General features: G+C 74.2%; 48 protein-coding genes (1 of these 48 running past the window's edge). 28 read left to right on the top strand and 20 right to left on the bottom strand.

The features are described from left to right. Positions 1-76, bottom strand: partial view of an ABC transporter substrate-binding protein gene (locus IE329_RS26375; RefSeq protein WP_190213476.1) — the 5' portion only. It extends 1,241 nt beyond the left edge of the window; the window shows 76 of its 1,317 coding nt (coding positions 1-76); it begins with the start codon at positions 74-76; the stop codon falls past the left edge of the window. 146 nt (positions 77-222) lie between these two features. On the opposite strand from IE329_RS26375, the gene IE329_RS26370 reads away from it, so the two are divergent. From IE329_RS26370 to IE329_RS26360, 3 genes are all read left to right on the top strand, one after another. Continuing rightward, positions 223-1,479, top strand: coding sequence for an ROK family transcriptional regulator (locus IE329_RS26370; RefSeq protein ID WP_190213475.1), 1,257 nt, complete (start codon positions 223-225; stop codon positions 1,477-1,479). Positions 1,480-2,012: 533 nt separating this feature from the next. Continuing rightward, the gene (locus IE329_RS26365; RefSeq protein ID WP_190213498.1) at positions 2,013-4,511 is read left to right on the top strand and encodes a discoidin domain-containing protein; all 2,499 of its coding nucleotides are present in this window, start codon (positions 2,013-2,015) and stop codon (positions 4,509-4,511) included. Positions 4,512-4,675: 164 nt separating this feature from the next. Continuing rightward, positions 4,676-5,734 (top strand): LacI family DNA-binding transcriptional regulator, encoded by a 1,059-nt coding sequence (locus IE329_RS26360; protein WP_190213474.1) that lies wholly within the window; start codon positions 4,676-4,678, stop codon positions 5,732-5,734. Between the two features lie 133 nt (positions 5,735-5,867). Here the strand turns inward: IE329_RS26360 and IE329_RS26355 are convergent, their stop codons facing one another. Next, the gene (locus IE329_RS26355) at positions 5,868-6,566 is read right to left on the bottom strand and encodes a DUF4232 domain-containing protein (RefSeq protein ID WP_190213473.1); all 699 of its coding nucleotides are present in this window, start codon (positions 6,564-6,566) and stop codon (positions 5,868-5,870) included. 988 nt (positions 6,567-7,554) lie between these two features. On the opposite strand from IE329_RS26355, the gene IE329_RS26350 reads away from it, so the two are divergent. From IE329_RS26350 to IE329_RS26325, 6 genes are all read left to right on the top strand, one after another. Beyond that, positions 7,555-9,018 carry a SulP family inorganic anion transporter gene (locus IE329_RS26350; RefSeq protein ID WP_229927775.1) on the top strand — a complete coding sequence of 488 codons (1,464 nt, stop codon included), beginning with the start codon at positions 7,555-7,557 and terminating at the stop codon, positions 9,016-9,018. 181 nt (positions 9,019-9,199) lie between these two features. Continuing rightward, positions 9,200-10,393 (top strand): M20 metallopeptidase family protein, encoded by a 1,194-nt coding sequence (locus tag IE329_RS26345; RefSeq protein WP_190213471.1) that lies wholly within the window; start codon positions 9,200-9,202, stop codon positions 10,391-10,393. Positions 10,394-10,589: 196 nt separating this feature from the next. Then, positions 10,590-12,212: a M35 family metalloendopeptidase gene (locus IE329_RS26340; protein WP_190213470.1), complete on the top strand. Its 1,623-nt coding sequence runs from the start codon at positions 10,590-10,592 to the stop codon at positions 12,210-12,212. A 142-nt stretch (positions 12,213-12,354) separates the two neighbouring features. After that, positions 12,355-12,654 (top strand): MTH1187 family thiamine-binding protein, encoded by a 300-nt coding sequence (locus tag IE329_RS26335; protein WP_190213469.1) that lies wholly within the window; start codon positions 12,355-12,357, stop codon positions 12,652-12,654. A gap of 95 nt (positions 12,655-12,749) precedes the next feature. Beyond that, positions 12,750-13,811, top strand: a complete 1,062-nt coding sequence (locus IE329_RS26330; RefSeq protein WP_373311299.1) for a hypothetical protein — start codon at positions 12,750-12,752, stop codon at positions 13,809-13,811. A 411-nt stretch (positions 13,812-14,222) separates the two neighbouring features. Beyond that, complete coding sequence (locus IE329_RS26325; protein ID WP_190213468.1) at positions 14,223-15,608, top strand: condensation domain-containing protein; 1,386 nt, start codon at positions 14,223-14,225, stop codon at positions 15,606-15,608. A 151-nt stretch (positions 15,609-15,759) separates the two neighbouring features. Here IE329_RS26325 and IE329_RS26320 read toward each other — a convergent pair whose 3' ends face one another. Next, entirely contained in the window at positions 15,760-17,037 is a 1,278-nt protein-coding gene (locus IE329_RS26320; protein WP_190213467.1) for a glycerophosphodiester phosphodiesterase, read from the bottom strand. Between the two features lie 224 nt (positions 17,038-17,261). Here IE329_RS26320 and IE329_RS26315 point away from each other — a divergent pair, with 224 nt between their 5' ends. Then, positions 17,262-17,561, top strand: a complete 300-nt coding sequence (locus tag IE329_RS26315) for a hypothetical protein (protein ID WP_190213466.1) — start codon at positions 17,262-17,264, stop codon at positions 17,559-17,561. A 121-nt stretch (positions 17,562-17,682) separates the two neighbouring features. Here IE329_RS26315 and IE329_RS26310 read toward each other — a convergent pair whose 3' ends face one another. Then, positions 17,683-18,228, bottom strand: a complete 546-nt coding sequence (locus IE329_RS26310) for an RBBP9/YdeN family alpha/beta hydrolase (protein WP_190213465.1) — start codon at positions 18,226-18,228, stop codon at positions 17,683-17,685. A 218-nt stretch (positions 18,229-18,446) separates the two neighbouring features. On the opposite strand from IE329_RS26310, the gene IE329_RS26305 reads away from it, so the two are divergent. Continuing rightward, entirely contained in the window at positions 18,447-19,013 is a 567-nt protein-coding gene (locus IE329_RS26305) for a DJ-1/PfpI family protein (RefSeq protein WP_190213464.1), read from the top strand. Between the two features lie 183 nt (positions 19,014-19,196). Further along, positions 19,197-19,730, top strand: a complete 534-nt coding sequence (locus tag IE329_RS26300) for a gamma carbonic anhydrase family protein (RefSeq protein ID WP_190213463.1) — start codon at positions 19,197-19,199, stop codon at positions 19,728-19,730. Positions 19,731-19,800: 70 nt separating this feature from the next. Here the strand turns inward: IE329_RS26300 and IE329_RS26295 are convergent, their stop codons facing one another. Continuing rightward, complete coding sequence (locus tag IE329_RS26295; RefSeq protein ID WP_190213462.1) at positions 19,801-21,036, bottom strand: MFS transporter; 1,236 nt, start codon at positions 21,034-21,036, stop codon at positions 19,801-19,803. Positions 21,037-21,454: 418 nt separating this feature from the next. Here IE329_RS26295 and IE329_RS26290 point away from each other — a divergent pair, with 418 nt between their 5' ends. From IE329_RS26290 to IE329_RS26275, 4 genes are all read left to right on the top strand, one after another. After that, the gene (locus IE329_RS26290; protein WP_190213461.1) at positions 21,455-21,688 is read left to right on the top strand and encodes a DUF2277 domain-containing protein; all 234 of its coding nucleotides are present in this window, start codon (positions 21,455-21,457) and stop codon (positions 21,686-21,688) included. A 50-nt stretch (positions 21,689-21,738) separates the two neighbouring features. Further along, positions 21,739-21,981 carry a DUF6296 family protein gene (locus IE329_RS26285; RefSeq protein ID WP_229927770.1) on the top strand — a complete coding sequence of 81 codons (243 nt, stop codon included), beginning with the start codon at positions 21,739-21,741 and terminating at the stop codon, positions 21,979-21,981. A 217-nt stretch (positions 21,982-22,198) separates the two neighbouring features. Beyond that, positions 22,199-22,483, top strand: a complete 285-nt coding sequence (locus IE329_RS26280) for a DUF427 domain-containing protein (RefSeq protein WP_190213460.1) — start codon at positions 22,199-22,201, stop codon at positions 22,481-22,483. A gap of 209 nt (positions 22,484-22,692) precedes the next feature. After that, positions 22,693-23,685 (top strand): hypothetical protein, encoded by a 993-nt coding sequence (locus tag IE329_RS26275; protein WP_190213459.1) that lies wholly within the window; start codon positions 22,693-22,695, stop codon positions 23,683-23,685. Between the two features lie 246 nt (positions 23,686-23,931). Here the strand turns inward: IE329_RS26275 and IE329_RS26270 are convergent, their stop codons facing one another. The 6 genes from IE329_RS26270 to IE329_RS26245 form a co-directional block, all read right to left on the bottom strand. Beyond that, positions 23,932-24,219 carry a hypothetical protein gene (locus IE329_RS26270; RefSeq protein ID WP_190213458.1) on the bottom strand — a complete coding sequence of 96 codons (288 nt, stop codon included), beginning with the start codon at positions 24,217-24,219 and terminating at the stop codon, positions 23,932-23,934. A gap of 214 nt (positions 24,220-24,433) precedes the next feature. Further along, the gene (locus tag IE329_RS26265; RefSeq protein WP_190213457.1) at positions 24,434-24,586 is read right to left on the bottom strand and encodes a hypothetical protein; all 153 of its coding nucleotides are present in this window, start codon (positions 24,584-24,586) and stop codon (positions 24,434-24,436) included. A 123-nt stretch (positions 24,587-24,709) separates the two neighbouring features. Continuing rightward, positions 24,710-25,912 carry a cytochrome P450 gene (locus IE329_RS26260; protein ID WP_373311298.1) on the bottom strand — a complete coding sequence of 401 codons (1,203 nt, stop codon included), beginning with the start codon at positions 25,910-25,912 and terminating at the stop codon, positions 24,710-24,712. Positions 25,913-25,982: 70 nt separating this feature from the next. After that, a complete protein-coding gene (locus tag IE329_RS26255; RefSeq protein ID WP_190213455.1) occupies positions 25,983-26,192 on the bottom strand; it encodes a ferredoxin in 210 nt (69 codons plus the stop codon). Positions 26,193-26,798: 606 nt separating this feature from the next. Next, positions 26,799-27,671 carry a DeoR/GlpR family DNA-binding transcription regulator gene (locus tag IE329_RS26250; protein WP_373311294.1) on the bottom strand — a complete coding sequence of 291 codons (873 nt, stop codon included), beginning with the start codon at positions 27,669-27,671 and terminating at the stop codon, positions 26,799-26,801. Between the two features lie 1,232 nt (positions 27,672-28,903). After that, complete coding sequence (locus IE329_RS26245) at positions 28,904-29,905, bottom strand: ROK family protein (RefSeq protein ID WP_190213454.1); 1,002 nt, start codon at positions 29,903-29,905, stop codon at positions 28,904-28,906. Positions 29,906-30,240: 335 nt separating this feature from the next. Between IE329_RS26245 and IE329_RS26240 the strand changes: the two genes are divergently transcribed. The 7 genes from IE329_RS26240 (at position 30,241) to IE329_RS26210 (ending at position 38,196) form a co-directional block, all read left to right on the top strand. Further along, positions 30,241-31,557, top strand: coding sequence for an ABC transporter substrate-binding protein (locus IE329_RS26240; protein WP_190213453.1), 1,317 nt, complete (start codon positions 30,241-30,243; stop codon positions 31,555-31,557). Positions 31,558-31,656: 99 nt separating this feature from the next. Continuing rightward, positions 31,657-32,616 carry a carbohydrate ABC transporter permease gene (locus IE329_RS26235; RefSeq protein WP_190213452.1) on the top strand — a complete coding sequence of 320 codons (960 nt, stop codon included), beginning with the start codon at positions 31,657-31,659 and terminating at the stop codon, positions 32,614-32,616. Next, positions 32,613-33,494 carry a carbohydrate ABC transporter permease gene (locus IE329_RS26230; RefSeq protein ID WP_190213451.1) on the top strand — a complete coding sequence of 294 codons (882 nt, stop codon included), beginning with the start codon at positions 32,613-32,615 and terminating at the stop codon, positions 33,492-33,494. The genes IE329_RS26235 and IE329_RS26230 overlap by 4 nt, the downstream gene beginning before the upstream one ends. Positions 33,495-33,561: 67 nt before the next feature. After that, a complete protein-coding gene (locus IE329_RS26225; RefSeq protein WP_190213450.1) occupies positions 33,562-34,593 on the top strand; it encodes a LacI family DNA-binding transcriptional regulator in 1,032 nt (343 codons plus the stop codon). A gap of 103 nt (positions 34,594-34,696) precedes the next feature. Continuing rightward, a complete protein-coding gene (manA, locus tag IE329_RS26220) occupies positions 34,697-35,926 on the top strand; it encodes a mannose-6-phosphate isomerase, class I (RefSeq protein WP_190213449.1) in 1,230 nt (409 codons plus the stop codon). Positions 35,927-36,053: 127 nt separating this feature from the next. Continuing rightward, complete coding sequence (locus IE329_RS26215) at positions 36,054-37,076, top strand: LacI family DNA-binding transcriptional regulator (protein ID WP_190213448.1); 1,023 nt, start codon at positions 36,054-36,056, stop codon at positions 37,074-37,076. 94 nt (positions 37,077-37,170) lie between these two features. Then, a complete protein-coding gene (locus IE329_RS26210; protein WP_190213447.1) occupies positions 37,171-38,196 on the top strand; it encodes a LacI family DNA-binding transcriptional regulator in 1,026 nt (341 codons plus the stop codon). Positions 38,197-38,215: 19 nt separating this feature from the next. Here IE329_RS26210 and IE329_RS26205 read toward each other — a convergent pair whose 3' ends face one another. Continuing rightward, complete coding sequence (locus tag IE329_RS26205) at positions 38,216-39,256, bottom strand: LacI family DNA-binding transcriptional regulator (protein WP_190213446.1); 1,041 nt, start codon at positions 39,254-39,256, stop codon at positions 38,216-38,218. A 543-nt stretch (positions 39,257-39,799) separates the two neighbouring features. On the opposite strand from IE329_RS26205, the gene IE329_RS26200 reads away from it, so the two are divergent. Continuing rightward, positions 39,800-41,479 carry a cellulose binding domain-containing protein gene (locus tag IE329_RS26200; RefSeq protein ID WP_190213445.1) on the top strand — a complete coding sequence of 560 codons (1,680 nt, stop codon included), beginning with the start codon at positions 39,800-39,802 and terminating at the stop codon, positions 41,477-41,479. A 172-nt stretch (positions 41,480-41,651) separates the two neighbouring features. On the opposite strand, the gene IE329_RS26195 is transcribed toward IE329_RS26200, so the two are convergent. Further along, on the bottom strand, positions 41,652-42,962 hold the full coding sequence (locus IE329_RS26195) for an ABC transporter substrate-binding protein (RefSeq protein WP_229927769.1): 1,311 nt from the start codon (positions 42,960-42,962) through the stop codon (positions 41,652-41,654). Positions 42,963-43,239: 277 nt separating this feature from the next. Here IE329_RS26195 and IE329_RS26190 point away from each other — a divergent pair, with 277 nt between their 5' ends. Both IE329_RS26190 and IE329_RS26185 read left to right on the top strand, forming a co-directional pair. Continuing rightward, a complete protein-coding gene (locus IE329_RS26190) occupies positions 43,240-45,642 on the top strand; it encodes a glycoside hydrolase family 2 protein (RefSeq protein ID WP_190213443.1) in 2,403 nt (800 codons plus the stop codon). Positions 45,643-46,516: 874 nt separating this feature from the next. Continuing rightward, positions 46,517-47,839 (top strand): cellulase family glycosylhydrolase, encoded by a 1,323-nt coding sequence (locus IE329_RS26185; protein ID WP_190213442.1) that lies wholly within the window; start codon positions 46,517-46,519, stop codon positions 47,837-47,839. Positions 47,840-47,965: 126 nt separating this feature from the next. On the opposite strand, the gene IE329_RS26180 is transcribed toward IE329_RS26185, so the two are convergent. Further along, positions 47,966-49,132: an LUD domain-containing protein gene (locus IE329_RS26180; RefSeq protein WP_190213441.1), complete on the bottom strand. Its 1,167-nt coding sequence runs from the start codon at positions 49,130-49,132 to the stop codon at positions 47,966-47,968. A 153-nt stretch (positions 49,133-49,285) separates the two neighbouring features. Between IE329_RS26180 and sigJ the strand changes: the two genes are divergently transcribed. After that, the gene (gene sigJ / locus IE329_RS26175; protein ID WP_190213440.1) at positions 49,286-50,239 is read left to right on the top strand and encodes an RNA polymerase sigma factor SigJ; all 954 of its coding nucleotides are present in this window, start codon (positions 49,286-49,288) and stop codon (positions 50,237-50,239) included. A gap of 95 nt (positions 50,240-50,334) precedes the next feature. On the opposite strand, the gene IE329_RS26170 is transcribed toward sigJ, so the two are convergent. The 4 genes from IE329_RS26170 to IE329_RS26155 form a co-directional block, all read right to left on the bottom strand. Beyond that, complete coding sequence (locus IE329_RS26170; protein ID WP_190213439.1) at positions 50,335-50,709, bottom strand: hypothetical protein; 375 nt, start codon at positions 50,707-50,709, stop codon at positions 50,335-50,337. Positions 50,710-51,207: 498 nt separating this feature from the next. Then, positions 51,208-51,507: a hypothetical protein gene (locus tag IE329_RS26165; protein ID WP_190213438.1), complete on the bottom strand. Its 300-nt coding sequence runs from the start codon at positions 51,505-51,507 to the stop codon at positions 51,208-51,210. A gap of 80 nt (positions 51,508-51,587) precedes the next feature. Next, positions 51,588-52,412 (bottom strand): GAF domain-containing protein, encoded by an 825-nt coding sequence (locus IE329_RS26160; RefSeq protein WP_190213437.1) that lies wholly within the window; start codon positions 52,410-52,412, stop codon positions 51,588-51,590. A 246-nt stretch (positions 52,413-52,658) separates the two neighbouring features. After that, the gene (locus IE329_RS26155) at positions 52,659-53,096 is read right to left on the bottom strand and encodes a glutaredoxin domain-containing protein (protein WP_190213436.1); all 438 of its coding nucleotides are present in this window, start codon (positions 53,094-53,096) and stop codon (positions 52,659-52,661) included. Between the two features lie 193 nt (positions 53,097-53,289). Here IE329_RS26155 and IE329_RS26150 point away from each other — a divergent pair, with 193 nt between their 5' ends. Then, on the top strand, positions 53,290-53,817 hold the full coding sequence (locus IE329_RS26150; RefSeq protein ID WP_190213435.1) for a peptidylprolyl isomerase: 528 nt from the start codon (positions 53,290-53,292) through the stop codon (positions 53,815-53,817). Positions 53,818-53,983: 166 nt separating this feature from the next. Here the strand turns inward: IE329_RS26150 and IE329_RS26145 are convergent, their stop codons facing one another. Continuing rightward, a complete protein-coding gene (locus IE329_RS26145) occupies positions 53,984-56,113 on the bottom strand; it encodes a trehalose-6-phosphate synthase (RefSeq protein ID WP_190213434.1) in 2,130 nt (709 codons plus the stop codon). Between the two features lie 73 nt (positions 56,114-56,186). Next, the gene (locus IE329_RS26140; protein WP_229927768.1) at positions 56,187-57,110 is read right to left on the bottom strand and encodes a carbohydrate kinase family protein; all 924 of its coding nucleotides are present in this window, start codon (positions 57,108-57,110) and stop codon (positions 56,187-56,189) included. Positions 57,111-57,455: the final 345 nt, after the last annotated feature.

The raw sequence follows: 57,455 nt of genomic DNA, 5'->3' as shown, positions 1-57,455 counted from the left end.
CGCCTCCGCAGGCGGTTGCGGTGACGGTGAGGGCGGCTACCAGAGCTGTGGCGGCGATGACGCGGCTCGTGCGCATAGCGGAGTTCCCCCTTCAGGGGATGGGTGAGCGACCTTGGTGAAGTGATCAGCCGTGAGGCTTACTTCAGGCCGTGATTTAACTTGTGAGAAAAGCTGGCGTCAAGACTTATCGCAGCGATAGATTCAGACCAGGAGGGAGTCCGAATGGTAGAGCGAAGCAAGCAGACCGTACGTGACCTGCGAAGAGGCAACCGATCGGTGCTGCTGCGGCACCTGTACTTCGAGGGCCGGCTCAGCCGCCACGAGCTGGGCCGGGACACCGGACTGAGCGGGGGCACGATCAGCAACGTGGTCGGCGAACTCATCGCCGACGGCCTGGTGGAGGAGGCCGGATCGGTCGACTCCGACGGCGGACGACCACGGGTCCTGCTCCAGGTGGCGGCCGACCGGGGTTTCCTGATCGGGGTGGACGTCGGAGAGACGCAGGTCAGGGTGGCCCTGTTCGACCTGGCCCTGACCGAGCTGGCCGCCAGCGACCACCCGCTGTCCGACCACGGGCACGACGTCGGCCACGTGGTCCAGCTGATCCTGGACGGCCTGGCCGAAGTCCTGGACAGCACCGGGACCGACCGTGACCGGGTGCTCGGGGTCGGGATCGGGGTGCCGGGCATCGTCGAACAGGGCGACCCGGCGGCCGACCCCACGGACCCGGGCGGCATCGGCGCGGTGGTGCACGGCCAGACCATCGACTGGGACGCCGTCCCGCTCGGCCGCCTGCTGCGGGCCGGCACCGACCTGCCGCTGCACATCGACAACGGTGCGAAGACGCTCGGCCAGGCCGAGATGTGGTTCGGGGCCGGCCGCGGCGCCGGCAACGCCGTGGTCGCGCTGTTCGGCTCGGGCGTCGGGGCCTGCGTGATCGCCAACGGCGTCCCCTACCGCGGCGCCACCAGCAGCGCGGGGGAGTGGGGCCACACCAAGGTGCACGTCGGCGGGCGGCTCTGCCGCTGCGGCTCCCGCGGCTGCCTGGAGGCGTACGTGGGTGCCGAGGCGCTGGTGGAGCGCTGGGGGGAGGCCTCCGACTCCAGCGAGAAGGCCGGCCTGGCCGCCCTGCTGGCCGCCGCCGAGGCCGACGACCCGGTGGCCGACGCGCTGCTCTGCGAGACCGCCGAGTACCTCGGCGCGAGCATCGCCGACCTGATCAACCTGTTCAACCCCGAACGGATCGTGATCGGCGGCTGGGCCGGCCTGCTGCTGGGCCCGCGCCTGCTGCCCGCGATCCGCGCCGCGGCCCGCTCGTACGCCCTGCGCTTCCCCTGCGAACAGACCTCGATCGAGCTGGGGCTGCTCGGTCCGGACGCCGTCACGGTGGGTGCCGCGACGCTGCCGCTGGCGCGCTTCCTGGACTCCGGCGGGGACGTGCCGGAGCCGGGACGGCGGGAGGCCAGGGCGCTGCGCTGAGCGCGCCCGGACGGCCCCGCGGGCCCGGCCGCTCCGGCGGCCGGGCGGCCGGCCCCCGCCGGGACTCCCCGGGATCTTGGGGGGCTCCGTGGGGGTCCTTCCGGGGGTGTGGCGGGGGAGCGCTCTCCCAGCAGGGCTCCTGACCTGCGGCTTCGTGGCCCAGTCGCCCGGCGGACGTCGTCATAACCCTTTTTCCGCAGGCAAGTTGATTCGCACCGGAAGTGCTGTCCGCAGTCTTGACACGCTGGATATGCCACCGCAACACTCCATCCGGGAGCGCTCTCCCGAGTCCCGGTGCGCAGGCACCGGTTGATCCTCCGGCGGTCTCCGCCCTCTCCGCAGGTGTCCTCGGCACCCGTCAGGCGTCCCGCTCAACCGGCCCCGCACCGGCTTCGCGCGACAGCGTCCCCATCCCCCGCACCCCACCCACAGCAGGAGATGCCCCAGTGAGGTTCACCTCAGCAGGCTCAGGCTCCAGAGTCCGGCGCGCCCCGGCCGCCCTCACCGCGGCCGCCGTCGTCGCCGGCCTCTGCATGGCCGTCCCGGTCGGCACCGCCAACGCGGCCGGCACGCTGCTCTCCCAGGGCAAGACGGTCACCGCCTCCTCCACCGAGAACGGCGGCACCCCGGCCACCGCCGCCGTCGACGGCAACACCGGCACCCGCTGGTCCAGCGCCGCGGCCGACGCCCAGTGGCTGCAGGTCGACCTCGGCGTCAGCGCCTCGATCGACAAGGTCGTCCTCAACTGGGAGGCCGCCTACGGCGACGGCTACCAGATCCAGGTCTCCGCCGACGGCGCCGCCTGGACCACGATCTACACCACCACCACGGGCACCGGTGGCGTCGAGACGCTGAACGTCAGCGGCACCGGCCGCTACGTCCGCTTCAACGGCACCCACCGCCACACCGGCTACGGCTACTCCCTCTGGGAGTTCCAGGTCTACGGCACCCCCGGCGGCGGCACCGGCCCGACCTGCTCCACCGCCAACGCGGCCCTGAACAAGCCGGCCACCTCCTCCTCCACGGAGAACGGCGGCACCCCCGCCTCGGCCGCCTTCGACGGCAACACCGGCACCCGCTGGGCCAGCGCCGCGAGCGACCCGCAGTGGCTGCAGGTCGACCTCGGCTCCAGCCAGCAGGTCTGCTCGGTCGACCTCAACTGGGAGGCGGCGTACGGCGACGGCTACCAGATCCAGCTCTCGCCCGACGGCACCACCTGGAACACCGTCTACAGCACCACCACGGGCACCGGTGGCGTCGAGACGCTGAACGTCAGCGGCACCGGCCGCTACGTCCGCTTCAACGGCACCCACCGCCACACCGGCTACGGCTACTCCCTCTGGGAGTTCGCCGTGCACACCGGCGGCGGCTCGACCGTCCCGCCCGTCCAGGGCGGCGGCGACCTCGGCCCCAACGTGAAGGTCTTCGACCCGTCCACGCCGAACATCCAGGCCACGGTCGACCAGATCTTCACCCAGCAGGAGTCCAACCAGTTCGGCTCCGAGCGCTACGCGCTGCTGTTCAAGCCGGGCACGTACAGCAACCTGAACGCGCAGATCGGGTTCTACACCTCGATCGCCGGTCTCGGCCTGAACCCCGACGACACCACCATCAACGGCGACGTCACCGTCGACGCCGGCTGGTTCAACGGCAACGCCACCCAGAACTTCTGGCGCTCGGCCGAGAACCTGCACCTCAAGCCGGTCAGCGGCACCGACCGCTGGGCCGTCTCGCAGGCCGCGCCGTTCCGCCGGATGCACGTCGAGGGCGGCCTCAACCTCGCCCCGGCGAGCTACGGCTGGGCCAGCGGCGGCTACATCGCCGACAGCAAGATCGACGGCCAGGTGGGCAACTACTCGCAGCAGCAGTGGTACACCCGCGACAGCTCGATCGGCGGCTTCAGCAACGGCGTCTGGAACCAGACCTTCTCCGGTGTCCAGGGCGCCCCCGCCCAGGGCTTCCCGGACCCGCCGTACACCACGCTGGACACCACCCCGATCTCGCGTGAGAAGCCGTTCCTCTACTTGGACGGCAACGAGTACAAGGTGTTCACCCCCGCCAAGCGCACCAACGCGCGCGGCGTCTCCTGGGGCGCCGGCGCGCCGCAGGGCGAGTCCCTCCCGCTGAGCCAGTTCTACGTGGTGAAGGCCGGTGCCACCGCCGCGACCATCAACCAGGCGCTGTCGCAGGGCCTCAACCTGCTCTTCACGCCGGGCGTCTACCACGTCGACCAGACGATCAACATCACCCGGCCGAACACCGTGGTCCTCGGCCTCGGCATGGCCACCGTCATCCCGGACAACGGCGTCACCGCCGTGAAGGTCGCGGACGTCGACGGCGTCAAGCTCGCCGGGCTGCTGCTCGACGCGGGCACCGCCAACTCGCCCGCCCTGCTGCAGGTCGGCGACGGCGGCCCCGGCGCGGACCACTCGGCCAACCCGACCACCGTCCAGGACGTCTTCGTCCGGGTCGGCGGCGTCACCGCCGGCAAGGCCACCGCGGGCATGCTGATCAACAGCAACAACACGATCGTCGACCACACCTGGATCTGGCGCGCCGACCACGGCGCCGGTGTCGGCTGGGAGAGCAACCGCTCCGACTACGGCATGCAGGTCCGCGGCAACGACGTGCTGGCCACCGGCCTGTTCGTCGAGCACTTCAACAAGTACGACGTGCAGTGGTTCGGCGACCGCGGCAAGACCATCTTCTTCCAGAACGAGAAGGCCTACGACGCCCCCAACCAGGCGGCGATCCAGAACGGCGCCGTCAAGGGCTACGCGGCCTACAAGGTCGAGGACTCGGTCAACACCCACGAGGGCTGGGGCCTGGGCAGCTACTGCTACTTCAACGTCGACCCCACCATCGTGATGGACCACGGGTTCGAGGTGCCGAACAAGCCGGGCGTCAAGCTGCACGACGTCCTGGTGAACTCGCTCGGCGGCAACGGCCAGTTCAACCACGTGGTGAACAACACCGGCAACCCGACCTCGGGCACCGGAACCGTCCCGTCGAACCTGGTCTCGTACCCGTAACGCGGACGGCAAGGCAGTGACCGGAGCCACCTCGGTGGCCACCCGGTAGGAGAAGGAGACAGAGGAAGGACGGCCCGCCGGTGACCGGCGGGCCGTCCGCACCGCACCGGGCGCACCTGCGAAGGGCAGCAGGGAGCGCTTTCCGCCATGCTATAAAAGCCGCTATGAGTGATGCCCTGCGAACGGCCGTCTCCCGGCCCGCGACCCTGGAGGACGTGGCCCGGGTCGCCGGGGTCTCGCGGTCGACCGTCTCCCGAGTGATCAACGGGATCCGCAACGTCGACCTGGAGATCCAGGAGACCGTCCGCCAGGCCATCGCCGCCACCGGATACGTCCCCAACAGCGCGGCCCGCTCGCTGGTCACCCGCCGGGCCGGGTCGATCGCGCTGGTCCTCTCCGGCGTCGCCGGCGAGGTGGAGGACGAGGACACTGCCAGGAACCGGGTCCTCACCGATCCCTTCTTCGGCCGCGCGCTCAGCGGCGTGGTGGGCGCGCTGCGCCCGCGCGGACTGCACCCGCTGCTGATGGTCGCGGACACCGCGGAGGCCAGGGACCAGGTGGTCGGGCACCTCAAGCAGGGCGGCGCCGACGGCGCGGTCCTGGTCTCCACCGACCCGGAGGACCCGCTGCCCTCGCGGCTGGTCGAAGTCGGGATGCCCGTCGTCCTGTTCGCCCGCCCGGTCCGTCCGATCCCGATCAGCTACGTCGACCTCGCCAACCGGGACGGCGCCCGGCTGGCCGCGGACCACCTCGCCGCCCGCGGCTGCCGGCAGGTCGCGATGATCGGCGGCCCGGCCGGGGTCCCGGCCGCGCAGGACCGGCTGACCGGGTTCCGGGAGGCGATGGCCCGCCACGGCTTCCCCTACGTCCCGTGCATCGAGGGGGACTTCACCCAGCGCGGCGGCGAACTCGCGATGGAGCGGCTGCTCGCCGAGAACCCCGGCCTGGACGGGGTGTTCGCCGGCAACGACCTGATGGCCCAGGGCGCCATGTTCGTGCTGCACGAGCACGGCCGCCGGATCCCCGACGACGTCGCGGTGATCGGCTTCGACGACAGCAGCGCCGCGCTGGCCAGCCGGCCCCGGCTGACCACCGTCCGCCAGCCGGTCGAGGAGATGGCCGCCGAGCTGACCCGGCTGCTGCTGGCCCGGGTCGAGAACCCGGCCGGCCCGGTCACCTCGGTGATCTTCGAACCGAGCCTGGTGGTACGGCAGTCGGCGTGAGCCGTGAGCCGTGAGCCGTGAGCCGTGGGCCCTGAGCTTGAGCACCGGCCGCCGGGCCCGGGTCACTGAGGCCCGGGTCCGGCGGCCGGTGCTCCGGGCCGGACGGTCGCCCGCCCGCCCCGGGCCGGACAGGTCACTTCTTGCCGACGGACGGCAGGAACGCGGTCGCGGTGATCTTGTTGTCGCACGTGGCGAACAGCCCGCCGCCCTCCCGGCCGACCTGGTACTTGCCCGCCTCGGGCACCCCGACCACCAGCGAGGGCGGGGCGAACGGCGTGGCGCCGGACGGGCAGTAGCCGTCCGCCTCGCCCAGCACCGGCTTCAGGCCGAGGGTGGTGAACGTCTTCGCGCCCGGCAGCAACTGGACCGCCACCGCCGGACCGACCTGCTGCACCTGGAGCGGCAGCGACTTGTCCGGCGAGCCCTGGCCGGCCGCCGCCAGTGTGGGGAACCCCTTCACGCCGCAGGCGTGGCCGCCGACGTTGGTGAACTCCACGGTCACCACGTAGGACCCGACCGGGCTCGGCTCCACGTCCCGGGCGGCGGAGGCCTTGAGATCGGCGTCGGCGCAGGCGGGCAGGACGCCCGGCGCGGCGGAGGCGGAGGGCTTGCCGGCCGTCGCCGTCGCACCGGCGCCCGGCGATCCGGTGCCCGCCGACGGGCCGCTCGGTGCCGCGCTCGCGCCGGCGGGCGGTGCGGGCACGCCGGCCGACGGCCCGGCCGCGCCGGTCGCCTCGGTGGGCCCGCACGCCGCGAGCAGCGCGGCCGCGGCGACCGCCGCCAGTACGGCGCCCGTGGTGCGGATGCGCGGTCGGTTCGTCCGTCGCTCCATCAGATCCCCCTGCTGTTCCCGGTGGCCCGGCTTGTGCGGTCACTCGCCACCGATGACGCCACCGCGCCCGGCACCCGGTTCCCGGCGTTCCGGACCGTGACGATCCGTTCCGGGCTGTGACGATCCGTTCGGGCCTGTGACGGTCCGGGGCGAACCGTGATGTTTCGTGGTGGGGGCGGCGGCGAGCCGTCCGGGGGCCCGTGGTTCGTGGCCCGTGGCTTGAGACGTGGGGGCGTGTTCGGGGGGACGCCGGGCAGCCGCGGGCCGGTGCCGACGCTGGGTGGCCGGTGCGGGGAGTGATCGGATCATACGTGCACGACTTGAACTCCTGTTTGCCTTCGAGGAGCGACTTCGGGTCCGGAAGTGGCGAAAACAAGGGGAATTCGTGGCGGGACGATGGATGAGGTTGGCCTCACCGGTAGCTCTGCGTAGCTTCGTGGTGACGCCGGAAGGGTGGCCCGCCACGCCGGGTCGCACCGAGGGCCCGTCCGGTCGTCCCCTCACCGCCTCCATGAGCCGTGCTCCCTCTGCCTGGCGCGTCCGCCCTGCGGGCGCGCGGAAGGAAGACGCCCATGCGCACCCGCGCCGATCACCACGACGCACCTCACCGGACGAGCCCGCTCCGCAGACCCCGCCCCACCCCGACGGCCACCGGCCCGTCGACTGCCCCTGCCCCTGCCGCAACGACTGCCCCGTCCACATCGCCGGCCCCTCGTACGTCCTGGGCCCCGGCCACGTCGCCCGCCCCGGCCACACCGGCCGTCCCGGCGACGTCGCCGGCCCCGGCCACACCGGCCGTCCCGGGCCGGGCCCGTACCGGACACCCCGCCGCCGGCCGAGGCCCGTCCGCCCGCCGCCATCCGTCCGTGGCCGGCCCCTCCCGTGCCCCGACCCGTCACCGCATCCCGGCGGTGGGCCCGTGACCGCCCCGCCGCGCCCCGGCGGCGGTACGGCGCCCCCGGCCGGCCTCGCGGCCAGGCTCCGCTCGGTGCCCTGGCGGCAGGACCTGCCGGCCTCGCTGGTGGTCTTCCTGGTGGCCGTGCCGCTCTGTGTCGGCGTCGCCGTCGCCTCCGGCGTGCCGGCCGAACTGGGCCTGGTCACCGGCATCGTCGGCGGCCTGGTGGTCGGCCTGCTGCCCGGCAGCAGCCTCCAGGTCAGTGGGCCCGCCGCCGGTCTGACGGTGCTGGTCCTGGAGGCCGTCCGGGAACACGGCCTCGACTCGCTCGGCGCGCTGGTCCTGGCCACCGGCGTGCTGCAACTCGGCATGGGACTGCTCCGGATCGGGCGCTGGTTCCGGGCCATGTCGGCCGCCGTCGTGCACGGCATGCTGGCCGGCATCGGCCTGATCCTGCTCTTCGGCCAGCTCTACGCGACGGCCGGGCGGCCGGCCCCGGGCACCGGCCTCGGCAAGATCGCGGGCCTGCCCGGCCTGCTGGCCGACGTCCTCACCGGACGCAGCGCCCCGAGCCCGGTCCTGCTCGGCGCGGGCACCCTGCTGGTGCTGCTGCTCTGGCCGTACCTGCCGGCCCGGGTCCGGTTGCTGCCGGCGCCGCTGGCCGCCGTCGGCCTCGCCTCGGCCGTCACCGCGATCGCCGCGCTGCCGGTGGACCGGATCCGGGTCGAGGGCCTGGTCGAGGTCGTCCGGATCCCCGATGCCTCCTCCTTCGCGGCCGTCGCCGGCCCCGGCGGCGCCGGCACCGTGCTGGCCTTCGCCCTGATCGCCTCGGCGGAGACCCTGTTCAGCGCGGCGGCCGTGGACCGGATGCACCACGGCCCACGGACGGACTACGACCGCGAGCTCACCGCCCAGGGCATCGGCAACACCCTCTGCGGCCTGCTCGGGGCGCTGCCGATGACGGCGGTGATCGTCCGGAGCGCGGCCAACGTCCAGGCGGGCGCGCGCAGCAAGGCCTCCCGGACCCTGCACGGCGTGTGGCTGCTGCTCTTCGCCGCGCTGCTGCCGGCGGTGCTCGGGCTGATCCCGGTCGCGGCCCTGGCCGCCGTCCTGGTGCACGCCGGGGCGAAGCTCGTCCCCGTCCGGCGGATCGGCGCGCTCTGGCGGGACCACCGCGGCGAGGCCGTGGTGCTGGCCGCCACCGCGGGCGCGATCATCGCCACCAACCTGTTCGAAGGGGTGCTGGCCGGCATCGGCCTGGCCGTCCTGAAGTCGGCCTGGCAGACCTCGCACCTGCACATCGGGGTGGAGGACCCCGCGGACCCGGACGGCCCGCTGCGGGTGTGCCTGACCGGGCAGGCCACCTTCCTGCGGCTGCCCCGGCTGCTCGACGCCCTGGAACGACTGCCCGCCGACCGATCCGTCGAGCTCGACTGGTCCGGCCTGCGCCACCTCGACCACGCCTGCACGGTCGCGCTGGTCACCTGGGCCGCGCAGCACCGGGCCCGCAGCACCGAGCCCCTGGAGGTGGATCCGCCGCTGCCCACGGCGGTCTGAACGGTCGCCGGCCGGGCCCGCCCGCGCACCCCGTCCGCGCAGCCCGCCCGCGCAGCCCGTCGGGGCGGGCCCGCTCCGGGCGGGTCCGGCGGTGGCGGGTCGCGGGCACCCTGTGCAGGCGGGCCCGCGGGGCGGAGGATGGCACCCACCACCGCCCGTACCGCCCGAGGGGGAGCCCGCCGTGGACCTGCTGGACGCCGCCCGAACCCTGCAGCCCGAACTGGTCGCGCTGCGCCGCGCGCTGCACGCCGAACCGGAGGTCGGCCTGCGCCTGCCGCGCACGCGGCGCAAGGTGCTCGACGCGCTGGCCGGCCTGCCGCTGGAGATCACCACCGGTACCGGGCTGGACTCCGTGACGGCCGTGCTGCGCGGCGCCGGCGACGGACCGACCGTCCTGCTGCGCGCCGACATGGACGCCCTGCCCGTCCAGGAACGGGCACCGGCCGGCGCCCCGGAGTCCGCGATCCCCGGGCGGATGCACGCCTGCGGCCACGACCTGCACACCGCGATCCTGGTCGGTGCGGCCCGGCTGCTGGCCGAGCGGCGGGACCTGCTCGGCGGCGACGTGGTGCTGATGTTCCAGCCCGGGGAGGAGGGCGAGGGCGGGGCCCAGATCATGGTGGACGAGGGGGTGCTGACCGCCGCCGGCGCCGACCGGCCGGTGGGTGCGGCGTACGCGCTGCACGTGACCTCGGCGGTGCTGCCGGCCGGGGTGGCCGCGGGGCGGCCGGGCCCGATCCTCGCGGCGGCGGACCGGCTGCGGGTGGTGGTGCGCGGACGCGGCGGGCACGGCTCGTCCCCGCACACCGCGCTCGACCCGGTGCCGGCCGCCTGCGAGATGGTGACGGCCCTGCAGACCGCCGTCACCCGGACCTTCTCGGTCTTCGACCCGGTGGTGGTGACCGTCGGCTCCTTCCACGCGGGCGACGCCCACAACGTGATCCCCGACGAGGCCTGCTTCGTCGCCACCGTGCGCAGCTTCTCCCCGGCCGCGGGCGCGAAGGCCGCCGAGGTGCTGCCCGCCGTGGTCCGGGGCGTCGCGGCCGCCCACGGCCTCGCCGTCGAGGTCGAGTACCGGCAGGACTACCCCGTGACGGCCAGTGCGGCGGAGGCGGCGGCCGAGGTCGCGGACACCGCCCGCGACCTGCTCGGCGCGGACCGCTGGGTGGAGCTGGAGCACCCGTTCGCCGGCTCCGAGGACTTCTCCTTCGTGCTGCGGCGGGTGCCCGGCGCGTTCTTCTTCCTCGGTGCCACCCTGCCCGGCCGCGACCCGGCCGAGGCCCCCTACAACCACTCGCCGGAGGCGGCCTTCGACGAGTCGGTGCTCGCCGACGGCGCGGCCCTGCTGGCCGCCCTCGCGCTGCGCCGGCGCTAGGGCCCTGTCCGGCCGGGCGCCCGTCACGTGCGGGACCGGGGCACGTACCCGCTCCGACCCGCCCGTTTATCCGCTGTGCATCGCCGTGCGCCACGCTGCGGCCGTGCGGGCGCCCCCGCCGTCCGGTCCGGGCACCGCCGCCCCCCCGCAGACCACCGCCGCCGCCCGGCCCGCGCCGGGAACCGAGGAGAACCCCTTGAGCCGAGAGCTGACCGAAGACGAGAAGAAGGTCCTGGTGCTGCTGAGCCAGCAGGTGCACGGCGTCACCGCGGGCTGCACCCGGCAGGAGCTCGCCCTGACGGGGGTGCTGGCCGGATCGACCGACCCGGCCGGCTACGGGCGCTTCCACGACCGGTTCCAGCAGATCGGCCTGGAGCTGCTGGAGCTGGTGAAGGGGGGCGTGCACCTGGTGGTCAACGAGAGCCTGCCGGCCGGCATGGGGGCCAACACCCGGCTCAGCTGGGGCATGAAGCCGCAGCTGATCGACATCGAACTCGCTCCGTCCCTGCTGGCGTCGTCTGCGCCCCGGGTGCTCCCGCTGCACACCGTCACCCTGGTCCACGAGCTGTCGCACGCCCTCCACGAGGCGCCGTCCTTCCCGGTGAAGGACTACGCGTACCGCTCCGGCTGGGCGCTGGAGTACCTGCCGGCCGCGATGGCCGAGTGCAACGCCGACACCTACGCCGAGGCCGCCGCGCTGCTCGCCGAGGGGCTGCTCGACCGGCCGGGGCAGCTCCGGGCCCCGGGGCGCACGCCGGCGATCCGCCGGGCCCTGTTCAGGACCGCCGGCTGGTCGGCCCTCGGCCCGGCGCTGGCCTGGGCCGACGTCACGGTCAACCGGGCCTGGATCCGCAGCAACGACTACCTGGCCACGGCGGAGAAGGATGCCGCGGACACGGCCGAGCGGGCCGTTCAGCTGGCGAGCTGGCTGGCGGACGAGGACCTGGCCGCCCGGGTGGAGATCGAGGACGAGCTCGAGCGGGCCGGCCTGATCAAGCCGCGCTACCAGGGCATGCTCAACAGCGGGTTCGGCCTGAGCCGGACCGACAAGGCCACCGCCGGTCAGATCCACAACTTCTTCACGGCGGTGAAGAACGCGCTGACCGACCTCGTCCCGGTGCCGGTCGTCGGCGGCTCGGCCGTCCGCTACCAGCACGAGTCCCGGCAGCTGAGCATTCCGCACGCCGTGATGAACCAGGGCCCGGTGCCGCTGGCCGCGCTCGTCGTCGATGCCGTGATCCTGGGGCTGGGAGAGCCGGCCGGTTCCGAGACGCCCGCGTTCGCCGCCGCCAAGAGGCGTCTGGTCGACCTCTTCGTGCGCAACGACCGGCCCGTCGAACGGGCCGCCCTGAAGGAGCTCGGGAAGACCTTCGAGACCGCCAGGTACCGGGTGCCCACCCCTGCCGAATGGCAGGCCCTGGCCGTCGGCCTGCGGATGGCACGGCTGGACGACGTGGCCGCCCTGTGGCGCGTGGTGACCGTGCAGGCCAGGGACCTGGTGACCAGGTCGAAGGCGGACGCCGCCCGCGCCAAGGACCCCTTGCTGCCGCCGGCCTCCGCCCCCGCCGTCAAGGAGCAGGCCGCCCAGTCGCTGGCGGACCTCAAGGTGCTCGCCGACCTCGACAAGAACCTGGCCGTGGAGGTCGGGCTGGCCGCCACGATCACCGGGGAGCTGGCTGCCGACCAGGTCGTCCCGGTGGCGCAGATCGTCGAGCTGGAGGAGATCCTGGCCCAGCTCACCACGCTGGTCTGCGGCGTCCACCCGGAGAAGACGGCGGTCTACCAGGGTCTGTGGAAGCTGATGCCCCATCGCGCCTGACCCGTACGCGGCCGGGCCCCGGGCGCGTACGGTCAGGCGCGGGCGCCGAAGCGGCCGACCGGTGCGGGGGCTCCGCCGGGCGGCCCGGCCCGGGTAGTTTCGTGCTGCCCCGGGTGCGGGGCCCTGACGAAGGAGGAGAAGCGTGATCGCAGCATTCTCGGTCACCCCGCTGGGCATCGGCGAGGACGTCGGTGAGGCCGTCGCCGCCGCGGTGAAGGTGGTGCGGGCGAGCGGCCTGCCCAACCGGACGGACGCGATGTTCACCAGCATCGAGGGGGAGTGGGACGAGGTGATGCCGGTCGTCCGGGACGCGATCGACGCCGTCAAGGCCTACAGCGGCCGGGTCAGCACCGTGATCAAGATCGACGACCGGGCGGGCGTGACCGACGGGCTCACGGCGAAGGTGGCGACCGTGGAGCGCCACCTGGCGGCCGGCGGCTGAGCGCCCGCCCCCGTCGGCCGGGCGGGCAGCGGCCGGGCCCCGGATCGCCGGACGGCTCCGTGCCGCCGCACCGGCCGTGCGATGATCGTCCGGTGGTGCGATCGAACACGGGAGACTTCGCGGGGCGCCGGCTGCCGCGGGCCTGCGCGACGGCGCTGGCGGCCGTCGTCGTCGCCCTCGGCGCGACGGCACCGCCCGCCCTCGCCGCGGACGGCGTGCACCAGTTCACCATCGCCGACCCGCGGATCACCGAGTCCAGCGGCCTGGCGGCCAGCACCGCCCACCCGGGCGTCTACTGGACGCACAACGACAGCGACGACGGCCCGTACGTCTACGGCGTCGACTCCACCGGCCGCACCGTGGCGACGATCACCCTGCGCGGGGTGAAGCCGCGGGACGTCGAGGCGATCTCGCTCGGCCCGGACGGCCGGCTCTACGCCGCCGACATCGGCGACAACCTGAACGGCAGCTGGCCCGAGGTGTGGATCTACGCCTTCGCCGAGCCGAAGGACCTGCGGGACCAGACCGTCGACGCCGTCCGCTACCGCGTCCACTACGAGGACGGGCCGCGCAACGCCGAGGCGCTGATGGTCCACCCGGTCACCGGCCGGGTCTACATCGCCAGCAAGCGCGAGCACGGCGGCAACCTCTACCAGGGCCCCGAGACGCTCTCGGCGACGGCGGTCAACACCTTCCGCAAGGTGGCGGAGGTCCCGTGGGTCACCGACGGCGCCTTCTCCCCGGACGGTACCCGGCTGGTGCTGCGCGGCTACTTCTGGGCCAACCTCTACCGCTGGCAGGACGCCGCGCCCGAACTGCTCGGCCCGGTGGACCTGCCGTTCCAGCGGCAGGGTGAGTCGGTCACCTTCACCGCCGACGGCCGCACGGTGCTGTTCGGCAGCGAGGGCAAGGACAGCCCCGTCTCCCCGGTGCCGCTGAAGGACTCCCAACTCCCTTACAGCGTCCGCCCGACCGGCTCCCCGTCCGCCGCCCCGGCCCCCGCCGGCGGCACAACTCCCGCCACCCCGGGGAGCGCTGAAGCCTCGGGCGGCAAGAGCGATGACGACAAGGTCTCCGGCCGCGGCCTGCTGGTCCTGGCGCTGGTCGTCGGCGGCGTCGTGCTCGCGGGCGCGCGGAAGAAGCGCCGCGGCGACTGAGTCTGCGCGCAAAGACTCCTGACGGAGCGTCGGGAGAGTCCGGCCGGGTCCGGCGCCTAGGCTCGACGTGCGGCGCACCGTACGTCACACTCGTGCGAGGCCGACGGCGGCACGGCGTCGCCCCCGTCACCGGTGCACCGCGGGACCCACCGCGTCCCACCCGCTCCGCCGCCGGCTCCGCGATCCGGAGCACCGGGCGGCAGCCCGGCGCCGGAGCACCCCGGGCCCCGCACCCGGCGGCCGGGCGGGCCGCGCAGGCACACCGACCCCGCAGGCCCACCGACCCCGTAAACCCACCGACCCTGCACGCCCACCGACGCCGCGCACACCGGCATCCGCCGGCCCGCCGTGGCCGGCTGCTCGTCCGCACCCCAAGTACCCGCCCGGACCCGCGAATCGGAGACGTCCACCGTGAGCACGACTCGACAGCTGGAGATCGGCCTCCCGGCCGGCCGCTCCGGCACCGGCCCGGCCACCTGGGGCCAGCAGGCGATCTGGGACACCGTCCGGGCCCTCGGCCCCGCCGACGCTCCCCGGTACAACGTCTCCCTGGCCGCCCCGGTGGACCCGGGCGTACCCCTGGCCCCCGTCCTCGACGCCCTCGGGCAACTGCTCGAACTGCACGACTCCCTGCACACCCGGCTGACCCAGGACGACGACGGGCGGCTGCGCCAGACCGTCGACGGGGCCGGCCGGCTCACCGTCCACGTCCGGCAGTGCGCCGACGGCGAGCAGGCCGCCGCCGGCCGGCAGCAGCTCGCCGAGCTGGCCGGGCAGCCCTTCGACGTCGCCCGGGAATGGCCGCTGCGGGTCGGACTGGTCGAGTCCGGCGGCCTGGTCCGCCACCTGGCCTTCGTGCTGTCCCACACCGCGGCCGACGCCTGGGGCCTGCGCCGACTGGCGACCGACCTCACCGCGATCGTGCTCGGCGACACCCCGCAGGCGCTCGGCGAACGGTTCCCGGCCCTCCAGCCGCTCGACGAGGCCGCCTTCCAGGCCGGTGACCGCGGCCGCCGTCGCGACGCCGCCGCCCGGCAGCACTGGCAGCGCAAGCTGGCCCTCGGCCCCGAGCGGCTCTTCCCGGTGCCCGCGGCCTCCGCACCCGGTGCGGCCGCGAAGCCCTTCCCCAACGCGGTGCTGAACTCCCCGGCGCTGGCCAGGGCCGTGCCGATGGTGGCGGCCGGCCACCGGGTGAGCCCCTCCTCCGTCCTGCTCGCGGCCGCCTCGGCGATGACGGCCCGGCTCTCCGGGGCGCCGGACGCGCTGCTCCAGGTCGTGGTCAACAACCGCTTCCTGCCCGGCCTCGCGCACGCGGTGAGCACGGTGGCGGCCGAAGGGCTCTTCCGGCTGCCGGACGCCGGTGGCGAGTTCACCGATGTGCTGCGCCGCACCCACGCCGCGTCGCTGGCCACCTACCGCAGCGCCTACTACGACAAGCGGCTGCTGGACCAGGACATCGCGGTCCTCGCGGAGCGGGACGGCGTGGTGGCCGACCGCTCGTGCTTCTTCAACGACACCCGCGACCTGATGCCGGCGGAGCCGGGGGCCGGGGCCGAGCAGGGCGCGCCGGCCGGGCCGCTGGACCGGGAGAGGTCACGCACCACGCTGAGCTGGCCGGTCGAGTTCGCGCCGCGCGCCAACGTCAGCTACGCCCTGGACGCCGTCCGGGCGCCGGGCGCACTGGAACTCTCGATGACCGCCGACAGCGCCGTCCTCCCGCGTTCCGACATGGAGCGATTCCTCTACGGGGTGGAGGAGTTGGTGATCGCGGCGGCCCTCGCACCCGGGATCGGCTGACGGCGGGCCCGTCGGCGGCGGGGCCGGGCCACCTTCCGTCCCGGCGCGGCCGTGCCCGGACGGGAAAAGCCCGGGGAGCGGTCGACGACCGCCCCCGGGCCCGGGCCGGAACGGGACCCGTGCAGGAGCGGGCCCCGTGCCGGAGCGTGGCTCAGTGCACGCCGCGCGAGGCCCAGAAGTCGGCCCGGGCGAGCACCGCGGTGTCGCTCTGGTCGGTGAAGAACCCGTCCACGCCCTGCTCGTACAGGTACGTGGACCAGCCGAGGGCGTCCCCGTACGCCGCCGGGTCGGTGCCGCGCCGGTGGTCCACCGGCAGGAAGCCGTTCTCGTTGCGCACGGTGTAGGGGTGCAGCACCAGGCCCGCCCGGTGGGCGTCGGGCACCAGGGTGGTCGGCGGCTGCAGCTTGCCGGTGGCGTCCACCGGGGCGATCAGCTGGGTGGTCGGGCCGATGCCGTGCGCGAAGGAGGCGATCCACTTCAGCCCGGCGGGGGTGACCAGGTCGGCCACCTTGCGGGTGTCCCCGGCGAGCACGAAGTCGTACGGCCGGGAGGCGGCGTCGCCCAGCAGCTGGACCCGGGGGTTCTCGACCAGCTGGGCGAGGCGCTGCAGGCTGCTCGGCTCGAAGGACTGCAGGATCGCCCGGCCGCGCCGGCCCGCCAGTCCGGCGCGACGCAGTTCGGCGGCGAGCCGCTCCTCCAGCGGGAGGCCGATCGAGCGGAAGTAGCTGGGGTGCTTGGTCTCGACGTACAGCCAGACGTCCCGCCCGAGCGTGCGCGAGCGCTTCTCGGCGAAGTCGATCACGTCGCGGAAGGTCGGGACCGGCCACCGGCCGTCGTACAGCGTGTTGCGCTGGCGCTGCTGCGGCAGTCGCTCCTTGGCCCGCAGGGTGCGCAGTTCGGCGAGCGTGAAGTCCTCGGTGAACCAGCCGGTCAGGCTCTGGCCGTCGATGGTCTTCGTGGTCCTGCGGGCGGCGAACTCCGGGTGGTCCGCGACGTCGGTGGTCTCCGCGATGTTGTTCTCGTGCCGGACGACGAGCTGGCCGTCCTTGGTCGGCACCAGGTCCTGCTCGATCACGTCGGCGCCGAGCTGCAGGGCGAGTTCGTACGAGCCGAGGGTGTGCTCGGGGCGGTAGCCGCTGGCCCCGCGGTGGCCGATCACCAGCGGGTGCGGGAGCCGGTCGAGACCGGTGCCGGTGCGGACCGGCGGGGTGGTGCCGGCGGCGCGCGCCCCCTCGCCGTCGGAGCTGTCGGCGGGGGCCGCGGCGGCCTCCCCGGCGCCGGCCGCGCCCACCGCGACGGTGCCGAGCCCGACCGCTCCGGCGGCCCGCAGGAAGCCGCGGCGCGAGGCCCCCGCGGGCCCGCCGCCGCTCGCCGCCGCGTAGGTCTCGTCGCCGTGACTGCCGGTGCCACTGATCGGGCGGTCCGTCATGGATGCTCCCTGTCCGCGCTGTTGTCGGTGTCGCCCGCAGACTAGGAGGGCCGGAGGCTCACCGGGTGGCCGCCCGACGAACGGCGGGAGAAGATCGGCCGCCGCCGCGCACACCGGTCCTTCGCCCGCCACCGACCGGGCGCCGGGCCCGTGGACCCGGCCTGCGCCCGAGGTGAGTACCCGTACTCAGGCGCCGGGCCGCCGGGCCCGGGATGATGACGGGCATGTCGCACAGCATGCTCGCCCTCCTCGCCGGTGCCGGTCCGGTGACCGGTTACCTCGCGGGATACCTGTTGCTGACGGTCGGCGCCGGCCGCGAAGCGGAGCGGGGACGCGGCTCGGCCGGGGCGGGCCGGCGCGGGACGCTGGTGCTCTGGACGATGCCGGGGTTCCTGGTGGCGACGGTGCTGTGGCCGCTCCCGGAGCGGACGGCGGGGGAGCGGTTCTTCGCGGCCTCGGCGGCGGGGGCGGCCGCCAACGCGCTGGTGGCCGCTCTCGCGGGGTACGCCTTCGGCCCGTCCTGAGGCCGCCGTCCGGCGGGGCCCCGGCTGCCCGCCCCGGTGTGCGGTCGGGCAGCCGGTGGGTACCCGGGCAGCCGCTGCGTGCTCGGGCGGCCGGGCGGCCGGGCGGCCGGGCGGCCGGGCGTCAGGGGGTCAGCAGGTCGAGCAGGGCCCGGCCCTCGGGCCAGGAGCCGAGCCCGGAGTCGGCGTTGAGGTGCCCCCGGGGCCCGAGGTCGACGTACCGGGCGCCCCAGCTCTCGGCGAACCGGCGCGAGCGCTCCGGGGTGCACCAGGGGTCGTCGCTGCCGGCGACCACGATGCTGGGGAAGGGCAGCGGCCGGAGCTCGACCGGCCGGAACCCCTCGATCTCGGACACGTCGGCCCGGTCGACGTCGGGCGGGGCCACCAGCAGGGCGCCCAGCACCCCGGAGCTCCCGGCGGACGGGGTGCGGGCGGCCCAGCGGGCCACCGTGGTGCAGCCCAGGCTGTGGGCGACCAGCACCACCGGGCCCGCCCGGCCGGCCACGGCGCGCTGGAGGGCGTCGGTCCAGGCGTCCGGGTCCGGGTGGTCCCAGTCCTCCTGCTCCACCCGGCGGAAGGCGGGGTCCTCGCCCTCCCAGATGCTCTGCCAGTGGCCGGGACCGGAGTTCTGGTACCCGGGCAGGACGAGGTAGGCGGGCTGGGATGCCATCTGGGGTGATCCCTCCTGGGGGCGGCGTATGCCGCGGGATTCTACGGGGCGCGCGCCCCACGCCCCCGGCGCGTCCGTGGTTCCGCGTGCTTCGAGTGATCCGGTGCGCCCTGTCGCGCGCCCGTCCCGGTAGGGAAGGTTGATCTCCGTCACGGCCGGCGACGTCACCGGCCGCGCACCAGCACGTCTGACGGTCGATCATGGAGGTTTGCTCAGCGATGGCATCGAAGATCCTGCTTGTCACCGGTGACGCGGCGGAGTCGCTGGAGGTGTTCTACCCCTACCAGCGCTTGCAGGAGGAGGGGTACCAGGTCGACATCGCGGCGCCCGCCCGGAAGCGGCTGCAGTTCGTCGTCCACGACTTCGTGGACGACTTCGACACCTACACCGAGAAGCCCGGCTACACCTGGCCGGCCGACCTGGCCTTCGACGAGGTGGACCCGGCCGACTACGTGGCCCTGGTCGTTCCGGGCGGCCGCGCCCCGGAATACCTGCGCAACAACCCCGAGCTGCAGCGGATCGTCAAGCACTTCTTCGACACCGACAAGCCGGTCGCGCAGATCTGCCACGGCCCGCTGATCACGGCCGCCGCCGGGGTGCTGAACGGCCGGCGCAGCGCGGCCTACCCGGCCCTCCAGCCGGACGTGAAGGCGGCCGGGGCCGAGTTCGTGGACGGCGAGGCCGTGGTGGACGGGGTGGTCGTCTCGGCCCGCGCCTGGCCCGACCACCCGGCCTGGATCCGGGCGTTCGTCGAGGTGCTCCGTGTGAAGGCCCCGGTGGCCTGACCCTGACGGCGGGGCCCCGGCGCCTGACAGCCCGGGCCCCGCTCCCGTGAGCCCCGCGCCGCCCGGGCGCGTGGTCCGGTCCCGGTTACCGCCGCCGGTGACCTGCCGCCGGGTGACCTGCTGCCGGCTGCCGCCGTCCCCGGTGCGATCATGTGCCCACCGGTCGGAGCAGGAGGACGAGACATGGCAGAGCCGCTGATCGCCGCGGTCGCGGGGCTGGTGCCCCGGCTGGACCCCTCGGTGTTCGTCGCGCCCAACGCGGTGGTGGTCGGCTCGGTGGCCGTCGCCGCCGACGTCAGCATCTGGTACGGCGCCGTGCTGCGCGGCGACGCCGGCCCGATCACGGTCGGTGCCGGCACCAACATCCAGGACAACTGCACCCTGCACGCCGACCCCGGCTTCCCGCTGCTGCTGGGCGAGCGGATCTCGGTGGGGCACAACGCGGTGCTGCACGGCTGCACGGTGGAGGACGACGTCCTGGTGGGCATGGGGGCGACGGTGCTGAACGGTGCCCGGATCGGGGCCGGCTCGCTGGTGGCCGCCGGGGCCGTCGTCCCGCAGGGCATGGTGGTCCCGCCGGGCTCGCTGGTCGCGGGCGTGCCCGCCAAGGTCCGGCGGGAGGTCGGCGAGGAGGAACTGGCCGGCATCAAGGCCAACGGCGAGGGCTACCGGCTGCTGGCCGAGGCCCACCGGGGGATCGAACCGGTCCGGGGCTGAACCCGCCGCCCGCCCCGGCCGCCGGAGCCGCCCGCAGCACCGCTCCGGCGGCCCGGCGCGCCCGGCGGTCTCAGCGGGCCGGCGCGACGGCCGGGCCCGCCCCGGCCGGGGCACCGTCGGGGGCGGCGTCGGCGGTGGCCCCCGCCGGCGCGGTGTCGACGGGACGCCGGCGGTCGGCCGTCCAGGCGAGCACCGCGATCAGCGCGCCGATCCCGGCCAGCCCGGCGCCGACCACCGGCGGCGCCGTCCAGCCGAGACCGGCGTCGATCGCCAGCCCGCCGAAGAACGCCCCCTGCGCGTTGGCCAGGTTGAACGCGCCCTGGACGGTGGCCGAGGCGAGGGTCGGCGCGTTGCGCGCCTTCTGCAGCACCAGGGTCTGCACCCCGGGCACGATGGCGAAGCCGAACAGGCCGACCAGGACGACCGTGAGCGCCGCCGACCACTCGGTCCCGGCCGTCACCGGGAAGGCGGCCAGGGTCAGCGCCAGCAGCACGAAGGACGCGCAGATGCCCGGCCGCAGCGCCCGGTCGGCCGCGTAGCCGCCGACCACGTTGCCGATGGTCATGCCGACGCCGAACAGCGCCAGCACCACGGTGACCGAGGCGGTGCCGACGCCGGCGACCTCGGTGAGCAGCGGGGTGATGTAGCTGTAGCAGGCGAAGAAGCCGCCGCAGCCGAACACGACGGTGGCCAGGGCGAGCCAGAGCTGCCCGCTGCGGAAGGCCGTCAGCTCGTGGCGCAGCCCGGCCCGTTCGGGGGCGGGCAGGTGCGGGACCAGCCGGGCGATGGCCAGGGTGCCGGCCGTGCCGATGGCGACCACGACGAGCATGGTGGCCCTCCAGCCCAGCTGCTGGCCGAGCAGGGTGGCCGCCGGCACCCCGACCACGTTGGCGAGGGTGAGCCCGGAGAACATCACGGCCACCGCCCGGGCCCGCAGGTGCGGGGCGGCCAGTTCGGCGGCCGCCACCGCGCCGGCCCCGAAGAACGCGCCGTGCGGCAGGCCGGTGACCAGCCGGGCCGCGGCGAGCAGCCAGAAGTTCGGGGCGACGGCGCAGAGCAGGTTGCCCACCGTGAACAGGGCGGCCAGGCCCACCAGGACGGCCTTGCGCGGCAGCCGGGCGGCCGCCGCGGTGAGCAGCGGCGCGCCGATCACCACGCCGATCGCGTAGGCGGAGATCAGCCAGCCGGCCTGCGGGATGGAGACCTGGAGGTCGTCCGCGACCTGGGGGAGCAGCCCCATGGCGGCGAACTCGGTGGTGCCGATGGCGAAGGCGGTGATCGCCAGCGCGACGAGCGCCAGTGGCATGACGGTCTCCCGGGTGACGCCCGGTCAGGGGCGGTTGGGCTCCGGCAGCACTGACGAAGCTGGTCTGGTGCAGGTCTGCCCGGCCCGGGTGTGCGGCGGGCGGGCGGCGGTGGAACAGGGGCGGAAGGAACGGGGTGCGGGCCAGGGCCGTGGTGCGGTGGCGGGGCCCGGCCGGCCGTACGGACCGGTTTTGTTCGTTCAGAATCTTAATACGGGCCCGGGCGCGGTCCGGACACCGCCGGGGCCGGCCACGGCCCGGTGACGGGCCCGCGACGGGCCGCCGCCGGGGCACCCGGGCCCGGACGTCCCGAACTGCCGTGCCCGCCGTTGCGACAGTAGTCCGAACGGCCCAGCCCGGTCCGCACGGGATCCGGTGGGGGCGCTGGCCGCGGGGCCTTCCGCGCGCGAGACTGGGGGCATGTGTCGCAGTATCAAGACGTTGAGGCCACCTGTCACGCCCGAGGTCCACGACGAGGACATCGTCGCCGCCGCCTTGCAGTACGTTCGCAAGGTGTCGGGCTTCCGGGCTCCCGCCGCCCACAACCGTGAGGCCTTCGACCGCGCGGTGGAGGCGGTGGCCGAGGCCACCGCCCGCCTGCTCGGAGAACTGGAGGTGCGCGGCGCGGCCGGCCGCGTGGAACAGTCGGCCTAGGTCCTGTCCGGCTCGGTCGGATCCGGTCGGGGTGCACGAGGAGGTTGTTCATGAGTGACGAGAAGCGGTACGCGCTGACGTTCCCCGGTACGCCTGGCACCCAGGCCCCCCAGGACGTCGTGATCGTTTCCTGGACCAGCGCCACCGGCCCCGGCGGCCACCCCGTCTACGAGGACGCCTCGGGCATCGTCCGGGCCGAGATCAGCGACTCGGGGGAGGTCCGGATGCTCGCCTCCGGCGGCCACCAGTCCCCGCACCTCCCCGTGCACGCCGAGCCGCTGCCGCAGACCTGACCCCGCCCGTCCTGCTCACCCCGCCCGTCCCGCTCACCCCGCCCGTACGTCCGCCGCTCCGCTCCCGCCCGTGCGTCCCCCGGTCCGGCGCCTTCGCCGTCCCGGGGGACGTACGGCCCGTCCGGGGCGGCCCGCCCGGTGGGTGAACGGCGGTGCCGGCGGTCGCCCGGCCGGGATTCCCGGTACGCGGACGGCCGCCCTCAGGCAGAATCGGCGCATGACAACTGCGCGTTGGCAGGGCACGATCATCGCCGAGAGTGACGAGACCACGGTCGTCGAGGGCAACCACTACTTCCCGCTCGCATCCGTGCGGGTGGAGCACCTGCGCCCCTCCGACACCACCACGGTCTGCCCCTGGAAGGGCACGGCCGGCTACTGGACCGTCCACGTGGACGGCCTGAGCAACCCGGACGCGGCCTGGTTCTACCCGGACCCGACGCCGGAGGCGGACCACGTCCGGGACCGGGTGGCGTTCTGGCGCGGGGTGGAGATCACCGACTGAGACCGGACGGCGCCGGGCCCGGCGGGGCGTTCCGTACGCCGCCCCGACCGGTCGCCGTGTCCGCCGGCCGTCCCGCGTCCCGTCCCTCCCGTCCCCCCTTCCTCATGCTTCCGCATGTCCGACCGTTCGCCAGGACCGGGCGGGTGGCCGCGCCCGGTCCCGGCCCCGGCCCAGGCGTGCCCCCGCGCCGGTTCGGGTAGGCGCAGGGCATGGCACTTTTCAGGAAGCCCAAGCGGTCCGGCGAGCCGGACGGCCGCACGGCCGACACCGGTGAACCGACGCCCGGCCGGCTGGCCGAGGACCTGGCCGAGCTGGTCGAGGGGATGGAACGGGGCCCGGCCGAGGCCGTCCCGGACGGGGTGGCCGCCCCCGCGGGACTGCCCGAGGCCGTCGGACCCGCCGGGGAGGGCCCGGCCCCCGGGAGCCTGGTCGAGTCGGCGCTGGTCCAGGAGCGTGGACGGCAGCGCGCCGCCCGGCTGGTCGGCTCCGTCGCCAGACAGCTCGGCCGGGGCGGCCGGGTGGCGGCCAAGGGCGCGGGGTTCGGCGGGCGCGCCCTCGCGGACCGGCTGCTGGTGGCGGCGCCGCGCATCCCGGTCCGGAACCTGGCCACGCTCCGCACCCACCACCCGGACGTCGCCGACCCGGAGCAGCTGGCCGACCTGCTGACCTCCGGGGCCTGCAAGGCCTCCGCCGCGCTCGGCGCGGGCGTCGGCGCCGCCGCGATGCTGCCGGTGCCCCCCGCGATGGCGGTCGAGATCGCCGCCGAGACGCTCGCGGTGGCCGCGGTGGAGATCAAACTGATCGCCGAACTGCACGAGGTCTACGGCGTGCCCGCCCCCGGCAACAGCTCCCAGCGGGCCGGCGCCTACGTCACCGCCTGGGCGAACCGGCGGGGCATCGACTCCTCGCTGCTGGTGAAACCCGCCGGGCTGGCCGCGATGGCGGTCGGCAGCGAAGTCCGGGGACGGCTTCGCCAGCGCCTCACCCGGAGTTCGCTGCGCCGGCTGCCCTCACTGGCCCCGCTGCTGATCGGGGCGGGCCTAGGGGCGCACATCAACCGGCGCGACACCGCCAAGCTGGCCCGGCAGATCCGGGCGGACCTGCGAGGCCGCCGGGCGGCCGACCCCGGCTACTGGACGGCCGCCGCCCCGGCCGCCGGACCGGCCACCGGGAGGACGGTGGCCCGGAAGAAGCGCGGCTGACCTCCCCCGCGCGGCTGACCGTCCCCCGCGCGGCCGGCCGCTCCCCGCGGTCCGGCATCGCGCAGGAGCCTGGCCCCGCCGCACCGCGCCGGCTGCCCTCCTCCCGTCGCGCCGGGCCCGCCCGTCGCCCTGCGCCCGCCCAGCGGCAGCCGGAACCGGCCGCCCGCCCGGCTGCTGCCGGGCGGGCGACCGTTCCCCGTCCTGGCCCGGTGGCCAGGTGTCGTCGCCCTCGCTGCCGCGCCGTCCCTACTGCGCCTCCGCCCCGGGCGCGTGCGCGCCGTGGCCCGCCTTGCACGCGACCACCATGGCCTGGTGGACGGCGCGGGCGGTGGTCTCGTCGGTGGCCGGGACGGGGCTGCCGACCACCGTGTACCAGTCCAGCGCGCCGGTGTACTGCACCGTCAGCCGCGCCTCGCCGTCCACCCAGGTGGTGTGCAGGGTGAGGTCGCCCGAGATCGGGCCCACCTCGGCCGTCTCCACGCCCCCGGGGCCGCTGATGATGCTCTGCGTGGTCCAGGTCGCCCAGGTGTTCACCGGACCTCACCACCCCGGCCGGCCGGTCCGCCGGGCACCCGCCGCCCGCGCGCCTCGCACCGGGCGACCCGCTCGCGCGGGAACTCCCCGTCCTTCGTCCCGGCCCGCCGGACACCGCCGCCGCACCGCGTCCGCCGTCCGGAGCCCGTCGCGGGCCGCCCGGGACCCGCCGCCCGTCCGCCGCCGGCCCGCGGCGGCGGCCCCGCCACGGCGCTCAGGACCGTCCCTCCATCTCCTCGTAGATGTCGCCCTCGGCCTGCGACGTCTCCTGCGCGTGCATGTTCTGCATCGAGGTGATGTCCTCCTCCGGGTCCGCCGCGCGGACGTCCTCGTCCTGGTCGCTGCTCGCCTGTGACCGTGCGCTCATGTCCGACATAGCGAACTCCCTCGCCTCGGCCGGCCGAGGCCGGCCGTCGCTGCGGGCGGTCGCCGGGCCGGGTCTGTGCCTCCCTCCAGCGTGCCTCCCGCCCGGCATCGGGGCCAACCGGGTTCACCAGGCCACCGGCAGCGAGTCCACGCCGTACACGACCGAGTGGCCGCGGAACACCAGCTCCTCCTCCGGCACCGTGATCCGCAGGCCCGGCAGCCGGCGCAGCAGGGTCTCCAGCGCGATCTGCAGCTCGGCCCGGGCCAGCGGCTGGCCGAGGCACTGGTGGACGCCGAAACCGAAGGCCAGGTGCCGGCGCGCGTCGCGCGACACCTCCAACTCGTCGGCCGTGCCGAACAGCTCCTCGTCCCGGTTGGCGGTGGACAGCATGGCGAGCACGCCCTGGCCGGCCCGGACGAGCGTGCCGCCGAGTTCCACGTCCTTGAGCGCCACCCGGGGCAGCCCGGACTGCACGATGGTCAGGTACCGCAGCAACTCCTCCACCGCACCCCGGACCAGCCCGGGATCGGCCCGCAGCCGGGCGACCTGCTCAGGACGGCGCAGCAGCGCGACGGTGGACAGCGCGGTCATGTTGGCGGTGGTCTCGTGCCCGGCGACGAGCAGCAGCAGCCCGGTCGCGGCGATCTCGGCCGGGCTGACGTCCTCGCGGGCGGCCAGCCGGCTCAGCATGTCGTCGCCGGGGTGCTTCCTCTTCTCCTCCGCCAGCTCGGTCAGGTAGCCGGTCAGCCCGCGCTGCGCCGCCTCGACCGCCGACTGGGTGGCGCGGTTGTCGAGCAGCGTCCGGCTCTGCGCCTGGAACAGCTCGTGGTCCTGGTAGGGCACGCCCAGCAGCAGGCAGATCACGAGGGAGGGGACGGGCAGGGCGAAGTCGGTGACCAGGTCGGCGGTGGTGCCCGCGGCGGTCATCCGGTCGATGGCCCCGTCGACGATCCGCTGGATGCCCGGGCGCATCGCGTCCACCTTGTGCACCAGGAAGTCCTTGGTGACCATGCGGCGCAGCCGGGCGTGCTCCGGGTCGTCCATCCTGATGAAGCTCGGGTTATTCACCGCCAGCGCCCGGCGGCCGGGGGTGAGGAAGGGGAAACCGGGGTGCCGGGCGTCGGCGCTGAACCGCGGGTCGGACAGGACGGTGCGGACCTCCTGGTGGCCGGTCACCAGCCAGCAGAACTCGCCGTCGAGGAGCTCCGCCGGGGTCACCGACCCCTGGCGGGCGGCCCGGTCGTAGGCGGGCGGCGGGTCGAAGGGGCAGCTGCCGTGGGCGGCGGGGAGGGTGAGGGTGGGCGTGGTGGGGGTGGTCGTCACGATGAGTCCTTCCGTCTCCGGCCGCGCGCGACGCCGGCGGCCCGGTCGGGGCGGCCGGCGGGCGCGGGCGATGTCACGGTGTCCCGGTGGCTTCGCCCACGGTGATGGCGCCGCCGGGGCAGAGCGCGGCGGCCAGCCGGACGTCGGCGTACAGGCCCGGCTCCGGGTCGGACCGACGGAGCATCACCAGACCGTCCTCGTCGCTCTGCCCGAACACCTCCGGCGCGGTCAGGACGCACTGACCAGAGCTGCAGCAACGGTCCTGATCGAGGATCACCTGCATGCGGAACACCTCCGTGGGGCGGTGGCGGGCGGCGGGGGCCGTCCGCCACTGGCGTCCTGACAACCTAGCCGCCACTCTGTCGCACACGAATGGTGCGGGGCCGGACGGTGTGAGAATGGCCGATTAACGGGGGTGGGGGGCCGGGGCCCCGGTGCGGGGCGGACCGCCGGGGCCGTGACGGGTCGTGCGGCGGGCCGGGCCGCGGCCCCCGTGGGCCCCCGCCGTCCCCCGTCAGCCCCTCCGGGCCGCCCCGCGACCGGACTGCCCGGGACGCCCCACGGCGGAGGCCGGAGAAATCCCCATGGTGTATTGAGTGCAATACTGTTCGAAAATGTTGTATATTCTGGGGGCGCGGTCAAGGCCGGACCTCCCGGCCGGACCGCCCCCCTGACGTCCCCCGCCGGTTGCCCTGACATCGCCGGCGGGGGACCCCCAGCCCGTCCTGCGCACGCCGAAGCGGTCGGGGCGACGCCCCGACGGACCGGCCGGCCGGCCCCCGCGGTGTCGTGTTCCCCGCCGCCGACGGCCCGCCCGGCCCCGGCCGCGTACCGCCCTCCCGCCCGCGGAGGGCCGGGAGGGCGGCGGCGCGAGCCGGTCGGCGGCGGTCTAGCCGGGCAGCATCTCCGTGCCTGAGGCGTCGGAGGACTCCGTGATCACCAGTTCGCCGACCGCCTCGGCGAGGGCCGAGCGGTCCTCCGCCTTCAGTCCGCCGTCGGTGACGAAGTGGTCCACCTCGTGCAGTCCGGCGAAGCTGCTCAGGCCGGTCACGCCCCACTTGGTGTGGTCGGCGACCACGGCCACCCGCCGGGCGCACCCGATCAGGGCCCGGTTGGTCTGCGCCTCGGCCAGGTTGGGCGTGGTCAGGCCGGCCCGGGCGGAGGCGCCGTGCGTCCCGAGGATCAGCAGGTCGACGTGGAGCGACCCGATCACCATGTCGGCGAGCGGCCCGACCAGCACCTGCGAGGGGGTCGGCGCCCCGCCGGTGAGCAGCACGGACGGCGAGGTCGGGGTCTTGACGCCCTCGGACTCCAGCAGGTGGGCGATCGGCAGGGAGTTGGTCACCACGGTCAGCCCGGGCACGTTCACCAGCTGGGCGGCGACGGCGTGCACCGTGGTGCCGCCGCCCAGTGCGACCACGCTGCCGGGCGTCACCAACAGGGCGGCCGCCTCCGCGATGGCCCGCTTGGCGGACGTTTCCAGGCTGCTCTTGGCCGCGAAGCCGACCTCGTCGCCGGTGCGGCCGGCCAGCCCCACTGCGCCGCCGTGCACCTTCTCCACGTCGCGGCTGCGGGCGAGGGCGTCCAGGTCGCGCCGGACGGTCATGTCGGACACGCCGAGCTGCTCGACCAGGTCCGAGACGCGGACGGCTCCGTCGCGCCGGATCGCCTCCATGATCAGCGCGCGGCGCTGATGTGCGAGCAGTCCTTGATCAGCCACCAGTTCCCCAGACCCGCCGTCGAGAGTGTCGTCCGTCGGCATGAATGTACTGCAGTGGCAATCCGCGGTGTGCAGACGGTTCCGGCGTCGGAGGCGGGCGACCGCGTCGAAGCCCCGTGCGCCGGCCTCCCGGGGGGTGGGTGCGAACGGGACGGCGGGGGTGGCCGGGTCCATCGGTCAGCTCCATTCTCGGCTTCGATCACCCGCTGCGGGCGGCTCCGCGGAGCCCGGCCCGGGCGGTGGACGTGGCCCGGGTGCTGGACGCGCCAGGCCGGGGTGCTTCCATTCCGCCCGCCGCGCAGGCCCGTTGCGACACCACTGAGGACACCGAAGCGACACGGTTCCGGTAGAGCCTGCGGGCATCGTAGGTAGTCGGGCCGACAGGTGATGCGGTCGATAGGTGGTGCGGTCGATAGGTGGTGCGGCCGCGGCGGATCGCCGGATGGTCCGGCGGGCCCGTTCGGCCGCTCCACGCCATGGCTCCGGGAAGGCCGAAGGTTGCTCCGGGGGCCGTCGGCGCTACCGGCGGCTCTTGTCTTTCGTTGGTAAATGTTGGAAAATGCTGATTGTGGAAGAGGGTGTTACTCCCTGCGCCGGGCGGCACCCTCGGCCTCCCCGCCGGGCTGCCCTGGAACTCCCGGCGGGGCTCGATCACCGGCCTGGCCGGGCGCCCGGCCAGGCCGGTTCGGCCCGCCCGGTGCCGTGAGACTCCGTCACGCCGAGGATTCCCCCATGAGCCGCCGCACTTCGCACCACGGCGCGGCCGGGATCCGAGTCGGGGCGGCGGCAGTGAGCCGTTGAGGGGCGGTGATCCTGCCATCCACCGGGCTGCCGGTGCGCGCGTCCGCCACGCCCGCACCGGCAGCCGCTTGCCTCCGGGGCCTGCGGGCGCCTGCGGTGCCTGCGGGGCACATCCCTGACCGGTCAGGACGGCGCCGGCGAAGGTGCTCGGGCGGCACGGTGCTCGGTCGGATCCGCCCGGACGACGGGTCGCCGCACGCGTCGGCGGTGCTCCGTCGACGACCGGCGGTCTTCCCTCGGTGGTCGCGGCGGTCGTCCGCCGGCCGCCGGTCGCCCCCGGCCACCGCCCCGACCCCGTCCCGGTCCCGCCGCGACCCCGCCGCGGAGCCGGAAGGTCCGGACGGGCCGGACGGGCCGTGGGGCGCCCTGAAAAGCGTCGGGCGCCGGGAAAAGCGTCGGGCCCCGGGCGCCGTTCGGCTGCCCGGGGCCCGGGGCCCGGGAGCGGGACCGCCCGCCCGGCCCGTCGCGCGTGGTCAACGACCGGCGACCGCGGTGGGGGAGGCCAGCAGGGGGAGTGCCAGCGCCGCGGCGCCGATCAGGCCGGCGTCGGTGCCGAGCAGGGCGGGGGTCACGGTGAGGTGGGCGGCGAAGGGCAGCGCGGCGTAGGTGGCCAGGTGCCGGCGCAGCGGGTCGAAGAGGACGTCGCCGGCCTTGGCGACGCCGCCGCCGACGACGGCGGTGTCGATCTCGACCAGGGTGGCGGTGGCGGCGATGCCGGCGGCGAGCGCCTGGGCCGCGCGGTCGTAGGCGTGCCGGGCGGCGGGGTGGCCGGCCCGGGCGGCGGTGGCGACCGCGCCGGCGGAGGTGTCGTGGCCGGCGGGCTGCCAGCCCCCTTCGAGGGCGGTGCGGGTGATGGCGGTCCCGCTGGCGAGTCCTTCGAGGCAGCCGCGCGATCCGCAGGGGCAGGGGCGGCCGTCGAGGTCGACGCTGATGTGGCCGAGGTGGCCGGCGTTGCCGCTGGGGCCGGTGTGCAGGGAGCCGTCGATGATCAGGCCTGCTCCGACGCCGGTGGAGACCACCAGGCAGAGGGCGTTGCGGTGGTCGCGGGCGGCGCCGCGCCAGTGTTCGGCGGCGGTCATCGCCACGGCGTCGCCGCCGAGGGCGACGGGGAGGCCGTCGACGGCCGGGTGGGCGGCGACCTCGGAGCGCAGCGGGAAGCCGCGCCAGGCGGGGATGTTCACGGGGCTGACGGTGCCGGCCTGGATGTCCACGGGGCCGGCGCTGCCGATGCCGACGGCGCGTACCGAGGCCCACAGCGGGTGCCGCGCGAGCAGGTCCAGCACCTGGTCCACGACGGCCATGACCTCACGGGCGCCGCCGCGCGCGGGGGTGGGCAGCTGGACCTGGTGCAAGAGGCCGCCGTCCCGGTCGGCCAGGCCGCCCGCGATCTTCGTCCCCCCGACGTCGACGGCTGCCAGCAGGGGGTGCGCGAGTGCGTGCCGGCTGTCGACGACCCCGGCCAGTTCGTAACTCATTGTGACGTCTCCGCGATCGGGGCTGGATGGGCTCCCGGGTCCGGGCATGGGTCTGCCCGTCCGGTCCGGCTGATTCTCGCTCCGATGGACAACGTTGTCCAGGGATCCCCGATGACGTTCGGGCAACGAGACTAAATCGACATAAGTTAGGTAAAGGTTTAGTCAAGTAGGCCTTGATCCTTAACAGAACCGCTGAATAACGTTATTGACCGGTCTATGGACATGGCCGGGATATGACGTCTACGTTAAGCGTCCAACGGCCCCGGGAGCTCAAACCCTCGACCTGGGCGCCGCTTCCCGAAGTCAATGACGATCAGCGCGAAGGAACAGCGAAGATGCGCAGAGGATGGGTGGCCGTCGCGGCTGCGACCATGGTTGTGCTCACGGCCTGTAGCGGAGGCAGTGGCGGGACGTCGTCCTCGGCCGCGTCGGCCGCCGCGGATCCGGCGAAGGTCTCCGGCGACATCACGGTGCTGACGAACCGCACCGACCAGATCAAGGACGGCTCGCTCAAGAAGTACGCCGACGAGTTCAGCCGGACCTACCCCAACGTGAACGTCAAGTTCGAGGGCCTCACCGACTACGAGGGTGAAGTCAAGATCCGCATGAACACCGAGAACTACGGTGACGTGCTGCTCATCCCGGACAACGTGTCGATCACCCAGTACCCGACCTTCTTCTCGCCCCTGGGCGACTCGGCCGAGCTCTCCAAGACCTACAACTGGACGGACTACACCACCGTCAAGGACAAGGTCTACGGCATCGCCAACTACGGCACCGCCACCGGCCTGGTCTACAACAAGGCCGTCTGGCAGCAGGCCGGCGTCACCCAGTGGCCGAAGAGCACCCAGGAGTTCATCGACGACCTGAAGGCCATCAAGGCCAAGGGCCAGGCGATCCCGTACTACACGAACTACAAGGACGCCTGGCCGCTGCAGAAGTGGACCGACAACATCGGCGGCCCGAGCTGCGACCAGGGCGGCAAGGACAAGCTCTCCACCACCGCGGAGCCGTGGGCGGCCGGGCAGGACCTCAACGCCATCGACGGCCTGCTGTACAACACCGTCCACGAGAAGCTCAGCGAGGACGACCCGACCACCACCAACTGGGAGAAGTCCAAGACGCTGCTGGGCACCGGCAGGATCGGCGCCATGCTGCTCGGCTCCTGGGCCGTCCCGCAGATGCAGGCCGCCGCCACCGCCGCCGGCCAGAACCCGGACGACATCGGCTTCATGCCGTTCCCGCAGGCGGCCGGCGGCAAGCTCTGCACCATCATCCAGCCCGACTACAAGTACGCGGTCAACGTGCACTCCAAGAACAAGGAGGCCGCGCGCGCCTGGATCGACTGGTTCCTGAACAAGTCCGGCAGCGCGCAGGCCGAGCAGGCCGTCTCCTCGGTCAAGGGCAGCACCCTGCCGGCCTCCCTGAAGCCCTTCGAGGCGCAGGGCGTCACGCTGCTGCTCGGCCAGAACCAGCAGAACGCCGCCGTCATCAGCAAGATCGACAAGGGCTCCGAGATCGGTCTGGGCAGCCCGGACTACCGGCAGAAGCTCGTCGACACCGCCCGTGGCGCGGCGCCGGGCGACATGAACAGCTACTTCGCCGACCTCAACAAGAAGTGGGCCGCCTCGCAGAAGACGGTCACGGGCTGACGCACCCCGGCCGGCGGCGCGGCGACCCGCCCGTCACCTCCCCACCCCGCGGGCCCGCCGCGCCGCACTCCGGGCGCTTGATCCAACGAAGGAACGAAGATGACTGCACTGCAGAAGGACAGGAAGCGGGGGCCCGCCCCGGCCCCGGCCGCCCCGGCTGCACCGACGAAGCCGGCCCTCCACCGGCGGACCACCCGCAGGCACTGGTGGTTCACCCCCTGGCTCTACCTGCTGGTCCCGCTCACCCTGCTGGTGGCCTTCACCTACCTGCCGATCATCGACATGTTCGGCTACAGCGCCACCGACTGGGACGGCATCAGCCCCACCAGTGAGAACGTCGGCGCCGACAACTACCTGGAGCTGTTCACCCGGCCCGAGCTGTTCAAGGTCTTCCTGGTCAGCGGCGTGTACCTGACGGCGTCCTTCGTGCAGATCGCGGCGGCCCTCTACTTCGCGACGGTGCTGAGCTTCAACACCAGGTTCCGCAACGTCTTCAAGGGGATCCTGTTCTTCCCCTACCTGATGAACGGCGTCGCGATCGGCTTCGTCTTCCTGTACTTCTTCCAGCCCGGCGGCACCCTGGACTCCCTGCTGGACGCGTTCGGCCACCACGGCAAGCAGATGTGGCTCGGCGACCCCGACCTGGTCAACAAGTCGCTGGCCGGCGTCTCGGTCTGGCGCTACATGGGCCTGAACATGGTGCTGTTCCTCGGGGCGATCCAGTCCATCCCGGGACACCTCTACGAGGCGGCCTCGCTGGACGGGGCCAACCGCTGGCAGCAGTTCCGGCACATCATCGCCCCCAGCATCAAGCCGATCATCAGCCTCAGCGTGATCCTCGCGATCTCCGGCTCGCTGGCCGTCTTCGAGATCCCGTACATCATGACCGGCGGCGCCAACGGCAGCCAGACCTTCGTCATCCAGACCGTCAACCTCGCCTTCAAGTTCGACAAGGTCGGGCTCGCCTCCGCGAGCGCCGTGGTGCTGCTGGCGCTCATCCTGCTCGTCACCTGGATCCAGCGCCGCCTGGTGCCGGAGGAGAGGGTGGAACTGTCGTGACCACTCCTGACACCGCCCTCGCCGCCCGGCGCGGGGCCCGCCGGAGCCCCCGGGCCCGCTTCACCGTCGGCGGCACCGCCAAGTACCTCTCGCTGGTCATCGCCAGCGCGATCGTCCTCGTCCCGCTGCTCGTGGTGTTCCTCACCTCGCTCAAGACCGACAAGGAGGCCTCCACCACCGGGCCGCTCACCCCGCCCGGCAACTGGTTCAACTTCGGCAACTACCTGACGGCCTTCCAGGAGGGCCGGCTGGTCCAGGCCCTCGTCAACACGGCGATCATCCTGGTGATCTCCACCACCGGGACCGTCCTGATCGGCTCGATGACCGCCTACGCCATCGACCGCTTCGAGTTCCGCCTCAAGAAGCTCGTGATGGGCCTGTTCCTGGTCGCCACCCTGGTGCCCGGCGTCACCACCCAGGTCGCGACCTTCCAGATCGTCAACGACCTCGGGGCGTTCAACACCCGCTGGGCGGCGATCCTGCTGTACCTCGGCACCGACATCGTCTCGATCTACGTCTTCCTGCAGTTCATCAGGTCGATCCCGGTCTCCCTCGACGAGGCCGCCCGGCTCGACGGCGCGAACAGCTTCACCATCTACCGGCGGATCATCCTCCCGATGCTCAAGCCCGCCGTCGCCACCGTCGTGATCATCAAGGGGATCACCGTCTACAACGACTTCTACATCCCCTTCCTCTACATGCCGGACTCCGAACTCGGCACCGTCTCCACCGCCCTGTTCCGCTTCAAGGGCCCCTTCGGGGCCCACTGGGAGACCATCTCGGCCGGCACCGTCCTGGTGATCCTGCCGACCTTCCTGGTCTTCCTCACCCTGCAGCGCTTCATCTACAGCGGCTTCGCCGCCGGCTCGACGAAGTGACCGACGTCCCGGTACGGCACCGCACCCGCGCCGCGGTGCCGTACCCCGGACCGGGCGAGGGGGACCGATGAGCCCGCGGGTCACCATCCGGGACGTCGCGGCCCGGGCCGGGGTGTCCGCCGGGGCGGTCTCGATGGCCTTCAACGACCGCCCGGGCCTCGCCCTCCCCACCCGCGAGCGGATCCGCGCCGCCGCCGCCGAACTCGGCTGGACACCCAGCCAGGCCGCCCGCCGGCTCGCCGGCTCGGCCGGCCGGATCGAGACCGTCGGCCTGGTCATCGCCCGGCCCGCCCGCCAACTGGGCCTCGAACCCTTCTACATGGAGTTCATCTCCGGCATCGAGGCCGTGCTCCAGGAGCGCTCCGCGTCCCTGCTGCTGCGCCTGGTGCGCGACCGTGACCAGGAGATCGCCGTCCAGAGCGAGTGGTGGCGCACCCGACGGGTCAGCGGCTCGATCCTGGTCGACCTCACCGAGGACGACCCCCGGATCCCCGCGCTCGCCCGGATCGGCATGCCGACGGTGGCCGCCGGTCACCCCGGCCTCGCCGGCCGGGCCGTCGACGCGGTGTGGACGGACGACGCGGCCGCGATCGAGGAGGCGGTGCGCTACCTCGCCGTCCTCGGCCACCGGCGGATCGCCCGGGTCGGCGGCGACCCGGCCCTCGGGCACACCGCGATCCGCACCCGCGCCCTGGAGCGGATCACCGCGGAGCTCGGGCTGGAGCCGGCCCGCACCCTCACCACCGACTTCTCCGGCCACGCCGGCGCCCGCGCCACCCGCAGACTGCTGGCCGCCCCGGAGCGACGCCCCACCGCGATCATCTACGACAACGACATCATGGCCGTCGCCGGCATCGCGGTCGCGGCGGAGCTCGGGCTCCAGGTGCCCAGGGATCTCAGCCTGATCGCCTGGGACGACTCGCAGCTGTGCCGGCTCACCCACCCGACGCTCTCCGCCATGAGCCACGACGTGCACGGCTACGGCGTCCAGGTGACCCGGACCCTCTTCGACGTGGTCAACCGCACCAGCGTCCCCTCGGGCCCGGCACCCACGCCGGTGCTCGTCCCCCGCGGCAGCAGCGCGCCCCCCGGCGCCTGACCGCGGCCCCCGACCCCGGTCCGTCCCCGGCTCCTTCCGAGGGTAAGGAGCCCCGGGGACGGGCCGGCCCGCCCTTGCCGGCCCCTTCCCACCGGAGCAGCACATGACCGAGCCCCAGCCGACCGCGGGCCTGCTCAGCAACGAGATCCGCCCCTACGCCTGGGGCTCGACCACCGCGATCGCCGAGCTCACCGGGCGCACCCCGACCGGACTGCCCGAGGCCGAGCTGTGGATGGGCGCCCACCCGGGCGCCCCCTCGCTGCTGGACCGCGGCGACGGCCCCGAGCCGCTGACCGAGGTGATCGCCCGCGACCCCGGGCGGGAGCTCGGCGAGCGTGCCGGACGCCGCTTCGGCGGCCGGCTGCCCTTCCTGCTCAAGATCCTCGCCGCCCGGCAGGCCCTGTCCGTCCAGGTCCACCCCAGCAACGAGCAGGCCCGGGCGGGGTACGCCGCCGAGGAGGCGGCCGGCATCCCCCTGGACGCCCCGCACCGGATCTACAAGGACCCGCACCACAAGCCCGAACTGATCTGCGCCCTGGACGACTTCGACGCCCTCTGCGGATTCCGCGAGCCGGCCGCGACCGCCCGGCTGCTCGCACCGCTGGACGCCCCCGCACTGGCGCCCTGGCTGGACGTGCTGCGCACCGGCGAGCCCGCGACCGCCCTGCGCACCGTCCTCACCGAGGCACTGGGCGGCGACCGCGAGCGGGGTGTCAGGGCCGCCGCCGAACTCACCCCGGCCCTGGAGCACGCCGCCCGGCAGGGCGGCCCCGACGCCCCGGCCCACGCCGCGTTCGCGGCCGCCGCCCGCGACTACCCCGGCGACCCGGGGCTGGTCGCCGCGCTGCTGCTCAACCACGTGCGGCTGCGTCCGGGCCAGGCCCTCTTCCTCGACGCCCGGGTCCCGCACGCCTACCTGCGCGGCACCGGCGTGGAGATCATGGCGAACTCGGACAACGTGCTGCGCTGCGGGCTGACCCCCAAGCACGTCGACGTGGCAGCCCTCACCGGGATCGTCGACTTCCGGCCGTCCGCACCGGCGTTCGTCCGGGCCACGGCGGGCGTCGACGGCGAACTGCACTACCCGGCGCCGGCCGCCGAGTTCGCGCTGTCCCGGCTGGACGTGCTCGGCCGTGCCACCGTCGACGGCCGGGGCCCGCAGATCCTCTTCTGCGTCGACGGCACCGCCGAACTCGTCCAGCACCCGGGCGGGCCGGTGGCCCTGGGACGGGGCGACAGCGTGTTCGTCCCCGGCACCGGGGCGCCCGCCGAACTGCGGGGCACCGCGACCCTCTACCGCGCCGCCGTCCCCCCGCCCGGCGACGGTGACTGACCGGAACGGCCGGGCCGGGCCGGGCGCCGACACCCCGCGTCCCACCCGGAGCCGCCCCGCCCGCGCCGTGGACACCGCGGCGCCGGAGCAGGCCGCGGCGGAGCGCCGACCCCGTAAGCTCCGTGCCATGACCAGCAGACACGGCAGCCGGCCCACCATGAACGACGTGGCCGCCGCGGCGGGCGTGGGCCTCAAGACCGTCTCCCGGGTCGTCAACGGCGAGAGCGGAGTCAGCCCGGCGATGGCGGCCCGCGTCAACGCCGCCATCGCCGAACTCGGCTTCCGCCGCAACGACAGCGCCCGCCTGCTGCGCACCGGCCGCACCGCGAGCATCGCCCTGCTGCTGGAGGACATCGCCGACCCGTTCTCCTCCGCCCTGTCCCGGGCCGTGGAGGACGTGGCCGCGGCGGAGGGCTGCCTGCTGTTCACCGGCTCCAGCGGCGAGCACCCGCCGCGCGAGCGCGAACTCGCCCTGGCCTTCTGCGCCCGCCGGGTCGACGGCCTGGTGGTCGTCCCGGCCGGCGACGACCACTCCTACCTCCTCCCCGAGACCGCCTCCGGCACCCCCGTGGTCTTCGTCGACCGCCCGGCCACCGGGATCGCCGCCGACGCGATCCTCAGCGACAACGCCGGCGGCGCCCGCGAGGGCGTGAGCCACCTGATCCGGCACGGTCACCGCAGGATCGGCTTCATCGGCGACCTGCCGCAGATCCACACCAGTGCCGAGCGGCTGCGCGGCTACCGCGAGGCGATGGCCGCCGCCGGCCTCCCGGTGGACGAGCGGTGGATCGCCTGCGGCACCACCGACCGGGCCCGGGTGGCGGAGGCGGTCACCCGCCTCGTCGGCGGCCCCGAGCCCGTCACCGCGCTGTTCACCGCGAACAACCGGATCACCGTCGCGGCCCTGCACCGGCTGCCCCGGACCGGCGGGCGGCCGGCCCTGCTCGGCTTCGACGACCTCGAACTCGCCGACCTGCTGACCCCCGCCCTCACCGTCGTCGCCCAGGACCCGGCCGCCCTCGGCACCGCCGCCGCCAGCACCCTGTTCGAACGCCTGGCGGGCGACCGCACCCCGCCGCGCCGCATCGTGATCCCGACCCGCCTGATCGCCCGCGGCTCCGCCGAGAGCCCGCCGCCGGCCGTCCGTTGACGAGCCCGGCGGGCAATGCCCCGCCGACCTGACAGGATGGACCCGCGCCGCGCACCGACGGCCGCGCGGCCCAGCAGGACGGAGAGGAATCACGATGGAACGCCGGGTGACGATCCGTGATGTCGCCGCCCGCGCCGGTGTCTCGGCGGGCGCCGTGTCGCTCGCCCTGAACGACCGGCCGGGAGTGTCGGAGGCCACCCGCCGCCGCATCACCGAGGCCGCCCGGGAGCTCGGCTGGTCGCCGAGCCTCGCGGCCCGGGCGCTGGCCGGCGGCCCGCGGGTGCACACCGTCGGCATGGCGATCACCCGGGAGGCGGTGGGGGTGGGCCTGGACTCCGTCCACATGGCGCTGATCGGCGGCATCGAGAGCGTGCTCGCCGACCGGCCCTGCGCCCTGCTGCTGCACGTCGCCCCCGACCTGGACGCCGAGATCGCGCTGTACCGGCAGTGGTGGCAGTCCGGCCGGGTGAACGGCACCGTGCTGATCGCCGTGTCGGCCGACGATCCCCGGGTCGCCGCGCTGAGCCGGCTCGGCATGCCGGCGGTGGCGCTCGCCCACCCCGCGCTCGCCGGGCCGTTCCCCGCCGTGTGGAGCGACGACGCGGCCGCGACGGCCGAGGCGGTGCGCTACCTGGCGATGCTGGGCCACCGCCGGATCGCCCACGTGTCCGGCCCCGAGACGCTCGGCCGCACCCTGCAGCGGGCCCGGGCGTTCGAGGACACCGCCGCCGAGCTGCGCCTGGACAGCGCCCGCGCCGTCCGTACCGACCTGTCGGCGCACGGCGGCGCGGCGGCCACCCGGAGCCTGCTGGCCTCGGCCGACCGGCCCACCGCGGTGCTCTACGACAACGACGTGATGGCGGTGGCCGGTATCGCGGTGGCCGCCGAGACGGGCCTGCGCGTGCCCGCGGACCTGTCCCTGGTCGCCTGGGACGACTCCGACCTGTGCCGGATCACCCGCCCGGCGCTGTCGGCCCTCAGCCACGACCCGTTCGCCACCGGCGAGCAGGTGGCCCGTTGCCTGCTGGAGCTGCTGGACAACGGGACGGCGCCGTCCCGGACCTCCGGCACGCCGGTGCTGGTGCCGCGCGGCACCACCGGGCCGGCCCCCGCCCCCTGAACCCGTCGGCGGGGAGGCCTCAGGCCGCGGGCGGTGCGGTGCTGCCCCGGGGGGTCAGCCGCGGCGCGAGGTCCTCGTAGCCGGCCGCCCGGCGGTCGGTGACCAGGGCGAGCAGGGTGCGGGCCGCGTTGGCGCCGTAGGCGTGGATGTCACGGGACAGGGCGGTCAGCGGCGGCCGCACCACCTGGGCGAGCGGGGAGTCGTCCCAGGCCACGATCGAGAGGTCGCGCGGCACCTGAAGGCCCATCTCCTGGGCCACCGACAGCCCGGCGACCGCCATGATGTCGTTGTCGTAGAGGACGGCGGTCGGCCGCCCGGCCGAGAGCAGCAGCCGGCGGGTCGCCCGCGCGCCCTCCTCGCCGGTGTAGTCGGTGTGCACGACGGGCTGCGCCTGGAGGCCCAGGTCCGCGCAGGCCTCGGCGAACGCGTGGTCGCGCAGCGAGGTGTGCACCAGGCCGGTCAGGCCCGCCACCCGGGCGACCCGCTGGTGGCCCAGGGCCGCCAGGTACTCCATCGTCTCGCGGACCGCCGCGGCGTCGTCCGACCACACCGGGGTCAGGGTGCCGGCTCCCGAGGGGTGGCCGATGACCACGGTCGGCAGGCCCATCTCCTCCAGGGCCGGGACCCGGGCGTCGTTCTCGCGCAGGTCCACCAGGATCGCCCCGTCGATGTGCCGCTCGCCCCACCAGCGCCGGTAGGCCTCCAGGCCCCGGTCGTGGTCGGGCACCACCTGCAGCGCCAGGGAGTAGGAGGCGTCGGAGAGCACCTTCTCGATCCCGCCGATGAGCTCCATGAAGAAGGGCTCGGTGCCCAGCATCCGGGCCGGCCGGCACAGGGCCAGGCCGACCGCCGCGGCCTTGGCGCCGCTGAGCGCCCGCGCCGCGCTGTTGCGGACGAAGCCGAGCTCCTCGGCGGCGGCGACCACCTTGGCCCGGGTCGCGTCGGAGACGCCGGGCTGCCCGTTCAGGGCGTTGGAGACGGATACCTTCGACACGCCGACGATCTTGGCGATGTCGGCGATGGTGGGCCGCCGCGCGGCAGGACTCTTCTGCTGGGACACCTGATCCACAAAACCCTTCCGAACCGCTTAGGCGCATGTTGCTCCCCTCAAGCTACTACGCCGACCTGCGGGGTGTCCGGCCACCCTGTTACGGCCGCTGTGCAGGCTGGGGAAGAAACGGTTAATCGGGCGTTGACAGGGTCATCCGGCCGCCTCTACCGTTCTCGGTAGTTAATCGGTTAAGCGCCTGGCTGGTCACTGCGGGCACTGCCGGCCGCACTTCCCGGCCGCCCGGGCCAACCCCCCCCGCGGACGCCGGTCACCGGCCCGTCGTGACCCACCCGCCGCACCGGCCGCACCCGGCTCGCTCCGGGCCCCGCAGACGCGGTGCGGACGGACGCCCCAACACCTCCGTCCGCACCGTAGCCCCCATGTCCGGCCGCCGCTGCGCGGCGCCGGCCCGCCGCCCCTCGCGGCCGAGGGCTCGTACCGCCCCCTGGCACCGCCCGGAACAGCACCGCAGCGCGTCCCCGGCCCCGGTGCCGGCGACGCCGGCGGTTCAGGGGCCACCCGCCACCCCACCCTGGGACGCAAGGGACGCGCGTGCGCCACAAGATCGAACCCCGCTCCAGAAGACTCGGGCCGCCGGCGGTCCTGCTCGCCGCCGCACTCGCGGTGACCGGCCTCACCCTGGGCCGGACGCCGGCCTCCGCCGCCGATGCCGGCAGCGCCTTCGCCACCCGCTGCGGCATCCACTTCTGCCTGGACGGCAAGGAGTACTACGTCGCCGGCGCCAACACCTACGACATGTTCACCTACGGCCCCGGGTCCGGTGCGACGGACGCCGAGTACATGGACAAGGCCCGCATCGACGCCCACTTCGCCAACCTGGCGGCGGACAAGGTCGACGTCGTCCGGCTGTGGATGTTCAGCCACGACGACTGGCACGGCTTCGAGAAGAGCAAGGGCGTCTACAACGAGCGCGAGTTCGCCGAGTTCGACTACATCATCGCCTCGGCCAAGGCCCACGGCCTGAAGCTGGTGCCGGTCTTCGAGAACTACTGGGAGGCCTACGGCGGCATCGACAGCCGCCTGCAGTGGGAGGGCCTGTCCGGCGGCCAGCCCGGCCGGGCCGCGTTCTTCGACAAGACCCGCTGCGCCGGCTGCTTCACTTCCTACAAGAACTACGTCGGCTACGCCCTGAACCGCACCAACACCTACACCGGCGTCAAGTACAAGGACGACCCGACCGTCTTCGCCTGGGACCTCATGAACGAGCCCCGCTACGAGAATCAGAGCGCCACGGAGAACGTCGACGGCACCACCCTGCGCGCCTGGGTCGACGAGATGGGCGCCTTCGTCAAGGGCATCGACTCCAAGCACCTGCTGGGCGCCGGTCTGGAGGGCCACGGCACCGCCTACGGATTCGGCGGCGACGAGGGCAACCCCTTCGTCCGCGTCCAGCAGTCGCCGTACCTCGACTACACCTCGGCGCACCCGTACCCGACCGAGGCCTGGGCGAACTTCTCGATCGACCGGACCAAGGCACTGGTCCGCAAGTGGATCAGCGACTCCCACGACGTGGTCGGCAAGCCCTTCTTCATGGGCGAGTTCAACGTCCACAACGTCGACCGCTCCGCCTGGTGGACGGCCCTCTACGCCGACTTCGAGGCGGCCGGCGGTGACGGCAGCGCCTTCTGGTGGTACGAGGACCACAACGTCGACGGGAAGTTCGGCGTCCTGGCCGGGGCGCCCGAACTCTCGGTGTTCCGCGCCCACTCCGACCGGATGCGGGCCAGGAGCGGGCTGGTCGTCCCCACCACGTCGCCGACCGCCACCACGTCGCCGACCGCCACCGCCTCGCCGACGGCCACGGCGTCCCCGACCGCCACGGTCTCCCCGACGCCCACGGCGTCCCCGACCGCCACGGTCCCCCCGACGGCGACCCCCACGTCCACGGGCACCTGCTCCGTCCACTACGGGCTCTCCGACTGGGGGACGTCCTTCAACGGCGACGTCACCGTCAGGAACGCCGGCAGCACCGCAGTCAACGGCTGGCAGCTGGTCTTCTCGTTCCCCGGCGGCCAGAGCATCTCCCAGATGTGGAACGCCCGTTACGCCCAGAGCGGGCGGCAGGTCACCGCGACCAACCCGGCCGACTACAACACCACCGTCGCGGCCGGGTCCTCCGTCAACTTCGGCTTCAGCGGGGCCTCCGTCGCCGGGACCAACGGCGTGCCGCAGAGCTTCACGCTGAACGGCACCACCTGCACCACGTACTGACCGCGAGGCACCGGCCGGCCCGTGACGCGCACCCCGCGTCACCGGCCGGCCGGTCCCGTTCCGGCGCGTGGGGTGCAGGCGCTCCCCGGTCGCCGGTCCCGTCCGGGCGTACCGCAGCACCGCCCCACCCGACGGGGGTGGGAGCGGCGCTGCGGCGGGGGAGGAGCGCCCGTCAGGGGGTGGCGCGGAGCGCGGCCTCGCCCCAGCGGCGGTCGAGGTCGGCGAAGAACGCGGCCGTGCTGCCCGGCTGGGCGCCGCGGGCGATGTCGATCAGCTTCTTCCGGTAGTCGGGCCGGTTGAGGCCGATGCCGGCCAGGCCGTCGATGGCGTCGACCTGGGCGGTGTCGGCCTCGGAGCGGTCGAGGAACTTGACGCCCTTGTCCGCGAAGGGCTTGAGGACGGCAGGCAGCGGTGCCGCGGCGAGGGTGGGGACGGCGCCCTCCCGGGCGGCGGCGCCCGACTTGTCGGTGAACCAGTCGATCCACGCCCGGGCCGCCGCCTTGTTCCCCGAGTGCAGGCTGATCGCCTGCTGGTAGCCGGAGACCACGACGGTGCAGAAGACGCCGTCCTTCTGCACCGGGAAGGGCAGGAAGCCGATCGCGGCCGGGTCGCTGCCGGCCTTGTGGGCGGCGTCCTGCATCTGCGCGACCGCCCAGGACCCGAGCTGCATGGCCGCGACGTCCCCCTTGGCCAGGAGCGTCTTGGACCTCTCCCAGTCGGTGCTCGTGGGATCCTTCTCGGCGAGCCCGCGCGCGACGATGTCGTGGAGCAGGGTGTCGATGACGTTCAGGTCGCTGCCCGCCGACCACGGGGTGTCGCTGACGCTCAGCTCGGCGGTGGCCCGCGGATCGCAGCCGACCGACCCGACGTTGTTCGACCAGCCGGTCAGCGGCCAGGCGTCCTTGTAGTTCGTGTAGTACGGGATCGCGCCGGTGCGGTCCTTGATCCGCTGGAGGTCGGCCAGGAACTCCGCCGGGCTGGCGGGCCATTCGGTGATCCCGGCCCTGGCCCAGACCGCTCTGTTGTAGACGAAGCCGTTGGCGGAGCCCGACTCGGCCATCCCGTACGCCTTGCCCCCGACCGTGGCCCGGTCGGCGAAGCGGTACCGGGAGCCCACGGCGGCGCCCGGACCGAGCGGCGCGAAGTATGCCGGGTAGTCGCTCTGCGGGAGGGAGGCCGGGATCATCAGGACGTCGCCGTACGACTTCGTGCCCAGCCGGCGCCTGACCTCGCCCTCGTAGTCGGTGATGCCCTCGAAGTGGACCCTGACCTTCGGGTGGACGCGTTCGAACTGCGCCGCGTAGCCGTCCAGGACGCCGCCCGCGACCAGGTCGGTCCGCTGCGTCAGCACGGTGATGTCACCGGCGACGGTGTCCGGGTCGGCCGGCGGGTAGGCGAAGTCCACCGCCTTCTTCGTCGAGCTGCAGCCGGTCGCGGCCAGGGCCACGGCTGCGATCGCTGCGACAAGGGACCGTCTGTCCACTGATGTCGGCTCCTTCCAGGTCTGTCCCGGCATGCGCGCGGGTTGCCGGAACTATGCCAGGAGAGAGCCTAACCGGTAAACCACTGTGGTTCACGGCGGGGCAAAATGTTACTCTCCGTTGCACGAGTTGAGGGAATCCGCACGTGAACCGGCCCATTGAGTGCTTTCCGTTGCCCATGCCGGGAGAAGAACCGGTTTATGGACAGACCCTGGCGAGCGGGTTAGCGTTGCACCGCCCACACCCGATCGGGTCGGTCAACGCGAATGGAGCCGCACCATGAAGGACGTCACCCAGCTGGACCAGGGCTGGAGCCTGCACCACGAAGGGGCCCTGCTCCCCGCCCGGGTCCCGGGCAGCGTCCACACCGACCTGCTGGCCGCCGGGCTGATCCCGGACCCGTACCTCGGCACCGACGAGAACGAGGTGGCCTGGGTCGGCCGCCGGGACTGGACCTACAGCACCCGCCTCGCCGGCACCGGCCCGCACGAGCGCACCGACCTCGTCTTCGACGGCCTGGACACCGCCGCCCGGATCACCCTGGGCGCCACCGAGCTGGGCCGCACCCGCAACATGCACCGCAGCTACCGCTTCGACGTCACCGGCCTCGCCGGCGACCTCGCCGTGCACTTCACCAACCCCTATCAGGAGGCCGCCGAGGTCCGCGCGATCACCGGCGAACGCCCGAACGTCTACCCGGAGCCGTTCCAGTACATCCGCAAGATGGCCAGCAGCTTCGGCTGGGACTGGGGCCCCACCCTGCCCACCTCCGGCATCTGGCGCCCCGCCCGCCTGGAGCACTGGTCCACCGCCCGGCTCGCCCAGGTCCGCCCGCTGGTCACCGTCCAGGACGGCACCGGCCGGGTCGAGATCCACCTCACCGTCGAGCGCACCGCCGCCGGCGCCGGACGCCCGCTCACCGCCCGCGCCACCGTCGCCGGCGCCGAGGCCGAGACCGTCCTGGACGGCGACCGGGCCGTGCTGACCCTCGACGTGCCGGACCCGGCCCTGTGGTGGCCCCGCGGCTACGGCGACCAGCCCCTGCACGACCTCGGCCTCACCCTCGCCGACGCCACCGGCCCGCTCGACACCTGGCACCGGCGGATCGGCTTCCGCACCGTCGAGCTCGACACCTCCGCCGACGAGCACGGCACCGGCTTCACCCTGGTCGTCAACGGCGAACGCCTCTTCGCCCGCGGCGTCAACTGGATCCCCGACGACACCCTGGTCACCCGGGTCACCCCCGAGCGCTACCGCACCCGCCTCACCCAGGCCGCCGAGGCCAACATCGACCTGATCCGGATCTGGGGCGGCGGCATCTACGAGGACGAGGCCTTCTACGACGCCTGCGACGAACTCGGCCTGCTGGTCTGGCAGGACTTCCTGTTCGCCTGCGCCGCCTACCCCGAGGAGCAGCCGCTGCGCGGCGAGGTGGAGGCCGAGGCCCGCGAGAACGTCGTCCGGCTGATGCCGCACCCCAGCCTGGTGCTCTGGAACGGCAACAACGAGAACCTCTGGGGCTTCCGCGACTGGGGCTGGGAGCCCGAACTGGCCGGCGACTCCTGGGGCGAGGGCTACTACCTCGGGGTACTGCCGCGCATCGTGGCCGAACTCGACCCCACCCGCGCCTACTCGGCCGGCAGCCCGTGGTCCGGCTCCTGGGACCACCACCCCAACGACCCCGACCACGGCACCCACCACTCGTGGGAGGTCTGGAACCGCCAGGACTACACCGAGTACCGCGCGAACGTCCCCCGCTTCGTCTCCGAGTTCGGCTGGCAGGCGCCGCCCGCCCACGCCACCCTGCTGCGGGCCCTGCCCGGCGAGGACCTCGCCGCCGACTCGCCCGGCATGCTGCACCACCAGAAGGCCGAGGACGGCAACGGCAAGCTGAACCGCGGCGTCGAGCGGCACTTCGCGCCGCCCGGGGACTTCGACCGCTGGCACTACCTCACCCAGGTCGTCCAGGCCCGCGCCATCGCCACCGGCATCGAGCACTGGCGCTCGCACTGGCCGCGCTGCGCCGGCACCGTGGTCTGGCAGCTCAACGACTGCTGGCCGGTCTCCTCCTGGGCCGCGATCGACGGCGACGGCCGGCTCAAGCCGCTCTACCACGAGCTGCGCCGCCTCTACGCCGACCGCCTGCTGACCCTGCAGCCGGGGGCCGACGGCGCCGCGCCCGAGGTCGCCCTGGTCAACCAGGCGGCGGAGCCCTGGCAGAGCGTCGTCACCCTGCGCAGGGTGTCCGCGGACGGCGCCGTCACGGCCGAGTCCGAGGTGCCGGTCACGGTCGCGGCCCGGTCGGTGGTGCGGCTGGCCGTGCCGCAGGCGCTGCGGCCGGTGGAGGGCTCGGCCAAGGAGTTCCTGGTCGCCGACGCGGACGGGCTGCGCGCCCTGCACTTCCCCGTCATCGACCGGGTGTTCGCCTACCAGCAGCCGGAGTTCGAGGTGAGCGTGGAGCCGGTCACCGGCGGCGAGGACGCCGTCGACGTGGTGGTGACCGCCCGCACCCTGCTCCGCGACCTGCTGCTGCAGGCCGACCGCATCGCCCCGGCCGCGGCGGCGGACCGCGGCCTGGTGACCCTGCTGGCGGGCGAGCAGGTCCGGATCCGGGTCACCGGGGCCGGCTCCGTCGACGCGGACGCCGCCCGCGCTGCCCTGTTCTGCGTCGAACCGGCGTGAACGAGCCGGCCTTCGACCCGCGGTAGGGCGGAGCCGCTCGCTCTCGGTACCCCGCCCGGCGGGCGCGGGCGCGGGCGCGGGGGCGGGGGATGGGGACGGGGACGGGGAGGGGATGGGGCGCGGGGGCGGGGCACGAGGGCGGGACGGGCAGCACTTTGCCCCGTCCCGCCCCCGCGCCGTTCCGTCCCGCCCCCGCGCCGTTCCGTCCCACGCCGCAGGCAACTCGCCGTCCGGTGGGCGACCTCCATTAATTAATCGGTTAACAGAATGCCTCGGCCCGCCGTCACGGCGGGCCGTTCCAGCGCTCGGGGCCGGGTCGGGCGTCCGGGCCGGAAGGCCACCGGTGGCCCTGGTCGTGTTCCCCGGCGGGATCGCCGGTCCGAATCTCCGGGTGCGCCACCCTGCCTGGCCTGAACAGGCTTCCACCTGCGAACTCATGAAGCTCCGGCACGGAGTCGCAGCTGCGGCGGGGCTGCCGGCGGGTGCGGTCGGGGGTCCGGGTGTGCGGTCCGGCGCCGCTGGGGCGGCCGCTGGGGTGGCCGCCTAGTCCGCCCGCCGGGGCCGTGGCCGCAGGGATGCCCGATGGATGCTCCGCTTCCGGCGCAGATTAATCGGTTAAGCAAAAGTATTGACCGGCCCCTAACGGCGTGTCAGGATCGCGCTCAGCTCCGGTGCGGACAGACATCCGATGCCCCGCGACGCCTCACCACCTCGTCGCCCGGCCCCTCGCCACCACCCTCGGGCGGGAGGACGCGCCACCGTCCGTCCCGCGGCTCCCCGCACGGCTGGCCCCCGCCGGCGTCGACCGTCGGCCGCAGCCCGTGGGACGACCGCCCGGACAGATCGCACCCCCACATCCCTCCTGAGGAGAATCATGGAAAAGCCGCCGAGCAGCAGGGTGCTCACGGCCGTCGGCGCGGCAGTCGCCGCCGTCCTCGGTCTGCTGGTCTCCGTGTTCGGGCTCACCGCCGGCAGTGCCCAGGCCGTCGCCTCCGGCATCCACGTCAGCAACGGGCGCGTCTACGAGGCCAACGGCAACGAGTTCGTCATGCGCGGGGTCAACCACGCGCACGCCTGGTACCCGAGCCAAACCAGCTCGATCGCCGACATCGCGGCCAAGGGCGCCAACACGGTCCGCATCGTGCTCAGCAACGGCGACCGGTGGACCCGCACGACCACCTCCGAGGTCTCGTCCCTGATCGGCCAGTGCAGGTCGAGCAAGCTCATCTGCGTGCTTGAGGTGCACGACACGACCGGGTACGGCGAGGACGGCGCCGCGACGACCCTCGACCGGGCGGCGCAGTTCTGGATCGACAACAAGAGCGCGTTGGCGGGCCAGGAGAACTACGTCGTCATCAATCTCGGCAACGAGCCCTTCGGCAACACCGACTACAGCGCCTGGACCGGCTCCACCAAGGGCGCGATCAGCAAGCTCCGCAATGCCGGGATCAAGCACGCGCTGATGGCGGACGCCCCGAACTGGGGCCAGGACTGGTCCGGCACGATGCGGAACAACGCCGCCACTGTGCTGGCGTCGGACCCGGACCACAACACCATCTTCTCGATCCACATGTACGGGGTCTACGACACCGCCGCCGAGGTGCAGGACTACCTGAACTACTTCGTCAGCAACCATCTCCCCATCGTGGTCGGCGAGTTCGGCAACATGCACAGCGACGGCAACCCCGACGAGGACGCGATCATGTCCACCGCCACCTCCCTCAAGGTGGGCTACCTCGGCTGGTCCTGGAGCGGCAACGGCAGTGGCGTCGAGTACCTCGACCTGGTCAACGGGTTCGACAAGAACTCGCTGACCAGCTGGGGCAACCGATTCTTCAACGGCAGCAACGGCATCTCCAGCACCTCAAGGACCGCCACCGTCTACGGCAGCACCACCAGCTCTCCCAGCGCGTCGCCCTCCCCGACGTCGACCACGGCGCCGAACGGGTACCCGTACTGCGTGAGTGCCTCGTCCGACCCGGACGGTGACGGCTGGGGCTGGGAGAACAGCCGCTCGTGCGTCGTGCACGGCAGCGCGGCGGACACCACCCCCACGGCGTCGCCCTCCCCGACGTCGACCACGGCGCCGAACGGGTACCCGTACTGCGTGAGTGCCTCGTCCGACCCGGACGGTGACGGCTGGGGCTGGGAGAACAGCCGCTCCTGCGTGGTGCACGGCAGCGCGGCGGACCACTGAGCGACGCCCCTGGCGGCCCGGCCCCGGTGCTCCCCACCCGAACGCGGGTGGGGGGAGCGCCGGGGCCGGCGTTCGCCCGTCACCCCCGCGGCGTCCCCCTGCCCCCTGCCGCGACCACGCCGGAGGTCAGAACCCGACCGCCTCGCGCAGCAGCAGGACGGTGCCGCGCCCGGGCTGCGGTTCGGCGTTGAGGACGAGCAACCGGTTGACGGCGCTGGGCCGCCCGTAGACCGCCTGGGCCCGTACGGTCTCCAGCGGCAGGGCGTGCCGCTCGACCCGGCGCAGTGCGGTGTCCAGGTCGGGCACCAGCTTCTGCGCCCCGACGACCCAGATCGCCCGCGCGGCGCCGCCGGCCGAGGCGGGCAGCTGGCTGCCGCTGCCCGAGGCGATGACCAGCGAGCCGGTCTCGGTGACCGCCGCGACACTGGCGAGCAGCACGTCGGGGGTGGCCACCAGCCGGCGGATCCGGTCGGACTCGGTGGCGCGGTCCATCGCCAGCACACGTGGCCGCAGAGCCCGGTAGCGGCCGCCCGTCTCGATGTCGGCCTCGATGCCGGAGAGCCGGAGCGTCTCGCTGGCCCCGGTGAACACGCCCGCGCCCGCGGGGATCAGTTCCTCGACCCGGGCCCTGGCCGCCGCCGCGTCGTCGAGCAGTTCGGCGGCGAAGCCGTTCGCCCGCAGCGCCTTGATTGCCCGCTCCAGCCGTTCGGCGGACGCTGGTGCCGCGAAGTCGTCGGCCCGGGCGGGCACCGGCGCCGCGAATGCGCCGGCCGCCCCGGTGGCGGCGTCCGCCGTGCCGGCACCCGCTGCCCCGCCGCTGTGCCCGGCCCCGCCGAAGTCGTGCGCCCGGGCGTCGCGGCCGGGCGCCGAGCCGGCCAGCGGGGTGCTGTCGGCGTACCGGATCTCGTAGACCCGCTCGGTGAACCTCCAGCCCTCCGGCGTGCGGCGGTACGTGTCGTGGTAGACCGCGTAGTTGAGGCCCGAGCGGCCGTCGAGCAGACGCGCGACCTCGTGCATGTAGGTGCGACCGGTGGCGGCGTCGCCGTCGATCCGGATCGTGCCCGGGTGGCTGTTCTGCACGAAGAAGTCCCATTGGCTCTGCAGGCGTTCGCCGCCGGTCCGGATCTCGTCGCGGCCGACGAACTCGATCGCGCCGTCGGGCATCCGCAGCGCGCCGTCGAGGGTGAACAGCGCGGCGAGCCGGTCGCGGTCGCGCATCATCGCCGCATCGGTGAACTCGCCGCGCAGCGCGTCGATCCGGACGCGGTCGGCGATCTCCTGGAAGTCGTTCATGCGGAGCTCCCTGTCCTGTGGTGGATGAAGTGCTCGTGTCCACCTGTCCGACAACGCGGCCCCGCCGGATGTGAGGCGGGGTGCCGGCCTCACATTCCGGCGCCCTGCGTTGTCGTAGCAGTGGGAGCGGACGAACGAGGGAGCCGGAGAGCCATGACCACCCCGTCGGAACAGGTAGCGCGGCAGGCGGACGAGCAGCGGGACCAGAGCCTGAGCGCGGTGACGGGCGAGCGGCGACAGCTGCTCAACCTCGCCTACCGGCTGCTCGGGTCGCTGGCCGACGCGGAGGACGTCGTCCAGGAGACCTACGCCCGCTGGTACGTGATGTCCCCGGCGGAGCAGGCGGCCATCGTCTCGCCGGGCGCCTGGCTGACGAAGGTGGCCGGCCGGATCTGCCTGAACCTGCTCGGCTCGGCGCGCGCCCGGCGGGAGGCCTACGTCGGTGCATGGATCCCGGAGCCGCTGCCCGCACCGGCCGGGTGGACCGCCGGGGCGGGCGGTGGGGCCGGCGTGGATCCGGCCGACCGGATCACCCTCGACGAGTCGGTGACGATGGCCTTCCTGGTGGTGTTCGAGGCGATGACCCCGGCCGAGCGGGTCGCGTTCGTGCTGCACGACGTCTTCCGCTACCCCTTCGCCGAGGTGGCCGAGATCGTGGGCCGCAGCCCGGCGGCCTGCCGTCAGCTGGCGTCCTCGGCCCGCCGCCGCGCCGCCGCCGCGCGGGCCGGGGCGAGCCCGGACGCGGCCCGGCGGGCGAGCGTCGTGCGGCGGTTCAGGACGGCCTGGGAGGCGCAGGACATCGAGGCCCTGGTCGCCCTGCTCGACCCGGGCGCCACCGCGCTCGCCGACGGTGGCGGCCGGGCCGTCGCCCACCTGCTGCCGATCGAGGGTGCTGAGCGGATCGCCCGCCTCTACCTGACGATCGCCCGGTTCTCGCCGCCCCGGACGATCTCCGAGCGCACGGTCAACGGGCAGCCGGGCCTGGTGGCCGAGTCCGAGGGGCGGGTCGAGACGGTGTTCGCCTTCGAGGTCGCCGACGACGACCGGATCACCCACATCTGGGCCGTGCGCAACCCGGAGAAGCTCCGCCCGTGGCGGCCGGCCTGACCGTCCCGCAGCAACAGCAACAGCAACAGCAACAGCAGCGGGAGCAACAGCGGGCCGGCTGCCTCACCGGCCCCCTGCTGCACCGGCCCCCTGCCTCACAGCGGGGTGAGGATGTCCTGGTGCGCACCGTCGAGGACGAAGCCGTTGTCCAGCCGGACCCGGACGGTCACCCGGTTCCCCCGCTCCTGGTAGGCCGTCCACTCCGGCTCCAGCGCGGCGACCTGTTCCTCCAGCCGCTCGCGGCTCGCCACCGGCATGGTGTGCCCGTAGTCCTCGAAGAGCGCCTTGAGCCGCTGGTACTCGCGGACCTCCGTGCTCTGCGGGAGCTCCCCGTCCACCCGCTCGACGGTGCCCTCGGTGCCGGCGGCCAGCGAGAGGAACCCGACCACCGCCATGGGCTCCCCGCCGACCGCCTCGCCGATCCCGAGGTCCTCGGCCAACCTGACGCGCCGGCCTTCCTCCAGGGTCATCCGTTCGCTGCCTCTCCGTCGATCCGTGCCGCCGGCCGGCCGGCCTGCGGGCCCGGCCATTATCCGCCGGGCGCGCCACGGCGCCGGTACGGCTTGGACGAGGTGCGCGCCCGGCCCGGACGATGCGCGCCGGGCGGGCCGGCGCGGTCGCCGGCGTCCGGGGTGCGAGCCGCCCGGGGAGGGGCCGCCGGGCAACACCCGGCGCGGTCCGGAAGGTCCCGCCCGGCGCCCGGGTGCCCGCACCGGGAGGCCCCGGACGCTTTGGGCCCGGGGCCTCGCGACGCGGCTGATCGGGGGCTCAGGCCGCTGTGGTGCTGCCTTCACCGTAGGACGGCCGCCGGGCGGCCGCGCGCTCGCACACCCATCGGAGGTGTGCCCGGGGGATCGGCCGGCCGGCCCCGGTCACACCGCCGCGCCGCCGCGGCTCACCGGCCGTCCGGCTCGCGCCGTCCCGGCCCCGTCCGTGCGGCCGGTCTTGGCCGCCGGGGCCGGACGGACTCAGTGCTCGGCCGGCGGCCGCGGCCGGCCGGCCCGGCGTTGCAGCCACCACCTGAGCAGCAGCAGCCCCAGGCACAGCACGCCGGCCCCGGCGAAGAGGTAGGTCCAGGGGCCCGGGTGCCGGAGCCCGCGGGTCAGCACCGCGGCGAAGGACGCCGCGGCGAGGACCAGCAGGCTGAAGTTCTCCCACCCGGTCGAACCGCTGGCCGCGGCCACCTTCAGGTCGAACGCGGCTCGCGCCTCCCGCGCGAACCGTTCCCGCTCGGTGGCCATGACGTAGCTCTCCTCGATGTAGTTCATCTCCTCCGGAGGGCCGGCGACCGGACGGCGTTCGCGCCGGAAGCGGAGAGTCAGCCGAGGCCGCATGCCGCACCACCTTCCTATCCGGCCAGGGCCAGGGTTGCTCCGAGAAGTCCGGCGAGGGACTTCATGAGGTCGACGTGCACGACGGTGAGGTCCGTCCCGCCCGGTGCGTCGACGGCGAGGACCCCGATCTTTTTTCCGCCGGCCACCACCGGGACCGCGATGACCGAGCGGTACTTGGCGCTGAACTGATCGACCTTGCTCACGAGGCCGGTGACCTGCCCGACGTGATACTGCGCGCCGTTGTCCAGGATGTCGTGCAGGAAGTGGCTGCCCGCCGCTCCGTCGATCACCGGACGCGGCCCGGGCGGCGCCCCCGCCCAGTCGACGAGGGTGAACTCGTGCCTGCCGCGGTCGGTGAGCCGGTAGAACGCGCATCGCGCGGTCGGGAGGTGCGTGCCGGGGTCGGGCTCGGTGGTCAGCACGGAGGCGCCGACGAGCACGGACCGCAGGATCACCGCGGACTCCGCCGCCCGCGTGCCGGCCAGCCCCGCCGGGACCGGCGCCCCGGTGGCGGCGTACGCCTCGGCATGCTCCTCCGCGAGCTTTCCCAGCGCTGTCGCGAGCGGCGCCAGCGTCGAGTGGTAGGAGAGTGCCAGCGCGCCGGCCAACCGGCCGGCCTCCCGGCGGGCATGCTCCTTCTCCCGCTCGTTGAGGGCCGTTTCGGAGGCCGCTACCAGCACCACGGCCACCGCGAGGACGGCGCCTGTCCAGAGGTACTTCTCATGGTTCTTCACCTCGTGGTCGCCGGCCCAGATCGAGGCCACGAACACGCCCGAGGCGAGGAGGCTGGACCCCACCAGCAGCAGGAGTTTGAGCCAGTATCTGCGGAACCAGTCCATCCCACCCCATCACATCGCTGTCACCGCTTCGTCGTTGCCCGCGCCCCGGGCGGGCCCGGACCCCGACGTCCTGACAGACGGACGGCACCGCCGCCCGGTTCCCGCCCGGTTCCCGCCCGGTTCCCGCCCGGTTCCCGCCCGGTTCCCGGCCGGCTGCCGCGACCCGCCCGGACGCCCGGACACGTGAGCGGACGGTGGGACGGGCGGGAGGACGGACGGGCGGCAGTGCCGGGGGCCGGCGCCCCGTCAGCCGGACGAGCCGAGCTGACCGCGCACCCAGGCCGGATCGGGGTTGACGTGTGCCCGGCCCGCCACCACCACGGTCGGCACGGTCTCGTCACCGCCGTTGGCCATCCGCACCACCGCGGCCCCGGCCGGATCGCGCCAGATGTCGACCCAGTGCACCCGACGGGCGTCGCGGCCCAACCGGAACCGCAGGCGCAGACAGTACTTGCAGCCGGCCCGCCAGTAGACGACCGGGCGGCCGTCGACGGCGCTTCGACGTTCGGCCTCGGCGGCCCCGACCGGCCGGGGGAACGCCAACGGCGAGTGCAACCCCGCGAGCAGGACGAACGCCGACAGCAGCGCGGCGGCCGCCACGTGGGCCTCCTGGACGGCGAGCAGGGCCGCCACCAGGGAGCCGAGGGCCAGCAGGGACAGGGGCAGGATCCAGGCACGCACCATAGTGGTCGGCAGGCTACCGGTCGTGCGGCCGGCCCGGCCGGGCGGGCCCCGAAGGATCGCCGGCCGCCGTGGTGCGCACCCCCTCCGCCGCCCGGGTCGCGGCCGGGTGACGGCCTGTCGTGTCATCACCGCGGATCGGGGCCGCGGCCCGCGATACTGGCCGTGCCAGATACGTTGTGACCGAAGGATTGAGATGGCGGAAGAGCTGTACGCGACGCTGAAGACCAACCGGGGCGACATCGTGATCCGGTTGCTGCCGAACCATGCCCCGAAGACGGTGCGCAACTTCGTGGAGCTGGCGAGCGGCGACCGTCAGTGGGTCGACCCCAACACCGGGCAGCCGACCACCGCACCGCTGTACGACGGCACGGTGTTCCACCGGGTCATCGAGGGCTTCATGATCCAGGGCGGCGACCCGCTGGGCAACGGGACCGGCGGGCCCGGGTACAAGTTCGCCGACGAGTTCCACCCGGACCTGGCGTTCACCAAGCCGTACCTGCTGGCCAGCGCCAACGCCGGGCCGGGCACCAACGGGTCCCAGTTCTTCATCACCGTGTCGCCCACCACGTGGCTGACCGGCAAGCACACCATCTTCGGCGAGGTCGCCGACGACGCCAGCAAGGTGGTCGTCGACGCCATCGCGACGACGGAGACCAACCCCCGCAACGACCGCCCGGTGCAGGACGCGGTCATCGAGAAGGTCGTCGTCGAGACCCGCTGACCTGCCCGGCAGCAGCCCCGCTCGCGGGCTTCGCCCACCACGGGCCGCGCCGCGCCGGGCCTGCCTCGGCGCAGCCGGTCCGCTGCTGCCCCGCACCGGCCCGGTGCGGGGCAGAACCACGAGCCGCAGCAAGGCCGTTGACGGTCGGGCCGCGCTTGCGGGACGGTCAGGCCGCCGGGTCGGGACGGCGGATCGCCTGGACGATCCGCGCCGCCCAGTCGGCGGGGCGTTCGTGGCCCAGCAGGGTGGCGAGGCGGTGCATGCGGGCGCCGCGTTCGGCGGGGCCGAGGGCGAGGGCCTCGGCGAGGACGGTGGTGAGGTCGTCGGGGGACCGCGGGTCGGTGAGCAGGGCCGCGTCGCCGAGTTCGGCGGCGGCCCCGGCGTGGCGGGAGAGCACCAGGACACCGGCCCCGCGCGTCCGGCGGGAGGAGGGGAGTGCGGCCTGGGCGGCGATGAACTCCTTGGCCGTCAGGTTCATCCCGTCCTGCAGCGAAGTCACCCAGAGCACGTCGGCGGCCAGGTACTCGTCGACCACCTCGGCGAAGGAGAGACTGCGGGGGAGGTAGTCCACCGGGCGCCAGTCCGCCTGCTGCCAGGCCTCGTTGACCTCGGCGACCCGCCGTTCGAGCAGGGCGCGGGTGGAGTCGTAGGCGGTGAGACCGGGCTCCGGCGGCGGGCAGACCAGCCGGAAGGTCAGCCGCCCGCGCAGGTCCGGCCGCTGCGCCAGCAGCCGGGCGACGGCCTCGACCTTCTGCACCGGGGCCTTGGCGTAGTCGAGGCGTTCGACGGCCAGCACCAGATGTCCGGCCGGTGATCGCGGTGGCGGCGTCCGGGCGCGGACCAGGGCCTCGATGGCGGGGCGGTCGACGCCGAGCGGGCGGACCTGGACGCGGGGCGCGCGGGGCAGGCCGGCCAGGGCCTGGCGGAAGTGCTCGGCGAACCTGGCGGTGTGGAATCCGGCCCAGTCCAAGTGGGCCAGGGAGGAGCGCAGTTCGGCGGCGACCGGCAGGGCGGCGAAGATGTCCGGGGGAGGGAACGGCGTGTGGTGGAAGAGCCCGGTGTGCAGGTCGGGCCGGGCCGTGCGCAGCAGGCCCGGGACCAGCCACAGGTTGTAGTCGTGCAGCCAGACCGTCGCTCCGGGGGCGGCCAGCGCGCCGATGCGCTCGGCGAACCGGGCGTTGACGCTGCGGTACGCGGCCCAGGCGCGGTCGTCGAAAACCGAGCGGTCCGGCTCGGACATCAGGGCGGGCCAGAGGGTTTCCTTGCAGGCGCGGTGGAAGTAACCGGTCCATTCGGCGGTGGTGAGCGGGACGAGGGACAGTGGCGGCCCGGCGGGCGGTACACGGCCGGCCTCGGGGTGCTCGCCGGGCAGGGCGGTGACCCAGACACCCGGCAGTCCGTCGCCGAAGGCGCTGGTGAGGGTGGGCAGGATGCCGTTGGGGCTGGTGGGCGGCCGCCAGCTCCCGCCGGTCCAGCGCAGGGGCGGGCGGTGGTACCCGATCACGAGCGAGTGCCGCTGCGCCGCCGGATCCTGGGCCGGGGTGCGGGCCGGGGTGCGGGCCTGGACGTGGGCCCGGGCCGGGGTGACCCAGCCCAGCGCCCGGAGCGCCGCCAGGATGCCGCCCGCGCCCCGCCGGTGCGCGCGGTGGATCAGGGGAGTGCCGGCCGTCGCCGCGAGCAGGGCGGGTTCGGCCCCGGCGACGATCACCCCGTGGGTACCGAGCCGGAACAGTGACAGGTCGTTGAGCGAGTCCCCGGCGACCAGGATCTCCTCGTCCGGCCAGCCCTGCTTGGCGGCCAGGGCCCGCAGGGCGCCGCCCTTGGAGGCGGCCGCCGGCAGGACGTCGAAGTAGCGGTCCGCGGAGTAGGTCCAGCCGCAGCCGAGGGCCTCGACGGCCTCGGTCAGCCCGGCGGTGAGGTGCTCGGGAGCCAGGTGGTAGGAGCAGCGGCCGTCCTGGACCACGCCCCGCTGGTAGCCGAGACCGGGGAAGCGGCGTAACGCGGCCCGTACGCGGTCCGGGCCCGGCCAGCCGGCGCGCAGCTGTTCCTGCAGCGGTTCGACGGTGGACAGGTCGGCGCCGTCGAGGACGGTGGCGCCGACGTCCGCGATGACCCACCGCGGCGCGGGGACGAGCGGATCGCGCAGGACGTCCAGGATCGAGCTTCTGCCGCGGCCGGTGGCGAAGACCACGGTCACTTCGGGATGCCGGGCCAGCGCGTCCCGCAGTCGACCCCGGTCCGCCGGGCCGCCGCCGAGTAAGGTGCCGTCCAGATCGGTGACCAGAATTCTCGACATCCGACGGACGCTAACACGATCACTCAGCGCCGTGAAGTGTGCACCTCATCGTCACCGTCCGGGGTGCCGGGGGTCAGGCCGGCGGTACCGGCCGGGGGGCGAGGTCCCCGGCGCGCAGGGCCGACCCGGAGCCCGGGCCGGTGGTCGCCGCGGCGCCGCAGGCCGCCGCGGCGGTGAGGCAGGCGGGCAACTCCCAGCCGGCGAGCAGCCCGTGGACGAAGCCGGCGTTGAAGCAGTCGCCCGCCGCGGTGGTGTCCACCACCCGCACGGCCACGGCGGGGACGTCATGGCGCTTGCCGTCCCGGACGGCGACGGCTCCGTCCGGCCCCCGCTTGACCACCAGTGTCGGGACCAGTGCGGCGAGTTCGGCGATCGCCTGGTCCAGATCGGCGGCGCCGGTCAGCCGCAGGGCCTCGGAGGCGTTCGGCGTGAGGACGTCCACCCGGGCGAGGATCCGGCGCACCCCGGGGTCGTCCAGGGTGGCGGGTGAGTCGTGGCAGTCCATCACCACCAGCGCCCCCAGCTGCCCGGCGGCCTCGGCCGCCGCCAGCACCTCGGGGTCCCAGCGCAGTTGGGGCAGCATCAGGACCCGGGGCCGGTGCCTGCGCAGCAGCGGGACGAGCGCCGTGGGGGCGACCGGGTCCTGGTAGCTGACCATGGCCCGGTCGCCGGCGGTGGACAGGGCGACGGTCAGGCTCCGTACCGGGAAGGGGTGGTGGCGGAACGCGGTCTCGTCCAGGCCCTCCGTCCGGGCGGCCGCCAGCACCTCGCCGCTGAACACGTCCGTGCCGAAGTCCGCGCTCCACAGCACCTCGTGCCCGAGCCGGTGCATCGCCATGGCCAGCGTGTACGCGCCACCGGGCACCAGTGCGAACCCCTCGGCGAACACCTCGCCGCCCGGCCGCACCGGCCGCGGCAGTCCGTGGAACACCAGATCCGCGAAGTACGCCCCTGCCACCAGCACTTCGCACCGGCGTGGGCTGCCGTTCGTCTCCATCCGACGAGGATACGAGCGTGGCCGGCGACGCCGCGTCCGTTCCGTCCGGCCGGGGCCGTGGCGGCCCCGCCGAAGATCCGCCCGCCCCCGGGTGACCGCCGGCCGGGCCGGGCGCGCCACCCACGGCACTGCCGGCGCGACGCGGACCGCCCGCCACCGGCACGGTGCCGGTGGCGGGCGGTCGCGGAGGCGCGGCGCCGGGTCAGGGACGCCGGGTCTGGGACGAACCGGCGGCCCGGGGGTCAGGCGGGGAGGCCGATGCGGCGTTCGCCGTTGCGGCGTTGCTGGATGACGACGGCGACGACGAGGAGGGCGCCCTGGGCGACGTTCTGCCAGAAGGCGTTG

Origin of the sequence: Kitasatospora indigofera (assembly GCF_014655955.1) — a bacterium.
In the GTDB taxonomy this organism is placed as follows: Bacteria; Actinomycetota; Actinomycetes; order Streptomycetales; family Streptomycetaceae; genus Kitasatospora; species Kitasatospora indigofera.
Note: the sequence above shows the minus strand (reverse complement) of the source record. Positions and strands in the feature narration are given on the sequence as shown.

Bases quoted from the DNA above. Each gene is read 5' to 3' on its own strand.
- IE329_RS26320 (WP_190213467.1), bottom strand. From the start codon at position 17,037: ATGACGGACCGCCCGATCAGTGGCACCGGCAGTCACGGCGACGAGACC.
- IE329_RS26160 (WP_190213437.1), bottom strand. From the start codon at position 52,412: ATGGACTGGTTCCGCAGATACTGGCTCAAACTCCTGCTGCTGGTGGGG.
- IE329_RS26240 (WP_190213453.1), top strand. From the start codon at position 30,241: ATGCGCAGAGGATGGGTGGCCGTCGCGGCTGCGACCATGGTTGTGCTC.
- IE329_RS26305 (WP_190213464.1), top strand. From the start codon at position 18,447: ATGGCATCGAAGATCCTGCTTGTCACCGGTGACGCGGCGGAGTCGCTG.
- IE329_RS26250 (WP_373311294.1), bottom strand. From the start codon at position 27,671: ATGCCGACGGACGACACTCTCGACGGCGGGTCTGGGGAACTGGTGGCT.
- IE329_RS26150 (WP_190213435.1), top strand. From the start codon at position 53,290: ATGGCGGAAGAGCTGTACGCGACGCTGAAGACCAACCGGGGCGACATC.
- IE329_RS26280 (WP_190213460.1), top strand. From the start codon at position 22,199: ATGACAACTGCGCGTTGGCAGGGCACGATCATCGCCGAGAGTGACGAG.
- IE329_RS26180 (WP_190213441.1), bottom strand. From the start codon at position 49,132: ATGAACGACTTCCAGGAGATCGCCGACCGCGTCCGGATCGACGCGCTG.
- IE329_RS26225 (WP_190213450.1), top strand. From the start codon at position 33,562: ATGAGCCCGCGGGTCACCATCCGGGACGTCGCGGCCCGGGCCGGGGTG.
- IE329_RS26145 (WP_190213434.1), bottom strand. From the start codon at position 56,113: ATGTCGAGAATTCTGGTCACCGATCTGGACGGCACCTTACTCGGCGGC.
- IE329_RS26170 (WP_190213439.1), bottom strand. From the start codon at position 50,709: ATGACCCTGGAGGAAGGCCGGCGCGTCAGGTTGGCCGAGGACCTCGGG.
- manA (WP_190213449.1), top strand. From the start codon at position 34,697: ATGACCGAGCCCCAGCCGACCGCGGGCCTGCTCAGCAACGAGATCCGC.
- IE329_RS26165 (WP_190213438.1), bottom strand. From the start codon at position 51,507: ATGAACTACATCGAGGAGAGCTACGTCATGGCCACCGAGCGGGAACGG.
- IE329_RS26275 (WP_190213459.1), top strand. From the start codon at position 22,693: ATGGCACTTTTCAGGAAGCCCAAGCGGTCCGGCGAGCCGGACGGCCGC.
- IE329_RS26210 (WP_190213447.1), top strand. From the start codon at position 37,171: ATGGAACGCCGGGTGACGATCCGTGATGTCGCCGCCCGCGCCGGTGTC.
- IE329_RS26235 (WP_190213452.1), top strand. From the start codon at position 31,657: ATGACTGCACTGCAGAAGGACAGGAAGCGGGGGCCCGCCCCGGCCCCG.
- IE329_RS26190 (WP_190213443.1), top strand. From the start codon at position 43,240: ATGAAGGACGTCACCCAGCTGGACCAGGGCTGGAGCCTGCACCACGAA.
- IE329_RS26315 (WP_190213466.1), top strand. From the start codon at position 17,262: ATGTCGCACAGCATGCTCGCCCTCCTCGCCGGTGCCGGTCCGGTGACC.
- IE329_RS26255 (WP_190213455.1), bottom strand. From the start codon at position 26,192: ATGCAGGTGATCCTCGATCAGGACCGTTGCTGCAGCTCTGGTCAGTGC.
- IE329_RS26285 (WP_229927770.1), top strand. From the start codon at position 21,739: ATGAGTGACGAGAAGCGGTACGCGCTGACGTTCCCCGGTACGCCTGGC.
- IE329_RS26245 (WP_190213454.1), bottom strand. From the start codon at position 29,905: ATGAGTTACGAACTGGCCGGGGTCGTCGACAGCCGGCACGCACTCGCG.
- IE329_RS26310 (WP_190213465.1), bottom strand. From the start codon at position 18,228: ATGGCATCCCAGCCCGCCTACCTCGTCCTGCCCGGGTACCAGAACTCC.
- IE329_RS26355 (WP_190213473.1), bottom strand. From the start codon at position 6,566: ATGGAGCGACGGACGAACCGACCGCGCATCCGCACCACGGGCGCCGTA.
- IE329_RS26365 (WP_190213498.1), top strand. From the start codon at position 2,013: ATGGCCGTCCCGGTCGGCACCGCCAACGCGGCCGGCACGCTGCTCTCC.
- IE329_RS26140 (WP_229927768.1), bottom strand. From the start codon at position 57,110: ATGGAGACGAACGGCAGCCCACGCCGGTGCGAAGTGCTGGTGGCAGGG.
- IE329_RS26370 (WP_190213475.1), top strand. From the start codon at position 223: ATGGTAGAGCGAAGCAAGCAGACCGTACGTGACCTGCGAAGAGGCAAC.
- IE329_RS26300 (WP_190213463.1), top strand. From the start codon at position 19,197: ATGGCAGAGCCGCTGATCGCCGCGGTCGCGGGGCTGGTGCCCCGGCTG.
- IE329_RS26155 (WP_190213436.1), bottom strand. From the start codon at position 53,096: ATGGTGCGTGCCTGGATCCTGCCCCTGTCCCTGCTGGCCCTCGGCTCC.
- IE329_RS26360 (WP_190213474.1), top strand. From the start codon at position 4,676: ATGAGTGATGCCCTGCGAACGGCCGTCTCCCGGCCCGCGACCCTGGAG.
- IE329_RS26185 (WP_190213442.1), top strand. From the start codon at position 46,517: ATGGAAAAGCCGCCGAGCAGCAGGGTGCTCACGGCCGTCGGCGCGGCA.
- IE329_RS26295 (WP_190213462.1), bottom strand. From the start codon at position 21,036: ATGCCACTGGCGCTCGTCGCGCTGGCGATCACCGCCTTCGCCATCGGC.
- IE329_RS26290 (WP_190213461.1), top strand. From the start codon at position 21,455: ATGTGTCGCAGTATCAAGACGTTGAGGCCACCTGTCACGCCCGAGGTC.
- sigJ (WP_190213440.1), top strand. From the start codon at position 49,286: ATGACCACCCCGTCGGAACAGGTAGCGCGGCAGGCGGACGAGCAGCGG.
- IE329_RS26215 (WP_190213448.1), top strand. From the start codon at position 36,054: ATGACCAGCAGACACGGCAGCCGGCCCACCATGAACGACGTGGCCGCC.
- IE329_RS26265 (WP_190213457.1), bottom strand. From the start codon at position 24,586: ATGAGCGCACGGTCACAGGCGAGCAGCGACCAGGACGAGGACGTCCGC.